Consider the following 51,668-nt stretch of genomic DNA (forward strand, 5'->3'; position numbering starts at 1 on the left):
AGCACAAAAATCAGCGAACCGATGGCCATCAGCCAAAGGGTCAATATCATCGCGGCCTTGCGCCCTACCCGGTCGGCATACTGGCCGAGCAAAATGCTGCCCAACGGGCGCATGAAAAAACCGATGCCATAGGTGGCGAACGCCAGCAGCAGTTGGTTTGAGCCTTCCATGGGAAAGAACTGCTTGCCGATCACCGTGGCGAAAAAGCTGTAGACCGTGAAGTCGTAGAACTCCAGGCCATTGCCGATGGTGACGGCGGCGATGTTGTTTTTCCTGCCGGGCTGGGCCGGTGCCGATGTGCGCGCAGACACGGCGGACGCTTCAGATAAAGTAGTTTCCATGATCGGGTCCGGGCCTCAATTGACAGCAGCAGTGTGCTTGAGCATTTTTTCCACCAGCTTGACCCAGTAGGACGCACCGACCAAAAGGCACTGGTCGTTGAAGTCGAATTTGGGATGGTGACACATGACGTTCTCCGCACTGTCGCCATTGCCGATGATCAGGTAGGAGCCCGGGCATTTTGCCAACATAAAGGCGAAGTCTTCGCTGCCCGTGAGCGGGCGCATATTCTCGATCAGGCCGTCTTCCCCGCACCATTCCAGAGCTGCACTGCGGGCCAGTTCCGTCTCCGCCTCATCATTGACCAGTACCGGGTAACGCCGGTTGTAATGCACGTCTGCGTTGCCACCGTAACTCTGTGCGATGTGCTGCGCCAGGGTAGTAATGCGGGTTTGCAACAGGTCGCGAGTGTCTGCTCGCAACGACCGAACGCTGACCAGCAGCTTGGCGGATGCCGGGATCACATTCGCAGCGGAACCTGCATGAATAGAGCCAACGCTGACGATTGCGGTATCCAGTGGGTCGATATTGCGCGATACCACACTTTGCAGGCACAAGGTCAAAGTAGCCGCGATCACTACCGGATCCACTGTCTTGTGGGGCACTGCTCCATGCCCTCCCACGCCGTTCAGGGTGATCGTCGCCGTGTCGGATGAGGCCATGAACGGCCCGGCGAGAAAGCCCAGCTTGCCCGGGGGGTAGCCCGGCATATTGTGCATGGCGAAGATCGCATCGCACGGAAACAGCTCAAACAAACCCTGTTCGACCATTTCACGGGCGCCGCCCAGGCCTTCTTCCGCCGGCTGGAAGATCACGTTCAGGGTGCCGCTGAAGCGCCGGGTGTTAGCCAATACCCTGGCCGCTGCCAGCAGCGTTGCGGTGTGACCGTCATGGCCGCAGGCGTGCATCTTGCCGGGTTGGGTGCTGGCGTATTCCAGGCCGGTTTCCTCGGCAATTGGCAGCGCATCCATGTCGGCCCGTAAACCGATGCGCGGACCATCACCGTTGCACAACTGCCCGACTACACCGGTGCCCGCCAACCCGCGATGCACCTCAAAGCCCCACTCCTCGAGTTTTTGCGCCACAAGGTCACTGGTTGCAAACTCTTCGAAGCCCAATTCCGGATGCGCGTGGATAGCGTGCCTGATGGCTATCATCTCGTCCTGAATCTGCTCGATCTCTGCCAGAATCTTCATTTTTGTTGTCTCCTCAGACTCGATATTGGGCAGATTCTGACCCGTATTGACAGAATGAAAAGACAACCTTTAGGCTCGATGACAACATTTAGTTGTCATTAGGGTCGACATGAAAACCAACCAGTTCACCGCCTTGGTCGCCGTCGCCGAAACCGGGAGCATCCGCAGTGCGGCCAAATCAGTCGGGCTGACCCAAGCGGCAATCACCCGCACCCTGCGCGACCTTGAGCAGCAGCAAGGGGTGGAACTGCTGGAGCGCACCCACACCGGCGTGCGGTTTACCGAGGCTGGCAAAAGCCTGCTGCACCATGCGCGCCTGATACTCAGCGAGATCGAGAAAGCCAAGGCCGACTTGAACCTGATCCGCAGCGGGCAGGCCGAACGACTGCGCATCGCCATCGCGCCCTTTATCAACTTCACCTTTTTGCCGGAATGCCTGAGCCTCTATCAGCAACAGTATCCCCATGTCTTCCTGGAAGTGTTCGAGGGGTTGCACGGTATTTCCGTGCCGCAGTTGCGGGATGGCTATCTGGATTTCGCGCTGATCCAGGCAAGTAACTTCATCACTGAAAACGAGTTCTCGATCGAACCGTTGTTTTCCTATCAGGCCCATGTGGTGGGGCGTAACGATCACCCACTGCGACACTCCGGCTCTATCGATGAACTGAATGCCATGAAATGGCTGGCCAATTACCCACCTTCGCTGCACAACACCTTTATCAGCGACCTGAACCGCGAGTTTCGCTTGTCACCGCCACCCAGCCACGTGGTGAGCGTGCACTCGGCGGGGATTCTGCTGCCGGTGCTACTGCAGACGGATTCGCTGACGGTGCTGCCGGACCTGCTGCTCAAGTCCGAGTGTTTTGCCGATGCGGTGGCGCCGTTGAGTGCGTTCAAGGGTTCAAAATCGAGGATCCTCGGGGTGGTCAGCCGCCGAGGTAACGTGCGCAGCAAGGCTGCCACTGCGTTCGTTGCCGTGTTGAAGCAGGTGATCAAGCAGCACGCCAGGAGGCCAGGCTCACCGTTCAGCGAGATGCTGTCACCGAAGGATCTGTTCTATTAAATCGCCTATGGTTAGTTGGCTCTTAATAACTATCAAAGTGCCACTTTGTAAAAGATTAAATATATCTACATCCAGCGCCCATAAAAAAACCGCCGCAGAGACTGCGGCGGCAAACCAAAGGATGTTGTCGAAGCAGAGCGGCTAAGACAGGGTTGAAACTACAGCAACGTGCGCGTATGCACAGTGAATTTTAATTAATCGAGTTTAATCAGTCGTGCACCTGTGCATGCAACTATTGGCAATTAAACTATCCACGAAAACAACAGGTTAGTTAAACAAACACGGTTGATCGTGGACTTCCGTTTTACTTTGCTGTTTCGCCGAAAAGGCTCAGGTTTGCCCCGGGCCTTTTTTTCGGGGACCATATCGGCCTTCTTTCTGACGTCATCCAAGGGAATCCCATGGCCAACAACGACCTCGCCTTCACCCCCGACCTCGACCCTGACTCCATCTCCTCCGACGTCATCGGCTTCAACGGCATCCTCGTCTCCACGCAAATCCCTACCCGCGCCGACGGCAGCCTGGAGCTTGGCGATATCACCCTGCAAAGCGAATGCACTCTGCAAGCCCTGAAGGTTGCGCTGGAACGCGCCGGCAGTTCGATTGACCGGGTCATGCATTTGACCATCTACCTGACCGACATGGCCGACCGCGCCGCTTTCAATGAAGTCTACAAGCGCTACTTCGCCAAGCCTTGGCCGGTGCGTGCGGCGGTTGGTGTTGCCGCCCTGGCCGTCGAAGGCATGCGGGTTGAAGTCACTGCGATGGCCGCCAAGGGCTGATCAGGAGCGTCGTTCAATATTCGACGCCGCCGGTAGCCAGCGCAGCAGATCCACATCATTCATGGGCCGGGCGAACAGGTAGCCCTGCCCTTGAGTGCATCCCATCGCGAGCAACGACTCGCGCTGCTCCTCCGTCTCGATGCCTTCCACTACAACGGACATCCCCAGGGTTTCCCCCAATGCCAGGGTACTGCTGACGATTGCCTGGCAGCGCGGTTCGTGGAGCAAGGTGCGGATAAACTCCCCGTCGAGCTTGATCTCGTTGAACGGCAACTGGCACAGGCGCTGCAACGACGAGAAGCCTGCACCAAAGTCGTCGATGGACAACTTGCAGCCCATCATGCGCAGGCGCACCAGGGTTTCCAGGCTGGTGGCCGGGGCTTCCAGCAGGCCACTTTCGGTGAGTTCGAAGGTCACGCTGGCAGGTGCCGTCTGGTGCAGCGAGAGGATGCCCTTGATCACTGCGGTCAGGTTGCTGTTGGTCAACTGGCTGGCATTCAGGTTGAACGACAGGTCAAGCGCCAGCCCGGCGTTTTTCGCCAGTCGCTGCAGGCTCAGGGCCTGGTTCATCTGCATGAACAACAGCGTATCCAGCAAGCCGCAGCGCTCCAGCACCGGCATGAACACGGCCGGCGACAGGATGCCGCGCAACGGGTGCACCCAGCGGGTCAGCACCTCTACGCCGCAGACGTCATCGGTATGCAGGTCGACCTTGGGCTGGTACCAGGCCTGCAGTTGCTGTTCGTTGAGGGCCCACCGCACTTCTTCATCGCTGGCCAGGCGTACCGATGCAGCCTTGGGTGGCGCGACACCAGGGCCACTGGAGCGCTTTTTTAGCAGGGTCTCCAGGGCGTGGGCCTGCAACGGCTTGCCGACGTCACCGAGCATTTCCAGGCCCAGCAACGAAACGATCTGCTGCACCGTGCGGCGCACATCGGCCGACAGTGAGCTGCTGATAATCACCGAGCCGACCAGTCCCGAGTGCCCCACCTGCTGAAGAAACTCCAGGCCATCCATGCCGTCCATGCACAGGTCGCACAGGGCAATATCCACCCCGCCCACCTGTTGCAGCACCGTCAGCGCCTGCACACCGTCTGCGGCCTCGAATACCTCGTGGCAACCCAGTTGGCGCAGCAGGCTCACTGCGACGGCACGTTGAAAAGGATGATCCTCGAGTACCAGCACGCGTATGGGAAAACTCGTCATTGAAGTCGGCTCATCTGAAAGGAATAAGGTCGCCCGGGTATGACGCCGGGCGTGTCGCAGCGGTTTAGAGCACGGGCAACTTGACGATTTGCTCGGTGGTCATCACATCGCCGAAGGTGTCCTCGACTTCGGCCAGTGCCGATTGATGCAAGGCGTCCTTGTCGACGCTTTGGCCATTGAGACCGGTGATCGCACGGGTGGCAGAAGCATCGGAAGCAACGATCACGTTGAAACCCAGTGGCGCTGCATCACGGGCGGCACCGGCGACACAGGCGTGGGTCATCAGGCCGCTGATGATCAGCGTGTTGATCCCGGCCTTGCTCAGTTGTGTGGCCAGGTCGGTGCTGGCGAACACGCTTACGGTGTTCTTCTGCACCACGTGGTCCTGAGGGCGTGGCTGCATGTCCTTGTGGAACTTTACGGTCTCGCCATCAATGGCGAATACCGCAGCGCCGGCCGGCGACACGTGCTGCACGTGGTAGACCGGGATCTTGTGGCTGTCGGCGTAGTTGATCAGCTCGCGGGTTTTCGCCAGGGCACTGGCGCCATCCGGGATTGGCATGCGCCCGGTGAAGTATTCGTTCTGGAAGTCGATCACGATCAGCGCGGTCTTGGCGGCCGGCAATTGCTTGATCTGCTCGGCACCCGACATGGCGCGGATGGTCGGGTGATCGTTGGCAATAGCAGCACCGCTGGCAACCACGGTGGAGAGCACGCAAGCGGCCATGAAGCGACGGGTAAAACGTTGCATGGGGGTTTTTCCTATTTGTAGGTGATGGTGAAGTTCGCGGTGGCGTTGGCAATACCGGGCTGCGGCCCGGAGGCGTCGCCGGCGGTCTGGATGTAGCGGGCACCGAACTGCAGGTTGGTGGTGCCGTCCTGGACCGGCATGATCGGTACGTCGACGCCCAGCGGCAGCACGGTTCCGTCCTGCTTGAGCACCTGTACCGCCACGCCGCTGGCGGTGGCTTCAGAGTTGAGCCCCAGGACTCCCTGGCCGGCATCGACAATCACCGACCCCTTGGCGCCATCCAGGCGGATGTTGGCGGTGTTGCCCTGGAAGTAGTTCCAGGTCGGATTCCCCGCGTACGTCCCGGCAATGCAGTTATTCAGCGGGATATTGAAACTTTCGGTTGGCGTGACGCTGCCGGGACCGTTGAACACGCGCTTTTCCCAGTTGTTCAACGGAACGTCGATGATGCTGCCCACGCCTTCGGGCATGCTGCAGCCGGCCACGGTCACGCTGCCGGTCAGGCGACCGTCGATCCAGTCGAACGGCGTACCATTGTTGTTGATCGTGACGGTGTACACCTGCAGGTTCCCAAAATCATTGACGCCTGCCGGGATCGGTCCGGTTTTGATCAGGATCAGGCTGTTATTGGTATTGGAGGCGAAACCACCGGTATTGCAGCCGACGTACGTCAGCGGGAAGTACCAGTTGCCGGAGGTCCGGCACAGAAAGCTGGGGCGGCTTTCGTTGACCACGCCTACCCCGATCCCCGGTATGTTCGTCGCGTACAGTTGGCTGCCTTGCACCGCGCCAATGGCGGCGGTGACTGCGGGTAACTTGGCACCGAGCATGTTGGCCTGGATTGAAAACGGTACCGTCGTCGTGCAGTTGATGATCGGGAAGCGGGTGTACTTGACCAGCCCGATGGTTGACCCCACCGGCGCATCCTGAGGAATGTACACATCCCCGATGGGGTGTACGCTCTGGGTCGCGCTGGTAGACGCACAGTCGGCCAACGCCATCTCTGACAGGGCAAACGGTGCCACCGCCAGCGCGCTCAACAGCACGCGTTTTTTCCACTTGTTTATCTGTTTCATGGACGAACTCCTACGCACACAGCGTCCATCACCCGATAACCGTCGGTGGCTGGCGTGCTGCTGATATCCAAATTGATTTCACACTGCTGCGCGGCTTTGCCACCCCATTTCATGGTGTAGGTGACACCTTTGCCCGCCGACAGCAGCACTTGTCCGGCCTGGCCGACCACGCCGACACTGGCGCCCTGGTCGTCCTGCACGGTGGTGCCGAAAGGCAAGAGCGAGCCGTTCTGCAGGCGGACGTTGAGCAGTATTTTTTCCGATCGGCCGGCGGCGAATACCGCCTTGACCACCGCACCGCGACGCGGCACCACGTTGGTCACGCCTTCGGCGATGTCGACGCTGGTGTCCAGTTCGCTGGTGTCCACGGCCACGCGGTTCTTGCGATACGGCGTGACGTACGGCACCAGGGCGTATCCGCGGTCATTGGTCAGGGTGCCCGGGGCATTCAGCAGGCCGACCTTCGGCGTGTCCTTGACCTCCACCAGCGCCACGGTTTCACCCAGGGTTTGGCCGAATTCCACGCCATCGGCATGGGCCAGCACCGAGCCCGCCGCGCTGACCGAGGTCTGCCGGTAGCCCGAGCCGACGCTCACACCGGCGCCCAACTGGGCAAACGGTGCACGGTAGCCCAGCAGTGCCGAACCGTTGTTACCGGTGTTTTCCACGCGGTTGGCGTTGACGTTGTAGTTCAGGTTGCCATCGCGACCACTGAGGCCGGCCCGTTGATCCAGGCTGCCGTCATTGTTGCGGGTGACGCTGAACGTACCGGTGCTGCGGGTTTGTCCCAGGGGCATGGACACAGTGAAGACCACCTGGTTGTTGGAGCCGAAGTCGTCTGTCAGGGTCTTGCTGGCGTACACGCCATAGGTCACGCCCTTGTACTGGGTGTTGAAACCCAGCTGCATCTGCTTGTCTTCACGAGACGTGCCCCAGTAGTTCTGCTTGCTCAGGTTCAAGTACAGCGAGCCGTAGTTGTCCAGGGCCTGGTTGACGCTGGCCTCGACCTTGCTGCGCTTGGAGAACTGGCTGTAGTCGTTGGGTTGCTGCAAATCCACGGCTTCGCTGAAGTCGCGATAGCCTTCGGTGGAATAGCGGTAACCGGCGAAGCGCACCGAGGTGCCGCTTTCAAATGCCTTCCCGTAGCGCAGGCCGATGCTCTGGCCTTTTTTGCTGTCGCCTTGGGTGGTGACGGCCTTGGGCACGTCGGTCTGCGCCTGGGTGACGTCGACCGAGACGGCGCCGATGCTGCCCAGGCTCTTGCCCACGCCAACCACACCGGCACGGTAAAAATCAGCCCCCAGAAAGCCGCCGTACAGGGTCAGGTCGAACGGCAAGCCATAGGCCAGGGACGCCTGGGTAAACATCGGCCGCTCGCCGCCGTTGGCCGAGTTGTATTCGCCCACAATCGCGCTATAGCGCCAGGTGTTTTCCCGCAGCATGTTGGCCAGGGTTGCGTACGGCTGGGTGAAACGTCGTTCACGGCCGTCGGCTTCGGTGATGATCACTTCCAGGTCGCCGCTGCCCGAGGCGGCGTTGAGGTCGTTGATTTCAAACGCACCCGGCGCCACGTAAGTGGTGTACAGCGAGTAGCCGTTCTGGCGTACTTCGACCTTGGCCTGGGTTTCGGCAATGCCACGGATCACCGGGGCGTAGCCCTGCATCGAGTCCGGCAACATGCCCATGTCCGAGGCCAGTTGCACACCGCGAAACGGCACGCTGTCGAACACATCGCCAGGGGTGAAGCTCTCGCCCATCGTCAGCGTGGCCTTCAGCGGCGTGATGTCCCGTTGCGCGTAGGTATTGCTGCGCTGCCACTGGCGGCCACCTTCATCGCCCTGGCGGAACGAGGAGCTGGAGCGAAAACCCCAGTCGCCGAGGTTGAAACCACCGGTGGCATACAGGTTGTACTGGTTGCCGGTGCCTCGGGCGTCGCTGTTGGTTTGCGCAGCGGAAAACTGGTAGTTGAGCATCGCGGCGTTGATGCCGCGGTCCCATTCCGACGGTGCCACGTAGCCGGCCGCATCCCGGCTCAGGGCGATCTGCGGCACGCTGATATCCAGGGCCAGGTAGTTGGCGTTGAAGGTCACCGAGGCGCCTTCGATCAGAGCTGCCAGGTCGATGCACGCGGGCAGTGTTTCGCCGGGCACCTTGAACGCCTCCAGCTTCACCCCGAGTTCCTTGAGAAAAGCCTCGGACAGGCATACACGTACGTCACGGCCCTGCTCATCCTTGATGAAGGTCATGTCACGCCGGTCGAAAAAGCTCTGGTTCAGGCGAACCAGCACCGGGTAGGTACCAGGACCGATGCTGCCGCTATTGGCCACCGCATCCAGGTCGAGATTGGGCCCGGCACCGGCGCCGCCAAACGACTGCATGAAGCCGGCATCGAACTTGGCAGGCTCACCGGCCACGGCCAACTCACCGGCACAGGCGGCGGCCACGGCGACCCACAAAGGCAAACGACTAAAGCTGAAGGAGTTATCGATTCGCATGGCAATACCCGGCCGCCGCGCCACAGTCGTGGCACGCGCAAACGTCTACAGGAAGAAAAGGAATCAGCGGTTCAGTGGCACGGTCTGCGGCTCGCTGTAGCCGCCGTAATCATTGATGGCCGAGAACACCACTTCGCCGGTTGTGCCTTTGAAGCCCGGCAGCGGATAACGCTGGCTGCTCATCGGCGCGACCATCGTCGGCTCGTTGACCTCGACGCTCTGGCCGGCAGACTTGGCGGTCACGCCAATGAACGAGATATGGAACGGCGACGGGTTATTGACCACTAGCACGGCCCTGCCCTGTTCCTGCGCGAGGCTCCAGGTCAGCTGCGACGGTGCTTCCATCGCATTGCCCTTGAGACCGGCCGGGCGATAGAACAATTTGACGCGGGTGCGCATGGCAATCTTCAGCGTATTGGCGTTGCCTTCGCTGGCCACCGGGATTTCCTGGGCGTTGAAATAGAACACCGATTCACGGTCGCTCGGCAGGTTGCCGGCGACTTTCTGGATTCGCACCATTTGCTCTTTGCGCGGGTCCAGGCGGAACAGCGGCGGCGTCGACACAAAGGGCGTGGCGGTGGTCATGTCATCGGCTTCGGTGTTGACCCAGGTCTGCACCATGTACGGCTGCGCCGTGGTGTTGCTGACGGTGATCGACGCGTCGCGTTTGTTGCCGTCGAACACGATCCGCGTGCCGCCGAGCATCACACCGGCCTGGCTGGCCGTGCTGAGCAGTGCAGTACTGAGCAACAGCGCCAGGGCCGATGCCTTCTTGAAGGGGGAAACGTTCATTTCGATCATCCTCTTGCCGTGAGCGAGGGGATGGCCGCTGCGCGCTTCAGCGCTGCAGCGGCGCATCAACAGGGCTTACTGGTACTCGACGGTGAACGCAGCCTTGGCGTTGGCCGGGCCGGAGGTCGCAATGCCGGTAGCGATGTAGTTGGCGGTGAAGCGCAGCGGTTGGGTCAGGTCCAGGTACGGAGCCGATTCCAGGCCCAGTTGCACGTCCCTGTCCGTGGCGTCCTTGATCTGTACTGCAACGTTGGTGGCGTGACCGGCGTCTGGGGTGATGCCGATCCACTGGCCGCTGGCGCCGGCAGTGCCGCTCAGGGACAGGAATTTGACCACGGCGCTCTTGCCGGTGACGCTGCAACCTGGGGCGTTAGTGTCAATAGTCAGGGAGAACGCGCCGCCACCGGCAACAGCACCAACGGTAGCCAGGGAAGTGGCGGGCACGTCGCCCAGGCCCACATCGCCAGCACCGACCGAACCGTTCAGGTCAGTCACGACCACCGGGCAGGTGTTGTCGGTTACGGAACCGACGAAGTTGATTTCACCGTCAGCAGCCATGGCAGCCTGGGAACCAGCGGCGAGGATGACAGCGGCAAACAGACCTTTAAGCGCAAACTTGTTCATAACGTAATCCAGATAGTGAGGAAAGTCTGAAGCCCGATGAGGGCTTCAATCAGGTTGCAAGGCCCGGTCCGCTTGGTCGGTGGGGCCGTTCAACGAGGCTCAGTATCGGGTGTGGGGTGGGTTGACTACGTATGAATGGTGCCGCGTTCTTGTAGGAAATTTCCTACCGGTAATTCAAGCCAGATAGCGCTCCAGCCGTTCGCCGAGCTGCTCCATCTGTTGATGCAATGCATCCACTGTCTCGGTCAGTCGCATGGAGTCTGCTTGTCGGGTGGCGGCTTCCAGGTCTTCGCAGCAGCGGATCAGTACTCGGGCCTTGATGATCCGCGCGCCCCCTTTGACCCGATGCGCGATGTCCGCCAGGCCTTGCAGGTCGTGGCGGGTGAACAGTTGCATCAGGCGCGCCATGTCCTGCTCATTGCTGGCGGCGAGGTCACCCAACAAGCTTTTGATCGAAGCAATGTTGCCGCCGGCCAGGTGCTCGACGCTGGTCAGGTCAATATCGTCATCTGCAGCAAATCCTGGGTGTCCACTCCCCGGCTCCGTTGCCAGGCCTGCCAGGCGCGCGCTCAAATCCTTGAGGCTGATGGGCTTGAACAGGCAGTCATCCATGCCGGCGGCCAGGCACCGGCCCTTCTCTTCCGGCTGTGCATTGGCGGTAAAACCAAGGATCAGGCTCGGTGGCAATCCACGGGCCGCCTCGTCGGCACGAATGGCCCGGGCCAGTTCGTAGCCGTTCATCAGGGGCATATTGCAGTCAGTGATCACCACGTCGAATTGCCCGTTGCGCCAGGCCCGCAAGCCATGGGCACCGTCCTCGGCATCCTCGACCCGGTGGCCCAGATAGTTGAGTTGCTGGGTCAGTAACTGACGGTTGGCCGGGTAATCATCAATCACCAAAATGTTCAACGCGTGGCTCATTACTGTCGGCTCGTCCTCGACGGGAGCAATGTCTGCCAACGGCTCAAGGATGGTCAGGTCCAGCCTCACGTCGATGCGCGTGCCCTGGCCCAAGGTGCTGTCGAGGGTCAGTCGCCCGCCCATCATTTCGCAGAGTGTGCGGCTGATGACCAAACCCAGGCCGGAGCCGCTACGTGCGGACTGGTCATTGTTGCTGGCCTGGGTAAAGGGGCTGAACAGGCGTTTCTGGTCCTCTTCGCCAATGCCCATGCCCGAGTCTTCCACCTGCAGCCTTACGCCCAGCTGTTCCTTGCCCGCCTCCGTTCGCACACTCAAGCGCACGTGGCCCTGGGCGGTGAACTTGATGGCGTTGCTCAACAGGTTGGACACGATCTGCTTGAAGCGCAGCGGGTCGATCAACACATCACGGTTGACGCCGGCATCCAGGTCCAGTTGCAGTTGCAGCTGTTTCTGCCGTGCCAGGCCTTCGAAAATGCGCACCACCGACTCCAACAACTCCCGCAGGTTGGCGCGCTCGGGGTTCAGGGACAGACGCCCGGACTCGATGCGGGCAATGTCAAGGATGTCGCCGATCAGGTCCAGCAAGCCGCGTGCTGCGCCGGATGCGACATCAATCGCGAAGCGATCCATCACGCCCTGGTCAGCCTTTTTCGTCGCCAGCTCGAGCATGCCGATCACCGCGTTCATCGGTGTGCGGATCTCATGGCTCATGGTCGCCAGGAAGGTGGTCTTGGCGCGATTGGCGGCGTGAACGTCCTCCAGCAGGCGCTGGCGCTCGCTGATATCAATCCAGCCGGCAATCATGCCGCTGACTTCGCCGGTACTGCTGCGGTACGGCAGCATCCAGTGGTAAATGGTCAGTACGCGGCCATCGGGCATGATCAGGCTGCGATCCTGCAACTGCGCCTCACCGCTTTCCATCACTTGCAGGTAATCCCGGTGATATGCGGCGGCCTCATCCGGGTCGCCCAGCACACCGTCCAGTACGGTCTTGCCGATCACCTGCTCGCGTTCCACCTGGAACACTTCCAGGTAACCACTGTTGCAGATCAGCAACTTGCCCTGGCGATCACGCACATAGATCGGGTGCGGCGTGCCGTTGATCAAGACTCGCATGAACTCAACCTGATCGCTCAACGCCTGCTCGGCCTGCTTGCGCTTGCGCATCAACATCCGCAGGTAGGCGATCCAGCCCAGGGCAGTCACCAGCAACACGGCGGCAATCCCAAAGCCCTGGATAATTGCGCTGCGGTTGCGCAGCCAGTAGCTGTCGCCTACCACCACTTCGCTGCGCCAGCGATTGGTCAACTCGTCCATTTCCTCGGGGGCGATGCTGAGCAGCGCCTTGTCCAGGATCGAGAACAATTCCAGCGAGCCGCGGGCCGTGGCAAAGGCCATGCGCGAGTTGGTTACACCCACGGTGCTGGTGATACGCAAGCGGTCACGGTATTGCCGGGAAATCATATAGCGCGCGGTAATCAGCGAATTGACTGCCGCATCGGCCTCGCCATTGGCGACTTTCTCCATGGCGTCATGGGCGCTGTCGGCATCTACCAGGCGGATGTCCGGGTATTGCTCGGTCAGCATGTCGCGGCTGGAATCACCGCTGATCACCGCCAGGCGCTTGCCGTGCATATCGTCCAAGGTATTGGGGCTGCTCGGTGCAGTACGAGTGACCAGGACAAAGGGCGTGGCCAGGTACGGACGGGTAAAGCGCAGGACCGCTTCGCGCTCCTCGCTGGGAGTGATGGTGATGAGCAGGTCGGCCTTGTTGCTGGTGATGGCGTCGATCATCTCGCGCACCGAACTCACCCGCTGGATATCGAACTTCAAGCCCGTGCGCAGGGCCACCTTGGCCAGGACGTCGGCACTGATGCCGCGGAATTCGCCTTCGGCGCTGTAGAACGACATCGGCAGGAAGTCTTCATCAATCGCCACGCGCAATCGGGGATTCTTGTCCAGCCAGCGCTGTTCACTGACACTGAAATGCAGGGGATGCTGGCCTGGCATGCTTGCCCCCCCGGCGCTCCAGCGGCGCAGGATGGTCTGGCGCTCGGTGACCGGGATCGCCGCCAGTGACGCATTGATAATCCGCAGCAGGCGCGTGTTGTCGCGCTTGACCGAAAAGGAAAAATTGCTGACCTCCATGCGCGAGAAGTCGGCCAGTTGCACGTTGTTCAGGTAGTTGCGGTTGATCAGATAATTGGCGCTGATCGCATCGCCCAGGTATACGTCGGCCTGGCCGAATGCCACGGCGCCGATGGCGCTGAGGGTGGACGGGTAAAGCTGCAAGCTGGCCTTGGGGTAGAAGTCTTCGACCGCTTTGGGCGGCAGATAGTGATAGAGCATCGCCACACGCTTGCCGGCCAGTTCCGGGTCGAGGTTCTGGCTGTCACCGACCCGGCTGACCAGGGTCGGCTGATCCTCGGCATAGGCGTCGGAAAGTTGAAGCTGCGGGTCGGCTGCCTCAAAACCGTTGGAGCTGCCCAGCATATCGACATCACCCGCCTTGAGCGCAGCCAACACCCCATTGCGTGAGGCATACCGTTGCACCCGCACTTTCACGTGCAGCAACTGCTCCATCAACTGCGCGTAGTCGGCCGTGATGCCTTCGTAGTCATGGCGATTGCTGGTGATGCTGAACGGCGAGTAGTCCGGCGCCGACGAGCCGAGCACCAGCGTGCCTTTGCCGCGCAGCCATCTCCAGTCGGCCTCGTCGAGGCCCACACTGTAGTCGCTGACGTCGGAACGCCCATGCAGCTTGAGCATTTGCGGCGCCGCCAGGGCGTTGCCCAGGCCACAGAGCAACAGGAAACCCAGCAGGCCGTGTCGAAGAAGTGTGTTCATTCAGATGAGGTTGTTGCGCTTGGCAAAGTCGGCCAGGTACACCACCGATTTGACGTTGAGTTTTTCGATCAGGCGCGTCTTGTAGGTACTGACCGTCTTGTTGCTGATCAGCATGGCGTCGCCGATTTCCTTGTTGGTCAAGCCCTGGGACAGTTGTTGCAGGATGGTCAATTCGCGGTCAGAGAGGTTCTGGATCAGATCATGATCAGTGGCTTCCAGATCACTGCGCCGTACCGAGCTGTGGGCCAGGTTGGGGAAGAAGGTGTAGCCGTCCATCACCGCCTTGATCGCCTTGGTCACCTCCTCCATGTCGTTCGTCTTGGAAATGAACCCGGCCGCACCGGCTTTCATGCAGCGCATGGAATAGAACAGTGCCGACTGAGAGGTGAACACGAGGATTTTGCTCGGCAGGCGCAGGGATGCGATGCGGTTGAGCACTTCAAGGCCGTCGAGCTTGGGCATGCCGATGTCGAGAATGATCAGGTCGGGCACATGCTCCCGGGCCAGTTGCACCGCATCGGCGCCATTATCGGCCTCGGCGACTACTTCGAACTGAAACTGGCTGAGCAGCATTTTGACGGAAGAGCGAATGAAGGGATGGTCGTCCACAACCAAAGCGGTATACATGTAACCTCCTGTAGGGCGCGCCGGAAAGCTCCGGTGACAGAAGCACCTGTGACGCAAAACGATGGATAAGCGACCAGCCGACGCCTCGCTCAAGTTACACGAACACGACTGAAGTGTAGGAAAATTCTGAAGTTTTGCCGCCTAGCCCACCGGCGAACTTAACGGCTGCACATCTTCCCGCGCCAGCCAATGCAGCAGGTCGTGGCCGGTCATCGGCCGGGCGAGGAAAAAACCCTGCCCCACCTCACAGCCCAGGCTGATCAGCGCGTCGCGAATATGCCGGTTGCTGACGCCTTCGATCACCAGGCTCATGTCCAGCGAGCGTGCCAGCGCCAGGGTGCTGCCGACCATGGCCTGACTGCGTGGTTCGTTGAGGGTGCGGATAAGGTCGCCATCGAGCTTGATCTGGTTGAACGGCAACTGGCACAGCAGCTTGAGTGACGAGAACCCCACGCCAAAATCATCAATCGACAAGCCGCAGCCCATCAAGCGCAGGCGCAGCAGGTTTTCCTGCGTCGGCGGCTGCAGGTCCAGCAAGCCGTTTTCCGCCAGCTCGAACACCAGCACCGAAGCGCACAGGCCGTGGCGTTGCAGGGCACCCTGGATATGCTCGATCAGGCCGTGGCGGGCCAGTTGGGATGCATGCAGGTTGAACGACATTTCCAGCACGGCGCCCTGGCGATGCAGCACGGCGAGCAATTTCAGACCTTGCTCCAGCAGTTGCTTGAACATTTCATCAATCAGGTCATAGGCCAGCACTGCCGCGAGGAAATCCTTGGGCAGCAGCAAGCCCCGGGCCGGATGTTCCCAGCGTACCAGCGCCTCGACGCCTGCGAGGCTGCCATCGTTCATCATCCGCTTGGGCTGGAACCAGCCGCGGAACTCGCCCAGGGCCAGGCCCAGCTGGATCTCTTCTTCGCTGGGCAATGGGACCCGGCTCGCGGGGTTGAGTACGGGCGGCGGTGCCGCGCGATAGCGTTTAAGCAAGTGATCCAGTGCCGGCAGTTGCAACGGCGTGCTCAAGATACCCAACAGCTGCACACCCGATAAAAACTCCAGATGCCCCAGGGCCCGGCGCAACTCCGGGCGCAGCTCATTGGACAATCCAACGGCCTGCACCAGGCCGATCTGGCTGGCATAGCGCAGGAATTCCACCTGCTCGGAGCCCTTGTCCCCCAGGTTGCAAAGCACGATATCCACGCCGCCCGTGCGCTGCATCTGGATTATTGCCTGTTCGCTATTGCTGGCTTGCAACACCTCCCGCACCCCGAGCCGTCGCAACATATTGACCAGGGCGCTGCGCTGGGAACTGTGGTTTTCCATAACCAGGACACGTGGTGGGGCCATCGTCATCAACCGTTTTGCAGACTCGAAGGCCTTAATAATGGCGAGGCGGCGTAACCTTCAGCGAAGGAAGTCGCCTGCCAATATGTAGGAAATTTCCCACGCAAAGCATCTGCCACCGGGCAACTCGCGGGTGCCGGTCGGGCATTTCGCAGCTACAATGCCCGCCTCCGTGACAAGCCTGACTAAAAAAACTATGTCCTTGCCCAAGCATCACCTGGAATTGCTCAGCCCTGCCCGCGATGTTGCCATCGCCCGCGAGGCCATTCTGCATGGCGCCGACGCCGTGTACATCGGCGGCCCGAGTTTCGGCGCGCGCCATAACGCCTGCAACGACGTGAGCGATATCGCGCAGTTGGTGGAGTTCGCTCGGCGCTACCATGCGCGGGTGTTCACCACCATCAACACGATCCTGCACGACAACGAGCTGGAGCCGGCGCGCAAGCTGATCCACGAGCTTTACGATGCCGGCGTCGACGCGCTGATCGTCCAGGACCTGGGGGTGATGGAGCTGGATATCCCGCCCATCGAACTGCACGCCAGCACCCAGACCGACATCCGCACTTTGGGCCGGGCCAAGTTCCTCGACCAGGCCGGGTTCTCGCAACTGGTGTTGGCCCGTGAGCTGAACCTGCAAGAGATCCGGGCGATTGCCGATGAAACCGATGCCGCCATCGAGTTCTTCATCCACGGTGCCTTGTGCGTGGCCTTCTCCGGCCAGTGCAACATCTCCCACGCCCAGAATGGCCGTAGCGCCAACCGCGGCGATTGCTCCCAGGCCTGCCGCCTGCCCTACACCCTCAAGGATGACCAGGGCCGTGTGGTTGCCTTTGAAAAGCACCTGTTGTCGATGAAAGACAACAACCAGAGCGCCAACCTGCGCGCCCTGGTGGATGCCGGCGTGCGTTCGTTCAAGATCGAAGGCCGCTACAAGGACATGGGCTATGTGAAGAACATCACCGCCTATTACCGCCAGCGCCTGGACGAGATTCTTGAAGACCGCCCGGACCTGGCTCGCGCCTCCAGCGGCCGCACCGCGCATTTCTTCCTGCCGGACCCGGAAAAGACCTTCCACCGTGGCAGCACCGACTACTTCGTCACCGACCGCAAGGTCGACATTGGCGCCTTCGACACCCCAACCTTTACCGGCCTGCCGGTGGGTGTGGTGGAAAAAGCCGGCAAGCGTGACTTGCAAGTGATCACCCATGAGCCGCTGTCCAACGGCGACGGCCTCAATGTGCTGATCAAGCGTGAAGTGGTGGGTTTCCGCGCGAACATCGCCGAGCCAAAAGGTGAGTTCGAAGAAGACGGCGAGAAGCGCTACCGCTACCGCGTCGAACCCAACGAGATGCCGGCCGGCCTGCATCAACTGCGGCCGAATCATCCGTTGAACCGCAACCTGGACCATAACTGGCAGCAGGCGTTACTGAAGACCTCCGCCGAGCGCCGTATCGGCGTGTCGTGGGCGGCTCACCTGCAGGAAGATCGCCTGGAACTGACCGTCACCAGCGAAGAAGGCATCAGCGCCAGCGTTGCCCTGCCCGGCCCGTTTGGCGTGGCCAACAAGCCGGAACAGGCCCTGGAAACCCTGCGCGACCTGCTGGGCCAACTGGGCACCACCCAGTACCACGCCACCGCGATCGAGCTGGATGCGCCGCAGGCGTTCTTCATCCCGAATTCGCAGCTCAAGGCCCTGCGCCGTGAAGTGATCGAGGCGCTGACCGAGGCGCGTATCCAGGCTCATCCACGGGGCGGCCGCAAGGCGGAAACCACGCCGCCGCCGGTGTACCCGGAATCGCACCTGTCGTTCCTGGCCAACGTCTACAACCAGAAGGCTCGCGACTTCTATCACCGCCATGGCGTGCAACTGATCGACGCGGCGTACGAAGCCCACGAAGAAACCGGCGAAGTGCCGGTGATGATCACCAAGCACTGCCTGCGCTTCTCGTTCAACCTGTGTCCTAAACAGGCCAAGGGTGTGACGGGGGTGAAGACCAAAGTGGCACCGATGCAGCTGATCCACGGCGACGAAGTGCTGACGCTGAAGTTCGACTGCAAGCCTTGCGAGATGCACGTGATCGGCAAGATCAAGGGCCACATCCTCGGCCTGCCGCAACCGGGCAGCGTGGTGGGTTATATCAGCCCGGATGACCTGCTCAAGACCATCCCGCGCGGCGCACACTGAGTCGCGGGTGAGCGTCATGCTACGGCGTGATGCTCACCACTGTTTTCGAACGCCACCACCAACCCCGCTGCAACCCCGCCGCCGCGAGCAAAATCGCCGCCACGCCCAGCCATTGCAACCAGCCCAGGCGATGCCCAAAGGCAATCCAGTCGACCAAGATTGCCGCAATCGGGTAGATAAACGACAGCGCCCCGGTGATTGCCGTCGGTAACTTCTGGATCGCGCCATACAGCAACACGTACATCAAGCCGGTATGCACCACGCCTAAGGTCAGCAATGCCGCCCAAGCATCCATCGAGGCAGACAGGCTGTGCCACTGCATCAGTGGTGCCAGCAGCAAGGCGCCCGTGGTCACCTGGATCAACGCCATCAAATGCGGCGGCACCTCCTTCAGGCGCTTGATGATCAGCGCCGCAATCGCATACAGAAATGCCGCGCCCAGGGCCAACGCCACACCCATCAAATAGTCATCCCCGGTGTTTTGCTGACTGCCATGGGCGGTGACAATCGCCAGCATCCCGACGAAAGCCACGCTCAACCAGGCAAGCTTTTGCACGGTGATTTTCTCCCCCAGGAACACCGCCGCCAGCATCACCAACATAAACGGCTGGACGTTATACACCGCCGTGCTGATGGAGATTGAAGCCCTGGCGTAGGACTCGAACAGCAGTAACCAATTGCCCACAATCGCCACGCCGCTGAGCATCGCCAGCCCGAGCTTGGTGTAGTTCAGCAAGTCCAGACGCAGATAACCCAGCAACCCGCACACCACCAGCAGCGTCAGCGCGCCGATCACGCAGCGCCAGAACACCACTTCGACCACCGGCACACTCGACACCAGCACGAACCAGCCGATGGTGCCGGAGATGAGCATGGCGGCGACCATTTCCCATGAACCGCGACGTATGGATTTGTCCATGATTGAGCTCCTCAAGTGAGGCTCAATTATGGCAATCTGGCCGATAGCGACTCCAGATTCTAAATAAGGCGAACCTTGCATTTCGCCTATTCTTATTAGGCAAACCTGAGCAATCGCTTTCGGAGCGACCATGATTGACAGCATTGACCAGCAACTGATCGCCGCACTGATGGATGATTCGCGCTTGTCCCTCAAGGCCTTGGCGGGCATCACCGGCCTCTCCTCCCCCAGCGTCGGCGAGCGGCTGCGGCGCCTGGAAGAGCGCGGCGTCTTGAAGAACTACACCGTGGACATTGACCCCAAGCATTTTGGCTATCTGCTGCAAGCCATCGTGCGCATCCGCCCGCTGCCCGGGAAACTGCAGGAAGTGGAGCGCCAGATCCAGGCGATCCCCGAGTTCACCGAATGCGACAAAGTGACCGGCGATGACTGCTTCATCGCACGCCTGCATGTGCGCACCATGGACCAACTGGACACACTGCTTGACCGACTCAACGCGTACGCCGAAACCAACACCGCCATCGTCAAGAAAACTCCGGTAAAACGCCGGTTGCCACCACTGAGTGATTCATGATTTTGAGTCACTGATGCAGTGACGGGATCGCTATTCTGTCAACGCAGAGCGGTGTTTATGCTTGATCCACACATTGGAACAACAGGCGTAAACACCATGTATGTCATCACCGGAATCACAGGCAAAGTCGGCGGCGCCCTGGCGCGGTTTCTGCTCAACGATCTTCAACCCGTGCGCGCAGTCATTCGCGATGCCAGCAAAGGCGCCGAATGGGCCGCCCTTGGTTGCGAGGTCGCCATCGCCAACATGGACGACGCTGCGGCCCTCACTGAAGCATTCAAGGGTGCCACCGGCGTGTTCATCCTGCCGCCTTCGGATTTCGACCCGGAGCCCGGCTTCCCCGAGGCGTGCAAGGTGATTGCCGCCGTAGCCCAAGCCATCGAGGCGGCGGCACCGCAAAAAGTGGTGTGCCTGTCGACCATCGGCGCCCAGGCCGAACACCTTAACCTGCTGACCCAACGCACCTTGATGGAACAGGCGCTAAGCGCGTTGAACGTGCCGGTGACCTTCCTGCGCCCGGGCTGGTTCATGGAAAACGCCGCCTACGACGTAGCCACGGCCCGCGAACACGGAGTGATCCACAGCTTCCTGCAACCGCTGGATAAGACCGTACCGATGATCGCCACCGCCGACGTCGGGCACCTCGCTGCGCAATTGTTGCAGCAACACTGGACTGGCCGCCGTGTGGTTGAGCTGGAAGGTCAGAGGGTCAGCCCGAACGACATCGCCCGCACCTTGACCGAAGTGCTTGGTCGCGGTGTGACTGCACAGGTGGTGCCTCGCGATGCGTGGGAGCCGATGTTTCGTGAGCAAGGCGCGCAGAATCCAATGCCGCGCATGCGCATGATTGATGGGTTCAACGAAGGCTGGATCTGCTTTGAGCAGGCGGACGTAGTCATGGGTGAGACCACGTTGCTCAAGGTGCTGCGCGAACTGGCTGCCAACGTCTAAACCTTGGCTGGAGGGCTTTTTGTGGCGAGGGAGCTTGCTCTCGTTGGGCTGCGCAGCGGCCCCAAAAACCGTGGGAGCGCTTCGCCCTCCAGCGGGAGCAAGCTCCCTCGCCACACGCTGAGTTTTCGATCAGTTACGCCCGGCAGTCACGCCGCCATCGACGGGCAACACGGTCCCGGTAATCCACGAAGCCTCACTGGACGCCAGGAACAGAATGGCCTGGGCGATATCCGCCGGTTGGCCATTGCGCCCCAGCGGGTGAAAAGCGTTGAAGGTCGGCAGCACTTCCTTGACTTGGTTTTCGTCCATGAACGTCCCATACACCGGAGTTTCCACTACGGCCGGTGCCACGGTGTTGATGCGGATGTTGGACGACGCCAGTTCAATCGCCAGGTTACGGGTCAGCGCATGCACCCCGGCGTTGGCCGCCGAGTACGCAGCCGACGGTGTAGCGCCAATGGCCTGGATCGCCCACAGGGAACCGGTCTGCACAATCACACCACCGCCACGCTGCAACATGGCTTTCGCCGCCGCCTGGGCCATGAAGAATTTGCCCTTGAGGATGGTGTCGAGAAACCAGTCGTACTCCTTGGCATCCACTTCGAGGAACGGTTTGGGACGGAACACTCCGGCGTTGTTGACCAGGATATCCACACCACCGAAAGCCCTTACCGCTTCGTCTACCAGCGCCTGGGCAGTCGTCGGGTTGGCGATGTCGCCAGCCAACGCACGAATCGAAGCGCCGCTCGGATCGATTTCTTCGGCAGCACGCTGCAGCTTCGCGGGATCACGACCACCGATCACCACATTGGCCCCCTCCTCCACAAAACGGCGTGCGACTTCTTTACCGATCCCCGAACCGCCCCCGGTGACGATCACAACTTTGGAAGAAAACCTTTGCATGACGAATAACCCCTGAGCGTATGGTTTGCCAGCGTGTGTAGCTTGTATCGCTGGATTGCCTGCTATTCTTGCGATTCAGCGTCAGGCCAACAAACCAGATCTCTTTCGTCGCCATTAAAGAAATTCTTTAGATGAACCCACTTGGATACCTCAATGCCTTGCGTGCTTTCGAAGCAGCGGCCAGGCATCAAAGCTTCACTGCGGCGGCCGAAGAGCTGAACGTCACCTCCGCCGCCGTCGGCCAACAAGTGCGCAGCCTGGAATCCTGGCTGGGGCTGCCGTTATTCACCCGCGCCAGCAGCGGCAATGCCCGACTGTTGCTGACGGACGTGGCCCGTTCTGCGTTGCCGGATATCCGCGAGGGTTTTGATCGGTTGCGAGTGGGATTGGCACGTCTCAAGGAAGCGTCACAGAGTACCGACCTGACCGTGACGGTCAGCCCGGCGTTCGCCGGCAAATGGTTGCTCCCCAGACTGGAGCGTTTTCAGCAGTTGCATCCGGAAATCGACGTACTGCTGAACACCAACCTCAAGACCCTGGATTTCCTCACCGAGCGTATCGACATCGGCGTGCGTTATGGCGCCGGTAATTGGCCTGGATTAGCAGCGATCAAGTTGATGGATGAAGACCTTTTTCCCGTCTGCTCCCCGAACTATCCAGCGCTGGCGGACGGCAAGCTCAGCCTGGAAGCGCTCGCACAGTGCACGCTGATTCACGACCTTTCGATGGCCGGCGACCCCAGCTTCCCAAGCTGGCGAACCTGGCTGGACGCGATGGAGCAAACGGGAACGGATGCCAGCCACGGGCTGCGTATCAACAACTCAGCGGCCGTGGTACAGGCCGCGATCGAAGGACAAGGCATCGCGTTGGGCCGCAGCGTCATGGTGCGCGACGACCTGGCATCCGGGCGTCTGATCCGGCCGTTTGGCGAAGTCAAAAGCGCCGTGGCCCTCGCCTACTACGTGGTCTACCGGCCAGAGTGCGGCGAGCTGACAAAAGTCCAAGCGTTCCGCGACTGGATATTGACCGAGACTGCTACATAGATCGCAGACAACTGGTTTTTTCAGATAAACCGAGGTGATGCCATCGCAGGCAAGCCTGCTCCCACATTTGACCGTGCCCGCTTTAGCTTTAGATTTTGCTCTTCAACACTCAAGCCGGCCGGGAGGCCGCTGTGCTCTTGATCTGCTTTTGATCTTGAACTTAGGCGCCCCGTTAAACCACGCTGGCCGAACGCAGGCTTTGGAGCGTGGGTAACCTGGCAGGACGCCAGGTTAGCCGCGCTGGGCCAAGGATGGCCCATGACGGCGGCCCACGGTCCAAAGCCGGAGTGAGGGCACACCGAGCCTAGGCGAGGTGCCGAGTGGTGGGGCAAGAGCGTTTTGCTTACTTTTGCGCTGTTCAAAAGTGAGCCGCTGTAAGAGCGGAACCATAAGCGGCCGTTACCTAAATAACGGACATACACCCAAAACTTAGCTAATCGTGCAAAGCCTTAGCCGCCCCCAACAGCCCCTGAAACTTCCGATAACGTGCCTGCAACACACCCGCTTGAGCACCATCCGGAAAAAACCGCGCCTTCACCGGCATCCCCGCCTGCAACAGCGCCCCACCCCGCCCAATCGCCACAAACCCCAACTTTGCCGCACCAATACACGCCCCCAACTCACTACCGTGCAACGTATAGATCTCCCGCCCAAGAATATTGGCCAGCAACTGCGCCCAATACTCACTGCGGGCCCCACCCCCCACCAACCCACAAGCCCCCACCGAGGCCCCGGCCGACTGCACCGCACTCAGCGCATCCAACAACCCGAACCCAACCCCCTCCATCACCGCATAACCCAACATGGCCGGCGTGCAATCATGCCCCAGATTCATAAACCCACCCCGCAACAACGGGTCGTTATGGGGCGTACGCTCACCCGCCAGATACGGTAGGAACAACGGATTGGAAACCGGCACAACCTGCCCGATCGGCAACTCGGCCTGCACCCGATCCAACAACGCCTGCTCATCAACCGACCCCGTCAACCGCGTCACCCAACGCAAGCAACTGGCCCCGGCCAACATCGCCCCCATGGTGTACCAACGCCCAGGCAACGCATGACAAAAACTATGCACCGCACTCGCCGGATTCCCCGCCGAGTGATCAGTAATCGCCACGATGGCCGCACTCGTCCCCAACGTGATAAACGCATCACCCGCATTCACCGCCCCAATGCCCACCGCCGCCACCGGGTTGTCCCCGCCACCGCCAGCAATCACCAGGCCCTCAGCCAAGCCCAGTCGCCCCGCCGCCGCAGCATTCAAACAAGCGCTGGCCGCGCCGCCTTCCACCAGCCGTGGCATCTGCGCCAACCGCAAACCCGTGGCCTGCAGCATCGGTTCAAACCATTCACGGTTGGCCACATCCAGCCACAACGTCCCCGCACCATCGGACACATCAATCACGCGCTCACCACTCAAGCGCAAGCGCAGATAGTCCTTGGGCGACAGCACGCAATCAATGGCGCTGAATACCGCCGGCTCATGTTCCTGCAACCACAGCAGCTTGGGCGCCGTGAGACCGGCCATCGGCAAGCTGCCGGTGATGTCGGCAAACTCACGGCCCAACGCTTCAGCCTGGGCCATGGCACGGGAGTCATCCCAGAGAATCGCCGGGTACAACACCCGGTCGTCTTGCCCCAGCAATACCGCCCCGTGCATCTGTCCGGACAAACCGATGCAGCCGACACGGCCATAGGCATCCGGCTGATCAATGCGCAGTTGGTCCAAGGCCTTCAGGCACGCTTGCCACCAGTCCTCAGGCGCCTGCTCGGACCAGCCTGTGTGAGGGCGCGAGACCGTCAGCCGCGCCCCCGCATGAGCGAGGACGCGGCCTTGCTCGTCCATCAGGATCGCCTTGAGTTCCGAGGTGCCGAGATCAATGCCAAGGGAAACCGGGTTGTTCATATCAGGGGCAGCCGCATGAATTACGAATCTTCAGGGTGGGCGCGAGCCGCACACTGTGTGTTTTACGCTTGGGCGACGCCATGCGCTCAAGCAGCAGGTTGACCGCACGGGCGCCCAGTTCCTGGACCGGCTGCGCGATCAGGGTCAGGCGCGGCACAAAGAAATCCGCCCATTCAAAATCATCGAAACCCACCAAAGCCATTTGCCCGGGCACATCGATATGCGCATCGCGCAAGGCATGCATTGCGCCGAGGGTCATCAGGTTGTTGCCCGCCATGATCGCCGTGGGCGGTGTGTCCAAGGCCAATAACTGCGCCGTCGCTTGCCGTGCAGGTTCGCTGCTCGACCCACCATTGACCAGCAACTGCGGATCAAACGGTAACCCCGCCGCAAGCAACGCGGCTTGATACCCGGCCACGCGCTCACTGGAAGTGCCCAGCCCCGCCCGCCCGGAAATAAAGCCGATGCGCCGGTGGCCATGCTCGATCAAGTGCGCCACCAACGCCTGGGTCGACAAGGTGTTTTCCACCCCGACCTGATCAAAGCGATCGCTCATCATCCGGTCCACCAGCACTGCCGGTACTTCATTGGCCTGCAAGTATTCCAGGGCCAGGGAACCGGTAGACGGCGCCAGCAAAATGCCGTCCACCCGTCGATGGTGCAGCGTCGTAACCACCCGCAACTCCTGCTCGGGATCGTCGTGGGTATCGACAAACAGCATCATGTAGCCGTGTTTGGCGCACTCGGTTTCAATCGCGTGCACCGTTTCACTGAAGTAGTGGTTGGACAGCGCCGAGATCGCCACGCCAATGGTATTGGTGGTGGATCGAGCCAGGGAGCGCGCCAGCGTATTGGGGATGTAGCCCAACTGCCGGATCGCGCTCTGCACCGCTTGCACCGTGTCCGGGCTGACCTTGCGGGTGCCGTTCAAGACGTGGGAAACCGTCGACGTCGACACCCCTGCAATTCTTGCCACATCCTCCATGGTTGCCACGGTGTTCACTCCTGCGCGCTTTTAATGTTTGCTGGACCAACCGCTGTAGGAACCGACGTTGTCGCGGGTGATCAATTTTGGCGCCAGCAGGGTAACCGCTTCGGCGGGTTGTTTGTCATTGAGAATGTCATTGCCGACGTTAACCGCGGTCTGGGCCATGGCCCATGGGTCCTGACTGGCAGAGGCCTGGATCAGGGTGTCGGTCTTCAGGGCATTCTCGATGTCCGGCGCGCCGTCCACGGAGGTGATGATGATGCCGCTGCGTTTCAGCTGCTTGGCGGCCAGGTCGCTGCCGATGGCTTGCGGGTCGTTGATCGCGAACAGGCCGTCGATTTTCTGGAAGCGGGTCAGGTAGCCCTGCATCACGTTCAAGCCGCCTTCGCGGGAGCCTTTACCGTCCTGGTCATCAGACAGCACCTTGATATCCGGCGCACTGGCCAGCGCAGCTTTACAGCCTTTGACGCGATCGGTCACGGCGGTGACCTGCGGGCCATTCTGGATAATCACGTTGCCCTTGCCCGACAGTTTGTCGACGATGAACTGGCAGGCGAGCTTGCCGGCTTCGACGTTGTCGGTCTGCACCGTGGCATTCACGCCCTTCGCATCGACGTCCACCGCCACCACCACGATCCCGGCGTCACGGGCTTTCTTGATCGCCGAGGCCATGGCCGACGGGTCGACGGCGTTGAGCAGGATCAGGTCGACCTTGGACGAGATGAAGTTGTCGATCTGCGAGAACTGCTTGCTCAGGTCGTAGTCAGCCGACACCGAGGTGACCTTGACCGCCGGGTTCAGCTCCTTGGCCCGGGCCGTGGCACCGTCGGCCAGGGTCACGAAATACGGGTTGCCCAGGGAACCCATGCTGATGCCAATGGCTTTCAGTTCACGGGCCTCCACGGCTTGGGACATCAACACGGCAACGCCCAGGGAGGCGACAACAGGAAACATGCGTTTGAAGTTCATGATGACTCTCTTGTGATTGTTGTTTGAGTGAAATCAGGTCCGCGCACCGGACTGGCGATAGCGATCCAGCGCTACGGCGCCAATGATCACGATGCCCTTGATGATGTACTGCCAGATATCCGACACCCCCAGCAGCACCAGGCCGTTGGTCAATACCGCGATGATCAGCGCACCAATCAGCGTGCCGCCGATGGTGCCGACGCCGCCGGTAAAACTGGTGCCGCCGAGGATCACCGCGGCAATTGCATCCAGCTCATAGGATTGCCCCAGTTGCAGGCCATTGGCGGCGAACAGGCGTGACGCGCTCATCACCGCGCCGAGGCCGGCTAGGGCACCGGACATGGCATAGACGAACAGCAGGACTTTCCACACCTTGATCCCCGACAACCGCGCCGCTTCCGGGTTGCCGCCCACGGAGTAGATCTGCACCCCCATCACCGTGCGCCGCAGGATGAACCACGACAATGCGATGACGGCCACGGCAATAATCACCAGCCAGGGCACGCCCAGCACCGAGTCGTTGCCGATAAACGCGAATGGCAGGTCAGGGTTGAACACGGTTTTGTCGTCGGCCAACAGACGAGCCAAACCGCGCATGGCCGTCAGCGCACCGAGGGTGACGATAAACGGCGGCAGGCGCATGAAGGCGATCAGGCCGCCATTGACCAGGCCCAGCAACAGGCCGAAGCCAACCCCGGCGGCAATCCCGAACATGCCGAATTGCGGCGACATTGAGGCTTGCAGCGCGACCACGGCCGAAGCCGCGAGAATCGCGCCTACCGACAAGTCGATGCCCGCTGTGAGGATCACAAAGGTCATGCCCGCCGCCAGCACCACGTTGACCGACGCCTGCTGGGTGATGATCGACAGGTTCTGCACCGTCATGAAGTTTTCGCTGGCGAGGGCAAAGCCCACCAACAGCAGCACCAACACCGGCAGCATGCCCACCGTGCGCATCAGTTCGCGAATACGCTCAGCCTTGCCGATCGTTGCCACAGTCATGGTGTTGCTCCCGCTCGTAGTTGAATTAGCCATGGGCGGCCACCTGCTCGCTGCCGGTGGCGAGGTCGATGATCGCCTCCTGGGAAATATCCAGCCCCGATGCCCCGCCCACTTCGGCTACCAATTGCCCTTCGCGCATGATCAGCACGCGGTCGCAGGTGCCGATGATTTCCGGCAGCTCGCTGGAGATCACCACGATGCCGACGCCAGCCTTGGCCAGTTGATTGATGATGCGGTAGATCTCGGATTTGGAGCCGATGTCCACGCCACGGGTGGGTTCGTCGAGGATCAGCACATGAGGCTTGACCTCCAGCAGCCGGGCCAGCAGCACCTTCTGCTGATTGCCACCGGACAAGCTGCCGACATTGACCTTGCCCGAGGCCACGCGGATCGACAGGGACTTGATTGCATCGCGTGAGCGTTGTGCCGCGTGGCCACGGTCGAGCACCCCACCGGCATGGGCATCCGGCACACAGGCACAAACGTTGATGTTGTCGGCCACGCTCATGTCGAGAAACAGGCCCTGGGCCTTGCGGTCTTCGGTGAGGTACACCACGCCGGCACGAATCGCATCCGCCGGGTTGCGCAGTTGGGTCACGGTCTTGCCGACCACCTCCAGGGTGCCCGAAGTACGCGGGTCGGCCGCAAAGATCAGCCGCGCCAGTTCGGTACGGCCAGCGCCCACCAGCCCGGCAATGCCCAGCACTTCACCGGCGTGCAGGTCGAAACTGCAATTGCGCACGCGCTTGCCGTCGGCCATGTCACGCACACGCATCACCACCTGGCCGGGATCGTAGGCGGCATGTTCCTTCTTGTAGAAACCGGAAAGGTCGCGGCCCACCATCATCTTCACCAGCACCTCGGCCGACAGCACGTCCCGCGCCAGTTCGCCGACGTACTCGCCGTCCCGCAGCACCGAGACCCGGTCTGACAGTTCGTAGATTTCCGCCATGCGGTGGCTGATGTAGATGATCGCCAAGCCTTGGCTGCGCAGCTGTTTGATCAGCGCAAACAGGCGGTCGGTTTCCCGGGAAGACAGCGGCGTGGTGGGTTCGTCCATCACCAGGATTTTCGCGTGGGCATGCAGCGCCCGGGCGATTTCTACCAATTGGCGCTCGGCGATGGACAGGCTGGCGACGCGGGTGGTGGGCAGGAACTCCGCGCCGAGCCTTGCCAGCACTTCAGCCACCCCGGCTTCCATGCCCTTGCGGTCGATGGTCCAGCCACGGCGCAGTTCACGGCCCAAGTAGATGTTCTCGGCCACCGTGAGGTTCGGGCACAGGCTGAGTTCCTGGTAGATCACGGCAATGCCAAGGGCTTTGGCGGAGGCTGGGTTGTAACTGGCGACAGGCTGGCCATCGATGCGGATGGTGCCGCCGTCATCGGCCTGGTAGGCACCGGAGAGGATTTTCATCAAGGTCGATTTGCCGGCGCCGTTCTCACCCATCAAGGCGTGGATTTCACCGGGGTAGACCTTCAGGCTGACGTTCTTGAGCACCCGCAGGCCGCTGAAGGTCTTGCTGATGCCCTGCATTTCAAGCAAGGGTTCAAGGCTCATGGCTGAGCTCCTGGTTTTATTATTTTTGTATTCAAGCGTTTGCCGATGACAGCTATCGGCAGACCTGACTGCTGCCGACTCTAATCAGATATATTTGCTTACGCAAGCGCTTGCGTCAGCCGTTTATCGCTTGATTAAACGTTTCACCTGATGAATAAATGTTCATTCGGCGATCTGGACCGGTTAAGCGCACACAAAATCGCGCCTTTTTCATCGGAATCTATCCAGTTGGGTGACTTTTCGAAAAAGGCACTGCTTTTGGCCACCGCACCCCCTGTGGTTTGCTGTTAATCTGCTATCGTCCAAAGACATCATCTCCTCCTCATCGTGCCTGCGCGATCTTCTGTGAGCATGCTCTGCGGCGCTGCGTTTGGGCAGCGTCAGGCCTCAAGCTCACGGAACACGTCACGATGGACAATTCTTCAGCCGACAGCCCCATCGAGCCGCAATCCCGGGCCGAGAAAATCGTCGAATTCAAACGTCAGAAAGCCCTGCTCAAGACCGGCGCGCTGCAAGACGCGATCTTCAACAGCGCCTACTTCTCCAGCATTGCCACCGACGAAAAAGGCGTGATCCAGATCTTCAACGTCGGCGCTGAACGCATGCTCGGCTATGCCGCCGCCGATGTGCTGAACCGCGTCACACCGGCCGACATTTCCGACCCCGCCGAGCTGATCACCCGCGCCGCCGCCCTCAGCCTGGAACTGGACACACCGATCACGCCCGGCTTCGAAGCCCTGGTGTTCAAGGCTTCCCGGGGTATTGAGGACATCTACGAGCTGACCTATATCCGCAAGGACAACAGTCGCCTGTCGGCGATGGTCTCGGTCACCGCCCTGCGCAACCGCAACGACGCGATCATCGGCTACCTGCTGATCGGCACCGACAACACCGCACGCAAGCAGGAAGAGGCACAACGTAAAGGCTTTGAGCGTGCCCTCGAAGAGAAGAACCTGGAGCTGGAACACGCCAGCCACATGAAGTCCGAATTCCTCGCCACCATGTCCCACGAATTGCGCACGCCGCTGAATGCCGTGATCGGTTTTTCCGAGGCGCTAAAGGACGGCCTGGTGGGCGACATGAGCGATATCCAGCGCGAATACATCGGCGACATCTTCACCAGCGGCCAGCACTTGCTGTCGCTGATCAACGACATCCTCGACCTGTCCAAGGTCGAGGCCGGGATGATGGACTTGGAACTGGAAGCCGTGGAGCTGGCGGGTTTGTTGGCCAATAGCCTGCTGATCGTGCGGGAAAAGGCCGCGCTGCAACGCATCCAGTTGAAGCTCGAAAGCCAGGACGACTTCGGCACCCTGGAACTCGACCTGCGCAAGACCAAGCAGATCATCTATAACCTGCTGGCCAATGCGGTGAAGTTCAGCGAGCACGGCGGCTCGGTGACCCTGTCGGTGCGCGAGGTGAGTCGTGCACAAGTCGGGCAGGTTCCTGGCGACTGGCCCACCTATGGTTTTGCCCTGCAACCCAGCGAGCACCAACAGTTCCTGGAATTCAGCGTCAGCGACACCGGCATCGGTATCGCCCGGCACGACATGAGCAAGCTGTTCAAGGCTTTCAGCCAGATCGACAGTAGCCTGGCGCGTAAATTCGAAGGTACGGGTCTGGGCCTGGCGATGGTCAAGCAACTGACCGACCTGCACGGCGGCAGTGTCGCCGTGGCCAGCCGTGAAGGTGCCGGCGCGCGATTTGTGGTGTGGCTGCCGCTGCACCGCGCTGCGGATGCGGAGGCCCCATGGCCGAAATCCTGATCGTCGAAGACAACGAGGCCAACATGCGCCTCGCCCGCTTGCTGCTGGTGAACGCCGGCCACAGCGTGTTGTGGGCGGCCGACGCCGAGACCGGGTTGACCCTGGCCCGGGAAAAACAACCGGCGCTGATCCTGATGGATATCCAGTTGCCCGGCATGGACGGCCTGGCGGCCACCTCACTGCTCAAGCAGGACCCTCACACCGCCCACATCCCGGTGATCGCCCTGACCGCCATGGCCATGAAGGAAGACCGCGACAAAACCCTGCGGGCCGGCTGCGATGCCTACATCATCAAGCCCCTGCGCTACAAAGAGCTGTACCAGGTAATCGATACGCTGCTGCAAAAGAACATTACACCTCCAACTTGAGTCCTCTCCATGGCCAGCCAACCCGCAACGCTCTTGATCGTCGATGATGAAATCCAGGTGCGCAAGCTGCTGGAAACCCTGCTGCGTCACGAGGGTTACCAGACCGTGAGTGCCGCCAGTGGTGAAGAAGCCTTGCAGATGGTGGCGCAACGGCCGCCGGACTTGATCCTGCTGGACATCATGATGCCGGGCATGGACGGTTACGAAGTGGCCAACCAGCTCAAGGGCAACCAGGCCACGGCGAACATTCCGATCATCATGCTCTCGGCCCTGAGCGAATCCAGCGCGCGACTCAGTGGCCTGGAAACCGGTGCTGAAGAATTCATCAGCAAGCCAGTGGAACGGGTCGAGTTGTGGCTACGGGTACGCAACTTGCTGCGGCTCAAGGCCCACGGCGATCAGTTGAAAAACCATAGCCTGTTGTTGGAGCAGCAACTTAAACACCACCAACAGGAGTCCTCGCGGTTGAATGTGCATGACCTGGCGCGCCTGGACCTTGAAAAAGCCCTGCGCCTGGCCGTCGAGCACGAAGAATTCGTGCTGCATTACCAACCCAAGGTCGAACTGACCAACGGTCAGGTGTGCGCCCTTGAGGCCCTGCTGCGCTGGGACCGGCCCGGTTACGGTGCAGTGTCTCCGGCGGTGTTCATACCGATCTTGGAAAGCCAGGGGCTGATCGTCACGCTCGGGCGTTGGGTGATCGACAACGTGTGCCGTCAGATCGCGACCTGGCAGTCCAGCGCGGTGGGTGCGGTGGAAGTGTCGGTCAACGTTTCCGGGCATCAATTGATCGAGGGCGACCTGATTGCCGATATCGCCCAATCACTCGCCAATGCCGGCGTCGAGGCCCATTGGCTGGAGGTTGAATTGACCGAAGGCTCGTTGATGGAGAACACCCAACACACCATCGCCAGCTTGCAACGCCTGCGGGCCATGGGGGTGAAGATCTCCATTGACGACTTTGGCACCGGCTATTCCAGCCTGGCTTACCTGCGGCGGTTCCCGATTGATACGCTGAAAATCGATATTGCGTTTATCCGCGAAGTCACCAGCAACCCCCAGGACGCGGCGATCACCCGCACCATCATCGAACTGGCCCACAGCCTCAAGCTGCGAGTGGTCGCCGAAGGTGTGGAAACCCAGGCGCAGCTGGAGTTTCTGCGGGAAGCCGGCTGCGATCAGATCCAGGGGTATCTGTTCAGCCGGCCATTGCCGATGAAAGAACTGGAGCGTCTGTTGCTGGAAAAACGCGGCCTGGTGAGGCCGCAGCCCCACTGACTTCGAACAGCCCCACCCGCTTCTGTAACTTGATTGCTCGCGGGCCGCAGATCAAAAGCTAGGGCGAATGGGGGTAGCTCTGCTTTTCTGTGGGAGCTGGCTTGCCTGCGATGGCATCAACTGGGTCTGCCTGATACACCGAGGTGTCTGCATCGCAGGCAAGCCAGCTCCCACATTTGACCGTGCCCGCTCTTGATTATGTACTCCCGCCTAAGGATCCAACACCCCCCCGCTGTAACCCTCAGACAACCGCGTGCCGGTAAACTTGGCCACCACCGAACCCTGTGACACCAAGCGCTCCCGATGCCCCGTCACCATCCGCCCGGTTTGCGCCGCATGCAGTACAACTTCAGAAGCCGAATCCCCAGGCCGCCGAATAATCCGTGCAAACCGCTCACCCTCTTCAACCTGCTCACCCAAACCTTTTTCAAACACCAACACCCCGGCACACGGCGCCAGAATGGTCTCCATACAGCCCATGTCCACCACCTGCCCCTGCCAGTCGGCAATCACCGGCGCCTCATCAATCACCCCGCTAGCACAAAGCCAACCCCAGATCCCGTCACCATCCTGCCCGGCCAAGGCATCACTCACATCCGCCTGCCCACGCAATTCAATCGTCGCCGCCAACCGCGGCTTCCCGTGATCAATGATCGTCTCTTCAAACGACCCATCACCGCCCTCGTCCCAGACAATCACCACATCCACCTGCAACGCCGCCGCCAACACCTGGCCCTCCGGCCAAAAGCTGCGATGTATATACAGATACGGCAGCGCCTCATCATCGGTGTGCAGGTCCAGCACCAACTCGGCATCAGCCGCCAACTGCACCAGACTTTTCTGCCATTGCGCCAAGTTGCTTGCCGGCCGCTCCATGGCCAATGAATGATCAAACGCCCGATTAAAGTTCTGCCCGGTGGCCTCATGAAACCGCCCCAACAACCGCCCCTGGCGAAACTGCCCAATGCCAAACGGATTAGCCTGAGGCACCACCGTCACCGAGCCCTTGAGTTGCCCCCGGTCCTGACACGCCTGCAACCGTGGCAGCAGTTGATGCAACACCAGCATCCCGGCGATTTCATCGGCATGCACCCCGGCTTGCAGGTGCACCCGAGGCCCGCTGCCGTCACCCTCGAAGCGCCAGGCGCCGATGTGCAGGGTGTTCCCGGAATCGCCGGGGACTTGCCACGAAAGGTCTTTTGCCATGCCGTTGCCCTCCTCTTGTTGGTTCTGCAGGTATATATTGAACATACGTTCAACCATCTGGGATGTGCCTGTGACCGAAGACCGTCGCGACCTGCTGATTGCCGCCACCCTCACCAGCCTCGCCCGGGACGGGCATGCCGGCATTTCGGTGCGGCGCATCGCCGCTGAAGCCGGGGTTTCGGTGGGATTGCTCAATCACCATTTCGGCAGCATCGATGCACTGATCGCCGAGACCTATCACAAGCTGGCCAGCGAACTGACCACCGCCCTCTGGCAGGAAGTCGACCAGGCCGTGGGCCCTGCCGCGCGGCTGGATGCATTCCTCGCCGGCTCGTTTTCCTCGCGGGTGATGGATCCGAAACTGTTGGGCGTCTGGGTGGTGTTCTGGAGCTTGATCCGCCACTCGGAACACGTGAATGACTCCCATGAAAAAAGCTACCGCGCCTACCTGGAGCTGATCCGCCAGCTGCTCGACGAACTGGCCCAGAGCGAAGGCTTCGTGATCCACGACACGCGCCTGGCCGCCATCGGTTTATCGGCGATGCTCGACGGACTCTGGCTCGAGTGGTGCCTCAACCCCGGCACCTTCAGTCCCGGCAACGGGCTGCACATCTGCCGCTGCTGGATACAAGGGTTGCGTCACGGAGCATTCGGCGCCGACCACGTCTTGTGACACGTGATGCCGGGCGCTGAGCATGGCCAGGGTGCCGCTGACGGCGATCAGCGCGGCGCCGAAGATCAGCGACACGTCCATCACCGTGCCCCACACCAGGCTCGACAGCAGAAAGGCCCAGATCAAGCCGGTGTACTCAAACGGCGCCAACAGCGTCGCCGTGGCCCGGCGGAAACTCGCAAACAACAGGAACTGGCCAATGCCGCCCACCAGACCGGCACCGAGCATGCCCAGCCACGCCGGGGTCGGCGACGGTGTGTGGGTCCAGGGCAGCGTCACCACCATGCAGATCACAAACACCACATTGGTGATCAGCATTTGCTCCAGCACCGAGGTGTTGTCGTCCACCTGGCGCAACTGGATATAGGTAAATGCCCAGCACAGTGCGGCGGCCAATGTCAGGGCGATTGGCAGCGGGTCGACCATGCTGCTGGGGCGACAGGCGATCACCACGCCGACAAAGCCTATGATCAGCGAAATCCACTGGCCGCGACTGGCGCGTTCCTTGAGGATCAGCGCCGCCAGCAGCGTGACCATGATCGGCGCAGAAAAATACAGGGTGGTCATTTCCGCCAGGGTCAGGTCCTTGGCGGCGGTGTAGTACAGCAGCCAGGCCAGCAGCGACAGCAGGCCGCGAATGATCAGCAGCTTGCGACTGACGGAACGCCAGGCACGCTTGAGCAAGCCCAGGCGCCCGGCGATCACGCACGCAGCGACCACCACCAGGCTGCGCCAGAACAGGATGGTGAAAACTGAATAGTCGGCCACCAGCCATTTGATCCCGGCGTCCTGCAACGCCAGGAACGCATAGGCCAGCGAGCACAGGGCAATCCCTTGCAACGAGCGATCGGTTTTCATCCGGCAGACCTGCGCAACGGTGTGCCGCGCCGCTCGGCAACGGCATACAGGGCTTCAATCAAAAAGGTCAGGCACAGGTAGACCCCGGCCACCAGCAGCAGCGGCTGGTAGATCTGCAAGGTCTGGGCGCGCACCACGTTGGCAGCGCCGAGCAGGTCGACCACGGCGATGGTTGAAGCCAGTGCGGTGGACTTGAGCAACATCACCGTCTCCCCCGCCAGGGTCGGCAGCAGCAGGCGCATGGCCCGTGGCAAGCGCACCCGCAACAGGGCCTGGCGCGGCGTCATGCCAAACGCCGAGGCGGCTTCCATTTCACCCTTGGGCACCGCCAGCAGGCCGCCGCGAATCACTTCACCGACGTACGCGCCCACTGACAACACCAGGGCAAACACGATGTACCAGTAACCGTCCCGCAGGAACGGCCAGAGGAAACTCCCGCGAATCATCGGGAACTGGGCAAATAGACTGCCCAGGCCGTAGTAGAAGATGTAGATCTGGATCAGCAACGGCGTGCCCCGCAGCACACTGGTGTACCCCAGCGCACAGCGGGCCAGCCACTTGCGCCGGGACAGCCGCGCCAGGGCTACCAGCACCGCCAACGCGAAGCCGAGCACTGCCGAAATCACCAGCAACGACAGGGTCGTCTGCAAGCCTTTGGCGATCAGTCCTGCGTAATAACTTATCCACTCAGGCATATGCGGCTCACTCGACAACCGGCATCCAGCGACGAATACGTCGTTCCAGGCGCCCGGAGAGGTAGTTGGAGGCCAATGTCACCAGGTAATACAAGGCGGCGGCCGTGAGATAGAACAACAGGTAATGCCGGGTCGAGCCCGCCGCCTGTTTGGCGGTGTACAGCAGTTCGTTGGTGCCTACCACGCTGATCAGCGCGCTGTCCTTGATCAGGTTGATCCACAAATTGGACATCCCGGCCAGGGCGTACGGCGCCATGATCGGCAGGGTTACCCGACGGAACAGGCCAAAGCCGCTCAAGCCAAACGCCCGCGCCGCTTCGATCTGGCCGTGGGGAATCGCGAGGATCGCCGCGCGGAAAATCTCCGAGGCGTACGCGCCTTGCACCAGCCCCAGCACCAGGACGGCTACCAGCGGGCCGCTGATGTTGAATTGCGCAAACCCCAGCCACAGCATCAGCGCGTTGAGGCCCATGGAGCCTGCGTAGTACAGCAGCAGGATCAGCAGCAACTCGGGCACGGCGCGAAAAACTGTGGTGTAACCGCGCATCAGCAGGGCTATCGGGCGCGGTGCACTGAGTTTGGCACAGGCCACCACCAGGCCGATCAACAGCCCCACCGCAAACGAACCGGCGGAGATCTGCAGGGTCATCCATAACCCTTTGAGCAATGCATTGCCCCAGCCTTGCTCGCTGAAGTTGAGTAGATCGAACATCGCGGCTCCCTATTTCGATGACACGCAGTGACCCTGTGGCGAGGGAGCTTGCTCCCGCTGGACTGCGCAGCAGGCCCATGTTTTGGGGGCGCTTCGCACCCCAGCGGGAGCAAGCTCCCTCGCCACAAGCACTCCCTTTCTACCGGGTTAGTTTGTGTAGGGGCTGTCACATACCTTGCTGACGTACGCCGGGGTATCGGCTCTTTTGCACGGGCTGACCGACACACCAAACACGCTCTGCGAGAGGTCCGCGTAGTCCTTGCTCACCAGCAACTCACCAATGGCTTTGTCCAGGCGGGCCTTGAGTTCGGTGTCTTCCTTGCGCAGGCCAGCCCCCACGCCGCGACCGATGATCGGGTCGTAAGGCACTTCGGCGATTTCCGCCAGGCCCTGTGCTTCAGGGGTCTTGACCATCATGGCGATGGCGACACCGTCGGCCATCATCAGGTCGGTGCGCCCGGCAATCAGATCGGCGTTGGCCGATTCCTGGGTGTCGTAATACTTCAGGTCAGCAATGTTCTCGTAGTACTTCTTCAGGTAGTTGGCGCTGACGGTGGAGATCTGCACGCCGATGATCTTGCCCTTCAACCCCGCCGGCGTGACCTCGACGGTGGTGCCCTTGGGGCCGGCAATGCCCAGCAGCGAGTCGTAGTAGGCGCGGCTGAAAGCGATCTGTTTTTCGCGCTCTTCGGTGACCGACATCGAGGAAAAAATCACGTCGATTTTCTTCGCCAGCAACGACGGAATAATCCCGTCCCACGCCACTTCCTTGATCTGACACTCTGCCTTCATCAGTCCGCAGAGCTTGTGGATCAGGTCCACCTCAAAGCCGGACCATTCACCGTTGCCGCCCTTCACCGTGAACGGTGGGTAGGGTTCCGCCGCTACCGCGAACACAATGGGTTTCTCCGCCGCCAACGCCGTACCTGCCGCCAGCATCAACACTGCACTGCTCAACCACTTTGCCAATCGTTTGGATTTCATGATCTTGCCCCGTCTTTTTTTGGAGTTAGCGAGTTTGATGCGCGTTGACGAACTGCCGGCAACGTTCACTGCGTGGGTCGATAAACACCGAGTCCGGCGAGCCGGTTTCCTCGATCAGGCCTTGGTGCAAAAACGCGACTTTGGATGACACGTCCCGGGCGAACGCCATTTCATGGGTCACCAGGATCATGGTGCGGCCCTCTTCCGCCAGGGAGCGAATCACCCGCAACACTTCGCCCACCAATTCCGGGTCGAGGGCCGAAGTGGGTTCGTCGAACAGCATGACTTTGGGACGCATGGCCAGGGCGCGGGCGATGGCCACCCTTTGCTGCTGGCCGCCGGAGAGGAACGCCGGGTATTCGTTGCGCTTGGCGGCCAGGCCTACCCGGTCGAGCAAGGCTTCGGCGCGTTCGATGGCTTCGGCGCGGCTTTCCCGCAGCACCTGGATCGGCGCTTCGATAAGGTTTTCGAGGACCGTGCGATGGGGCCACAGGTTGAAATTCTGGAACACCATGCCGAGTGTCGAGCGAATCCGTACCAGCTGTTTGGCGTCGGCCACCAGCGGTGCGCCGGGCCGGCCGTAGTTAAGCTTGATGCTTTCACCGTCGACATGAATGCTGCCCTGGTCCGGCACTTCGAGCATGTTGATACAGCGCAGCAAGGTACTTTTTCCCGAGCCGCTGGCGCCGATCAGCGAGATCACTTCGCCTTCGTGGGCCGTCAGGGAGATGCCCTTGAGCACTTCGATATTGCCGAAGCGTTTGTGCAGGTCGAGCACCTCGATCATCTTCTTCGCCGCAACCGGCTGCACGCTGATGATTTTCGCCGCAGGCGCTATGGGTGGTTCAGCGGCGAGCTTGGCGACGAAGCGGCTGATGCGTTCACAGGCTTCCGCCAGCCGGGTTTCACCCAGGGTGAACGACAGCCGCACAAAGCCCTGGGCCGGCTCGCCGAACGCCGCAGCATCCAGCACGGATACCCCCGCTTCGCGAAACAGGCGCCAGGCGAAATCCAGGGAGCTGAGGCCGGTGTCCCGCACATCCACCAGCACAAACATGCCGGCTTGCGGAGCGCGTACGTGGATGCCCGGGCAACCGCTGAGGCCCGCCACCACCAGGTCACGGCGGCGACGGTAAGTTTCACGCATGCCTTGAGTGACTTCATCGTGGGCCAGTACGGCAGCCGTCGCGGCTTCCATCACAAACCCTGGCAAGCCGTAGAGCATGCTCAATACCAGGGTTTCAGCGTGGGCAACCATGGCCGGTTCGGCGACGATCCAGCCGATGCGCCAGCCGGTCATGGCGTGGGATTTGGACAGGCTGCCAATCACGATGCAACGTTCGGCCATGCCCGGCAGCGCCGCCAGGCTGTGGTACTCGCCATCGAACACCAGGCTTTCGTAGACCTCGTCTACCACCACCCACAGTTCATGCTCGATCGCCAGGTCGGCAATCGCTTGCAGCTCCTGGGGACTGAGCACCACGCCGGTGGGATTGTTGGGGTTGGAGAAGAAGATCGCCCGAGTACGAGGCGTGATGGCGGCGGCCAGCAGTGCCGGGTCGAGGCGAAAACCCGAGTCGGCCGAACACGGCACCCGCACCAGCGTCGCGCCGCTGGCCTTGAGCGTGGCTTCGTAGGTGACGTACATCGGGTCGAGGACGATCACTTCATCACCGGCCTGTAACAGGCACAGCGAAGTGACGAACAAGGCGTTCTGCGCGCCGGCCACGGTGATGACGTTTTCGGCGTTCAGCGGGCGCGCCAGAGACTGGCTATAGCGGGCGGCGATGGCGTCGCGTAGTGCCGGGCGGCCGGGGATTTCGGTGTAGTGGGTGTCGCCCTGGCGCAGGGCGTCGACGGCGGCGTCGGTGATGAACGAGGGTGTGGCGAAATCCGGATCGCCCACACTCAGGATGATGATGTCTTCGCCTTTGCTGCTGGCCTGGAAGGCGGCGTGGTGAATGTCCCAGGCGGCTACGCCCTGCCCTGCAATTCGCTCAACAAAGGGTGAAAACCGCATGCCAGTGCCTCTCGTTCAATCAGAAAAAGCGCAAGCCCGCCTGTTACCAGGCAGGGGGTGCAGCCAACATAATTGAAACTGAACACTCGTTCAACGGCAAACTTCACCGGATGTCGTTAACAGCTAAAACAGGTCGTTGTGGTGGTTTGCCCATCAGGTTGCACTGGTGGTCTTGCAGCTCTTCGGCAGACGCCAGGTTCCATTCCTTGAGCGTCAACCGCGTGGTCAGCAGCACGAAGTTGCCATTTGCATCCGGTGTCAGCAGCAAGCTGTAGCTGGCCATGGCGTCGCCCTGGGCCTGCGCGTACTCATTCAAGATCGCCAGCGGGTCGCGCAGGTCGAAGTCCGCTGCCGACATGGTGCGGGCGCTATAGGTGTGCCCCAGCAGTTTTACCGGCAGGGTTTGCCATTGCTCGTTGAGGGTCGCGGCGCGTTCGTTAAGGGCGTTGAACACGTCGGGCCGCAGGCAGGCGATATGGATGTGCAACTGGTTTTGCGAGCGGCCATAACGCGAGTTGATCGCCAGCGACACAAAGCGGTCGGCAATCGGTGTTTGCAGGCCGGCGGAGAGTACATCGTGGTTTTTCCAGGCCTGGGCGAAGTAATGGGGCAGCAGGTTCCGGGTCAGCGCGATGTCTTCGATGCCGGTGATTTTATCGGTAGGGATCAGCAAATCCTGATACGGGCCGTTGAGGTCCTTGAGCAGTGCAAAGCCTTTCGCCGGGTCGACCTTGAGGCACGGGCTGGGGTTGAGGTGCTGGTTCTGATCAGGCACGCATTGGCGGCTGACGATCTGCCACAGCGCATCGGGATTGCCCCGCCACTTCCAGGCGCCCGCCAATGCCACCACACACAACAAACCACTGACAGTCTTGAATACGGTACCGCGCTTCATGCCAAAAACCTCAACGCCAAAGGGATGTCTTCTGTTGTTTTGCAACCGCAGACATCCCTGTCGCAAAGGTTAACGCTGGGCAGGGGCCATGAATTCCGGCCCTACCGGATCTTTTATCGTGCTGGCGAGAATACGGTCGATATGTTGCAGGTCGTCGGCGCTCAGCTGCCAGCCGAATGCGTCCTCGATGCCTTTCAGTTGGTCCGGACGACGGGCGCCCCACAGCGCAATCGTCGGGCCCTGGTCCAGCACCCAGCGTAATGCCAGGGCCAGCACTGACTTGCCGTGGCATTCGCGGGCATACACGTCCAATGCCGCCACCGCCGCCAGGTATTGCTCAAACCGTGGCGCCTTGAATTTCGGGTCGAGTTTGCGCACATCATCCCCATTAAAACGCGTGGCGGCGTGCATGCTACCGGTCAGCAAGCCTCGGCACAGCGAACCGTAGGCCAATACCACTAAGGCGTTTTGCTTGGCGTACGGCAGGATGTCGCTGTCGATCGCCCGCTCGAACAGGTTGTAGGGTGGCTGCACCGTGTCCAGGTGGGTGTACTGACGAAAGTCGTCCATTTGCGCGGGCGAATAATTGCTCACACCCACGGCCAGGATCTTGCCCTCACGGCGCAGTTTTTCCAGCTCGCAGGCGGTCTCTTCCTGGGCCACCAGCGGGTCGGGCCAGTGAATCTGGTAGAGGTCGATGTAGTCGGTTTCAAGGCGCGCCAGCGAGTCTTCGACTTCCTTGCGGATGCGCTGGGCCGTGGCGTTGCGGCGCACGGTGCCATCGTCCCATTGCAGCCCGGCCTTGGTGGCGATCACAGCGTTGTGGCGCACACCGTGCAGGGCGCGGCCGATCAGTTCTTCAGACAGTCCGAGACCGTAGACCGGCGCGCTGTCGATAAAGTTGATGCCGCTGTCCAGCGCATGGCGAATGGTCTTGATCGAGACCTCATTATCGGCACCGCCCCACATCGAGCCGCCCATGGACCAGGTGCCCAGGGCAATCCGCGAAACGGCCTTGTCGATGCCCGGGATCTTGATGGTTTCGATACTCATGAAAAAGCCTCCGCCAGAAACAATCAGTAAAAAAACGATTACTCTAGATCATCCGTGGTTGAATCGGGCTCAACGGCGCGTGCAACCCAAACCCCACAAAAGGTGCTTGATATGGCTGCGTTCAACCGTTCCGAATTGGCCGACCTGAATGTGTTCATGGCGATCATCCGCCGCCGCAGTTTCCGGCATGCCGCTCATGAACTGGGCGTCACCACTTCGGCCTTGAGCCACACCATGCGCAACCTGGAAACCCGCCTGGGGGTCAAGTTGCTCTACCGCACCAGTCGTGCGGTGGAGCCCACCGATGCGGGCGTGGTGCTCGCGGAAAAACTCAGTGCCGGCTTTGCGACGATTCAGGACGGCCTCGATACCCTTGAACTGTACCGCGAGGCGCCGATCGGCCGGCTGCGCCTGAACGTGCCACGGGATGCGGCGGTGTTGCTTGTCTCGCCCATCCTGGGTGAGTTCACCCGCGCTTACCCGCAATTGCGCCTGGACGTGATGATTGATGACCGCATGCTCGACATCGTCGCCGAAGGCTACGACGCGGGTATCCGCTATGGCGCCACGGTGCCCCAGGACATGGTGGCCGTACCGCTGACGGGCGAGCTGCGCTGGATCATGGTCGCTTCCCCCGCGTATCTCAAGCAGGCCGGAACGCCTTCGGTACCCAAGGACTTGCTCGCGCACTCTTGCGTGCGCATGTACCTGGGCGACAAGACCACCTACAAATGGGAGCTGGGCAACGGCCCCCGCCAGCAGCGTCTCGACGTGCCTGGCCACTTCAGTGCGGCCGACACACAAACCATCGTCGACGCAGCGCTGCAAGGCGTGGGCATCGCCTATTGCCTGGAGAATCGCGTGCTGTCGGAACTGGCAGACGGCCGTCTGGTGCAGGTGTTGCCCGACTGGGTCTGCATCGGCGCGCCGCTGTGCATGTACTACCCGAGCCGCCGGCAGTCGCAGCCGGGGTTGCGGCAACTGATCGACATGATCCGTCTGAAAACCACCGGCTCGCCGTGGCTGGAATCACATTGAACCTGTGCCAGGCCGTGGTCCTCAAACCGGGATAGACCACGGCCTGGTGCATGCTCGATGACTTTTATTTTATGGATGGCCGTACTCGGCGCAGTGTTGCTCATCCTGGCCCTCACCTCCTCCTACCTGCGCTGGATGCCGGTCACTACCTCGGCTGTTTGCCTGCTGCTGGGTATCTGCATCGGCCCGTTGGGCATGGACTTGCTGCACCTGGACATCAAGGGCTCCGCCCGTTGGATGGAACACCTGACGGAAGTCGCGGTGCTGTTTTCGCTGTTTGTCAGCGGGCTGAAATTGCGCCTGCCCCTCAAGCACCGAACCTGGCGCATTGCGTTTGGGATGGCCGGGCCCGTGATGCTCTTGACCATCCTCGGCACATGCCTGGCGCTGCATTGGCTGCTGGGGTTGTCGTGGGGCGTTTCGCTGTTGGTGGGGGCGATTCTGGCGCCCACCGACCCAGTGCTTGCAGGCCTGGTCCAGGTGAATAACGCTCAGGACTATGACTCGCTGCGCTTCGGCCTCTCAGGCGAGGCCGGACTGAACGACGGTACGGCCTTCCCTTTCGTGATCTTTGCGCTGATCTTCATGCAGCACGGCGGCTTCGACGGTGACTGGCTTGGCGGCTGGGTCCTGAAAAACCTGCTCTGGGCCGTACCTGCCGGGCTGCTGGTAGGGTACTGGATGGGCCGGGGCATCGGTCGTATCACCCTGAAAATGCGCATTACCAATGCCGACAGCACACTGTCACCCAATGATTACCTGACGCTGGCCCTGATCGCCCTGGCCTACGTGGTGGCTGAAGCCATCGGCGGCTACGGCTTTCTGTCGGTATTCGCCGCCGGCCTCGGGCTGCGCCAGGCCGAGTTCAAGTCCACCGGCAATTCACAAACCCCCGCCGAGCATCTCGCCCAGCCCGTGGTTGGCCACATGGAAGTGGAGCCGGAGCATGCGTTGCATGGAGACGTCGGGCAACTGCAAGACACGCAGATCGCCGCTGGGGTGATGATGGGCGATATGCTCGCCTTCGGCGGCCTGGTGGAGCGTTCGATGGAAGTGTTTCTAGTGACCCTGCTGGGGGTGGTACTGGTCAGCCATTGGGACTGGCGGGCACTGGCGGTGGGCGCGTTGCTGTTTTGCGTGATCCGGCCCCTCAGCGTGCTGTCGATACCCTGGGGCACCTTGCTCAATGGCCATCAGCGCGGATTGGTGGGCTGGTTCGGGATTCGCGGGATCGGCAGCATCTACTACCTGTTCTACGCCATCAACCACGGGCTGGTGGGAACCAGTAGCGCGGTGGCGGTGAACCTGACGCTGTCAGTCATTGCCCTGAGCATCGTCGTTCATGGTCTCAGCACGCAGCCGATGCTGGTGTGGTATGAACGACGTGCCCAGGCACAACAATGACGTCTACTCCTGGTTTTCGATATTGCCGACGTCGGCGGCATCATCCAGGTCGTTAAGCGGTACTTCGGCATCATCCATCAATGAACCCGGGTCTTCGTTGCCCGGGTCATTGAGTTCATCGTCTTCATCAATTTCAACTGACATGACCGTCTCCTCTAACCGCCTTGGGTATCGATATCGGCATCGGTTTCAGGCTTGGGCTCGCGCTCGGGCTTGAAGTCAGGACTGTAGTCGTTTTCCTTGGCCGTTGGGTCGCTGGCAGGCTTCGGGTCTTTCGGTGCGTCGGCCGCGGTGCCTGGCGCCGGTTCGCCGCGGTCGATGGCAGGATCGTTGCGGTTGCTGGTTTGCGGGTCGTTGTCTGTGCTCATGGCTCACCTCTGTTGGAAAACGCAGACTGCGTAAAGGTAAGGTCCTGTGCGGGTGGGTGAAGTTCCAATTGCTTATGAGCCGGGATTGTCCACCTGGATATAGAACGCATAGGCCCCCAGGATTACCCAGAACACCATGAACAGCCACGGCGCGCGCATCGAAAACAACAGCGACTTGCGATAGCCCTTGTGGGACGACTCCATCTCGGAAAACAGAGGCGACTCGTCATAGGCCATGCCCATCACCGGCTCGCTGCGCAGCAGTTCGCTCTGCTTGTAGTGCCAGTGATCGATGATGTCGTAGGCCGCCCGAATGCCCGGCCAGGCGTTGAGGGAACTGAGGATGCCCAGCAGGGCCAGGAATACCGGCACCACCAGGGTGAACAGCTTGCCCCATTCCGGATTGAGGTTGCCCATGCCGGAAACGAAGGCGATCACCAGGAACGACTGCGCCGTAAGGTAGGCGTCGGTACGGTTGGCCAGGATGCTGGTTTCGTACTGGATCTCGCGCCGGTAGAAATCGAGACGATCCTTGGGTGAGCCGAAAATCTTCGCGTTGTGTTCGCTGTGGTCGGTCAGGCTCGATTCCGGGGTGTCGGGTGAAATGATTCTGGGCACATCCGTGCTCCGTGCTGGACTGAGACCCTTTAGAAGAATCAGGCCGGCGCGAAGTTCAAGTTTGTTAATGCGCCAATTTGGAGCACGCCCCGCCCCCTGTAGGAGCGAGCTTGCTCGCGAAGGGCATCAACGATACCGCTGGCATCCTGACTGAACGGGGTGTTCTCAGGTTTTTCGCGAGCAAGCTCGCTCCTACAGGGGTTTCGGCACAGGCATTGCTTTATCCATTCATCTGCCCGGATACAGGAGCAATCGTTACCTCTCGACCCAGAGCCCACCCCAAAAGAAAGTAAGGACCAGGCCTGCTGGCACCATCAGCCACGGGCTCATAAAAAAATGCGTTTTCTAAAGCGGCAGTGCCAAAGCGCAGTTAGTCCCGGCACTGACAAGGTAATTGGAATGGCTCGATCTTTCTTTGATGAAATGAATGACGCACAAGGCGTTTGCCGTGCGCACTATCAGGAATTCTCCCGCTGGCTGGCCAATACGCCGCCAGAACTGCTGGCCCAGCGCCGCCGTGAAGCCGATCTGCTGTTTCACCGCGCCGGGATCACCTTCACCCTGTATGGCGACGAGCAGGACACCGAGCGCCTGATCCCCTTCGATATCATTCCCCGCAGCATCCCTGCCAGTGAGTGGAGCGTCATCGAACGCGGCTGTATCCAGCGGGTGAATGCGCTGAACATGTTCCTCGCCGACATCTACCACGACCAGCGCATCATCAAGGCCGGGATCATCCCCGCCGAGCAAGTCCTCGGAAACGAGGGTTACCAGAAAGCCATGGTTGGCCTCGACCTGCACCGCGATATCTACTCGCACATCTCCGGGGTCGACCTGGTGCGCGATGGCGACGGCACCTACTACGTGCTCGAAGACAACCTGCGCACTCCCAGCGGCGTGAGCTACATGCTCGAAGACCGCAAGATGATGATGCGCCTGTTCCCGGAGGTGTTCGCCAAGCAACGCATCGCCCCGGTGGACCACTACCCCAACCTGCTGCTCAAGACCCTGAAAAGCTCCAGCCGCCTGGACAACCCCAACGTGGTAGTGCTGACGCCGGGCCGCTTTAACAGCGCGTTTTTTGAACATGCGTTCCTGGCCCGGGAAATGGGCGTGGAGCTGGTGGAAGGCGCGGACCTGTTCGTGCACGACCTCAAGGTATTCATGCGCACCACCGATGGCCCGAAGGCCGTTGATGTGATCTACCGCCGTATCGACGACGCGTTCCTCGACCCGCAAGCCTTCAACCCCGACTCGATGCTCGGCGTGCCCGGCCTGGTTGCGGCCTACTGCGCGGGCAATGTGGTGCTGGCGAATGCCATCGGCACCGGCGTGGCGGATGACAAGTCGATCTACCCCTATGTGCCGGAAATGATCCGCTTCTACCTGGATGAAGAGCCGATCCTGCAAAACGTGCCGACCTTCCAGTGCCGCAAACCGGATGAACTGTCCCACGTGCTCGCCCACCTGCCGGAACTGGTGGTCAAGGAAACCCAGGGCTCCGGCGGTTACGGCATGCTGGTGGGCCCCGCTTCTACCGCCGCCGAGATCGAAGACTTCCGGCAACGCATCAAGGCCCGACCCCACGCCTACATCGCCCAACCGACCCTGAGCTTGTCCACCTGCCCGACCTTTGTCGAAAACGGCATCGCGCCACGACATATCGACCTGCGGCCCTTCGTGCTCTCGGGCAAGGAAACCCGCCTGGTGCCCGGAGGCTTGACCCGCGTGGCACTGCGCGAAGGCTCATTGATCGTCAACTCGTCGCAAGGCGGCGGAACCAAGGACACCTGGGTGGTGGAGGGCTGAATATGCTGAGTAGAACCGCCGCAGATCTGTATTGGATGTCCCGTTACCTGGAGCGTGCCGAGAACCTGGCACGCATGCTCGAAGTCAGTTATTCGCTGTCGTTGATGCCCCAGGCCGGGCGCAGTGACGGGCTCGACGAGCTGGCCATGTCGCTGCTCAGCAGCGGCACCCTGGAAAGCTACCTCGAGCGCCATAAGCAGTTGGACGCCGAGCGCATGTTGCATTTCTTCGCCCTCGACGAGGAAAACCCGGCGAGCATCTACAACTGCCTGCGGGCTGCGCGGGGTAACGCCCACGCGGTACGTGGGCGGATCACCGCCGACATGTGGGAAAACCTCAATGCCACCTGGCTGGAGATGCGCAGCATTGCGGCCGGCGGCTTGGCCCGCCACGGCATCAGCCATTTTTGCGACTGGGTGAAGCAGCGTTCGCACCTGTTCCGCGGGGCAACATCCGGGACAATCATGCGCAACGACGCGTATCGGTTTATCCGGCTGGGCACCTTTGTCGAGCGGGCGGATAACACCTTGCGGTTGCTGGACGCGCGGTATGAGATGTTTGGGGAAGAGTCCGAGGAAGTCAGCGACCTTTCGGCACGCGGGTATTACCAATGGAGTGCGCTGCTGCGGGCATTGTCGTCGTTCGAGGCGTATACCGAGCTGTACCCGAATGCGTTGAACGCGCGGTCGGTGTCGGAATTGTTGCTGTTGCGCAGCGATGTACCACGCTCGTTGCATGCGTGTATTGAAGAGTTGAGCCATATCCTCGCGGACCTGCCGGGGAGCTATGGGCGTACGGCCCAGCGTTTGGCGGCGGAGTTTGAGGCGCGGCTGCGGTATACCGGGATTGATGAAATTCTGGAAGACGGACTCCACAGCCGGCTGACGGAATTTATCGATACCGTGCGGGAGTTGGCGCGGGCGATTCATAGCTCCTACCTTGAAGTCGTCTGATGTGATCGTTCCCACGCTCCGCGTGGGAATAAATCCGTTGACGCTCCGCGTCACGCCTTCAAAAGCGGACGCAGAGCATAGGACCGATCATGACGGCTGTGATGTGCGGCTCAATCATATAACTGTCATTTCGGATCATTGATCCGGCCCTGGTGCCGCTCTTATGTTGGTGGGGTGCAACGCCCCGCCCATCATAAGAACAGGTGCCCACCATGTCCGAACAACTGAACCTATCTCCCGAGGCCGCCCACAGCCTCAAGCGCTGGCACGCCATGCTCGTTGCCGGTGACCTCAAGGCCCTCCCCGAATTGCTGGCCCCCGACGCAGTCTTCCGCTCGCCCATGGCCCACACGCCCTACCCCGGCGCGCCCGTGGTGTCGATGATCCTCAACACCGTGTTCAACGTCTTTGAAGACTTCACCTACCACCGTGAGCTGGCCACCGCCGATGGTCAAAGCGTGGTGCTGGAATTCAGCGCACGCGTGGGTGACAAGCAGCTCAAGGGCATCGACCTGATTCGCTTTAACGAACAAGGGCAGATCATCGAGTTTGAAGTGATGATCCGCCCCTTGAGCGGGCTGCAAGCCCTGGGTGAGGAAATGGGCCGGCGCCTGGCGCCTTACCTGGCGAAAGCCAAGGGCTGAATGTCTACTGGTTTTTCACCAGCACCGGTTCTGCGCGGTACTGCTCAGGGAACAGTTTTTTCAGCTGGGCCACCTTCGGCAGGTCGTTGATCACGATGTACGGATAGGACGGGTTTTCCGTCAGGAAGTCCTGGTGATAGGACTCCGCCGGGTAGAAGGCCTTGCCCATTTCGATTTGGGTCACGATCGGCTTGTCGAAGGCCTTGGCGGCGTCGAGTTGGGCGATGTAGGCCTGGGCGACTTTTTGCTGTTCGGCATTCTGGGCAAAGATCGCCGAGCGGTACTGCGTGCCGCTGTCCGGGCCCTGGCGGTTGAGTTCCGTGGGGTTGTGGGCCACCGAGAAGTAGATCTGCAGCAGTTTGCCGTAGCTGACCTTGCTCGGGTCGTAGGTCACGGAGACGGACTCGGCGTGGCCGGTGTCGCCGCCGCTGACGCTGTCGTATTGGGCGGTGCTGGCCGCGCCACCGTCATAGCCGGAGACCGCGTTTTTCACTCCTTGCACATGCTGGAACACGCCCTGCACGCCCCAAAAGCAGCCGCCAGCGAACACGGCGGTTTGCAGGTTGTTCGAGTCTGCCGGCAGGTCCATGGCCGGCGGCGCAATCACCACCGCGTCGTCGGACGGGCCGAAAGAGAACGCCGAGCTGTGGCCGACAAAGGCGGCGAACGCCAGGGCGGGTAAGTACTTAAACAGTTTCATCTCAGTCACTCCGAAACATCAGAATAAACGCGGTCATCGGTGGGAGCTGGCTTGCCTGCGATAGCGATGTTGAATTCACTACCGCTATCCCAGGCAAGCCAGCTCCCACATTGATCGGGTTAACCCTGCAAAATTTCGCTATGGGTTAGCCGAAGGTGAAGGCGTAGGCCGCCACTTGCGGGTCTAGAAACTCGATGGTGAAGGTCCGGTCCTTGACCGCGCCCGACTGGCGAACAAGCTGGTACAAGCGCTGCTCAGTCACCGTGCCACTGCCATCCGGAGCAACGTCGGTGCCGTGGGCATCCCCCGGCGCCTGGCCGTCAATCGTCACTTTGAAGCGCACCGGCTTGCCGTCGGCGTCAGGCCCCAGCACCAGATGCAGGTCACGGGCATGGAAGCGGTAGACGATCTTGCCGTGGGCCGCCGCGAGGGTGGCTTGCTGGCCGCCCACGTTCCATTGGCCTTCCAGGGTCCAGTTATTCAGCGCGAGATTGCCGGCTACCGGGTAGTTGGCGACCTTGTCGGTAGCCAACGTGCCCGTGGAGACAAAATTCTCGGCACGCTGGAAGCCCAGGTAGGTTTCCGGCGACTGCACTTCGTTCATGTCCGGTGCGGCCTGGATGCCCTTGGCGTCCGCTTCGATCAAGCCGCCCGCCACCTTGGTAGCGCCCGCCTCACGCAGCAGTTGCTGGATCACCCGTTCGGACTCGGCGTAGTCACCCTCGCCAAAGTGGTGATAGCGAATCTGGCCCTTGGCGTCGGCGAAGTAATGCGCCGGCCAGTACTGGTTATTGAACGCGCGCCAGATCTTGTAGTTGTTATCGATGGCCACCGGGTAGGTGATGCCCAAGTCCTTCATGGCCTTGGTAACGTTGTTCACGTCGCGCTCGAAGGCGAATTCCGGAGCGTGCACACCGATCACCACCAGGCCCTGGTCGCGGTACTTCTCGGCCCAGGCCTTCACGTACGGCAAGGTGCGCAGGCAGTTGATGCAGGAGTAGGTCCAGAAATCCACCAACACCACCTTGCCCTTCAACGCCTCGGCGGTCAGGGGTTCGGAGTTGAGCCATTGCACAGCGCCGTCCAGCGCCGGCAACTGGCCTTCCACCGGCAACGTGTCGCTGTGGTTGGCAGCCATCATCGCGCCGCCGGCCATCATCGCCCCGCTCTTCTGTTCAGGCTTGGCGCTGAGTTTTTCCACCAGACTTTGTTCCAGGCCACCGGTCGAGGCCGTCGACAAGCGTGCCAGGATGCCGGTGTCCAGGCCCAGGGCAATTGCCGCCACACCCGCCAGCATCAATGCACCCAGGCCACGGCGCAGCCATTCACCGGCGCCCAGGGAACGCTTCATGAAGCCAAAGACTTTACCGCCGACCAGCAACGCCAAGGCCAGGGAGGTGGCAGCGCCTGCCGCGTAGGCCAGCAAGAGCAAGGTAGTGCCGATACTGGCGCCTTGCAGCGCGGCGCCCGTCAGCACCAACCCCAGGATAGGCCCGGCGCACGGAGCCCACAGCAGCCCGGTGGCCACGCCGATCAGGAATGAAGCGCCCGGCCGGGGCCGCGAATCGGCCCCGGCGGCTTCCGACAGGCGACTGCCCGCCGCCACCAGTGGCCGGGTCAGGCGTTCGGACAGACTGGGCAGGAGCAAGGTCAGCCCGAATAGCGCAACAAACAGCAACGCGAGCCAGCGACCGTACTGATTGACTTGCACCACCCAACCGCCGCCCACCGCCGCGAGCGAGGCGACCAGGGCGAACGTCATCGCCATCCCCAGCAGCAGCGGCAAGCCACTGCGCAAAAACGGCTGCCCGGTGCGAGCGAAGACAAAAGGCAGAACCGGCAGGATGCACGGGCTGACAATCGTCAGCACGCCGCCCAGATACGCGAGAACCAAAAGCCACATGGGGTATTCCCTTATAAGAAGACATCGAATTAAGCCGCGGTGAACGTCATGGCTGCGCCGTTCATGCAATAGCGCAGGCCGGTAGGTGCCGGGCCGTCATCGAACACATGCCCCTGATGACCGCCGCAGCGGCGGCAATGGATTTCCTTGCGTTCCACACCGAAGGAAGTGTCAACGTGGCTGGCCACGGCGTTTTCCAGGGGTTGCCAGAAACTCGGCCAGCCGGTGTGGCTTTCAAATTTGGTGGCAGAGGCATACAGCGGCAATGCGCAACCGGCGCAGGCGAAAGTGCCGTTGCGATGCTCGCTGTTGAGGGCGCTGCTGTAGGGGCGTTCGGTGCCCTGCTCCCGCAGGATCGCGTATTGCTCGGCGGTCAGCAGGGTGCGCCATTCGGCGTCGGTGTGACTGACTTCGAAATGTTCGGCGGCTTCGGCTTCGGCAATCAGGGCGGGCCCGGCATTGATTTTTTGCAGCAGGCCACCGGCGATTACCGCAAGCCCAAGGCCGCCACCGGCCAGCAGCATTTGACGACGCGTATACATGACTTTCTCCTCACACAAGTGCTGATGGCTGTCGAAACCCCTATGGCTGACAAATAAACTGTGGCGAGGGAGCTTTCTCCCCCTGGCCTGCGCAGCAGGCCCATCTTTCAGGGCCGC

The 51,668-nt window shown here is 61.1% G+C and carries 46 protein-coding genes and 1 pseudogene (1 of these 47 only partly in view); 15 read left to right on the forward strand and 32 right to left on the reverse strand.

Annotated features, from left to right (window positions below):
- Nucleotides 1–341: the 5' portion of an MFS transporter gene (locus tag K0H47_RS10655; RefSeq protein WP_063030236.1), read on the reverse strand. It extends 946 nt beyond the left edge of the window; only the first 341 of its 1,287 coding nucleotides appear in the window; its start codon is at nt 339–341; its stop codon lies off the left edge, out of view.
- Between the two features lie 15 nt (nt 342–356).
- Nucleotides 357–1,535 (reverse strand): M20 aminoacylase family protein, encoded by a 1,179-nt coding sequence (locus tag K0H47_RS10660; RefSeq protein ID WP_063030238.1) that lies wholly within the window; start codon nt 1,533–1,535, stop codon nt 357–359.
- Nucleotides 1,536–1,644: 109 nt separating this feature from the next.
- Between K0H47_RS10660 and K0H47_RS10665 the strand changes: the two genes are divergently transcribed.
- A complete protein-coding gene (locus K0H47_RS10665) occupies nt 1,645–2,598 on the forward strand; it encodes a LysR family transcriptional regulator (RefSeq protein WP_063030240.1) in 954 nt (317 codons plus the stop codon).
- Between the two features lie 401 nt (nt 2,599–2,999).
- Nucleotides 3,000–3,380 carry a RidA family protein gene (locus K0H47_RS10670; protein WP_063030242.1) on the forward strand — a complete coding sequence of 127 codons (381 nt, stop codon included), beginning with the start codon at nt 3,000–3,002 and terminating at the stop codon, nt 3,378–3,380.
- Here K0H47_RS10670 and K0H47_RS10675 read toward each other — a convergent pair whose 3' ends face one another.
- The 9 genes from K0H47_RS10675 to K0H47_RS10715 form a co-directional block, all read right to left on the reverse strand.
- Entirely contained in the window at nt 3,381–4,586 is a 1,206-nt protein-coding gene (locus K0H47_RS10675) for an EAL domain-containing protein (RefSeq protein ID WP_063030244.1), read from the reverse strand.
- Nucleotides 4,587–4,650: 64 nt separating this feature from the next.
- Nucleotides 4,651–5,337, reverse strand: coding sequence for a cysteine hydrolase family protein (locus K0H47_RS10680; protein ID WP_219272551.1), 687 nt, complete (start codon nt 5,335–5,337; stop codon nt 4,651–4,653).
- Between the two features lie 11 nt (nt 5,338–5,348).
- Nucleotides 5,349–6,413: a fimbrial protein gene (locus K0H47_RS10685; RefSeq protein WP_063030248.1), complete on the reverse strand. Its 1,065-nt coding sequence runs from the start codon at nt 6,411–6,413 to the stop codon at nt 5,349–5,351.
- Nucleotides 6,410–8,908 (reverse strand): fimbria/pilus outer membrane usher protein, encoded by a 2,499-nt coding sequence (locus K0H47_RS10690; protein ID WP_219272553.1) that lies wholly within the window; start codon nt 8,906–8,908, stop codon nt 6,410–6,412. The genes K0H47_RS10685 and K0H47_RS10690 overlap by 4 nt, the downstream gene beginning before the upstream one ends.
- Nucleotides 8,909–8,971: 63 nt before the next feature.
- Nucleotides 8,972–9,700: a molecular chaperone gene (locus K0H47_RS10695; RefSeq protein WP_231988843.1), complete on the reverse strand. Its 729-nt coding sequence runs from the start codon at nt 9,698–9,700 to the stop codon at nt 8,972–8,974.
- 75 nt (nt 9,701–9,775) lie between these two features.
- Nucleotides 9,776–10,324 (reverse strand): fimbrial protein, encoded by a 549-nt coding sequence (locus tag K0H47_RS10700; RefSeq protein WP_063030252.1) that lies wholly within the window; start codon nt 10,322–10,324, stop codon nt 9,776–9,778.
- A 174-nt stretch (nt 10,325–10,498) separates the two neighbouring features.
- Nucleotides 10,499–14,092 carry a transporter substrate-binding domain-containing protein gene (locus K0H47_RS10705; protein ID WP_219272555.1) on the reverse strand — a complete coding sequence of 1,198 codons (3,594 nt, stop codon included), beginning with the start codon at nt 14,090–14,092 and terminating at the stop codon, nt 10,499–10,501.
- Nucleotides 14,093–14,719: a response regulator transcription factor gene (locus K0H47_RS10710; RefSeq protein WP_063030256.1), complete on the reverse strand. Its 627-nt coding sequence runs from the start codon at nt 14,717–14,719 to the stop codon at nt 14,093–14,095.
- Nucleotides 14,720–14,860: 141 nt separating this feature from the next.
- Nucleotides 14,861–16,042 carry an EAL domain-containing protein gene (locus tag K0H47_RS10715; RefSeq protein ID WP_235616461.1) on the reverse strand — a complete coding sequence of 394 codons (1,182 nt, stop codon included), beginning with the start codon at nt 16,040–16,042 and terminating at the stop codon, nt 14,861–14,863.
- Nucleotides 16,043–16,259: 217 nt separating this feature from the next.
- Between K0H47_RS10715 and K0H47_RS10720 the strand changes: the two genes are divergently transcribed.
- Nucleotides 16,260–18,248, forward strand: a complete 1,989-nt coding sequence (locus K0H47_RS10720) for a U32 family peptidase (RefSeq protein WP_219272556.1) — start codon at nt 16,260–16,262, stop codon at nt 18,246–18,248.
- A 19-nt stretch (nt 18,249–18,267) separates the two neighbouring features.
- On the opposite strand, the gene K0H47_RS10725 is transcribed toward K0H47_RS10720, so the two are convergent.
- Nucleotides 18,268–19,167 carry a DMT family transporter gene (locus tag K0H47_RS10725; protein ID WP_219272558.1) on the reverse strand — a complete coding sequence of 300 codons (900 nt, stop codon included), beginning with the start codon at nt 19,165–19,167 and terminating at the stop codon, nt 18,268–18,270.
- A 130-nt stretch (nt 19,168–19,297) separates the two neighbouring features.
- Here K0H47_RS10725 and K0H47_RS10730 point away from each other — a divergent pair, with 130 nt between their 5' ends.
- The gene (locus K0H47_RS10730) at nt 19,298–19,741 is read left to right on the forward strand and encodes an Lrp/AsnC family transcriptional regulator (protein ID WP_093209891.1); all 444 of its coding nucleotides are present in this window, start codon (nt 19,298–19,300) and stop codon (nt 19,739–19,741) included.
- A 96-nt stretch (nt 19,742–19,837) separates the two neighbouring features.
- Nucleotides 19,838–20,692, forward strand: a complete 855-nt coding sequence (locus K0H47_RS10735; RefSeq protein ID WP_218262840.1) for an NmrA family NAD(P)-binding protein — start codon at nt 19,838–19,840, stop codon at nt 20,690–20,692.
- A 129-nt stretch (nt 20,693–20,821) separates the two neighbouring features.
- Here K0H47_RS10735 and K0H47_RS10740 read toward each other — a convergent pair whose 3' ends face one another.
- Nucleotides 20,822–21,595: an SDR family NAD(P)-dependent oxidoreductase gene (locus tag K0H47_RS10740; protein WP_219272559.1), complete on the reverse strand. Its 774-nt coding sequence runs from the start codon at nt 21,593–21,595 to the stop codon at nt 20,822–20,824.
- A gap of 131 nt (nt 21,596–21,726) precedes the next feature.
- Here K0H47_RS10740 and gcvA point away from each other — a divergent pair, with 131 nt between their 5' ends.
- The gene (gene gcvA / locus K0H47_RS10745; protein ID WP_177025357.1) at nt 21,727–22,638 is read left to right on the forward strand and encodes a transcriptional regulator GcvA; all 912 of its coding nucleotides are present in this window, start codon (nt 21,727–21,729) and stop codon (nt 22,636–22,638) included.
- Between the two features lie 433 nt (nt 22,639–23,071).
- Here the strand turns inward: gcvA and xylB are convergent, their stop codons facing one another.
- From xylB to K0H47_RS10770, 5 genes are read right to left on the reverse strand one after another with little or no spacing between them, the layout of a single operon-like run.
- The gene (gene xylB / locus K0H47_RS10750) at nt 23,072–24,547 is read right to left on the reverse strand and encodes a xylulokinase (RefSeq protein WP_219272561.1); all 1,476 of its coding nucleotides are present in this window, start codon (nt 24,545–24,547) and stop codon (nt 23,072–23,074) included.
- 1 nt (nt 24,548) lies between these two features.
- Nucleotides 24,549–25,541 carry a LacI family DNA-binding transcriptional regulator gene (locus K0H47_RS10755; RefSeq protein ID WP_063033971.1) on the reverse strand — a complete coding sequence of 331 codons (993 nt, stop codon included), beginning with the start codon at nt 25,539–25,541 and terminating at the stop codon, nt 24,549–24,551.
- 21 nt (nt 25,542–25,562) lie between these two features.
- Entirely contained in the window at nt 25,563–26,504 is a 942-nt protein-coding gene (locus K0H47_RS10760; protein WP_063030274.1) for an ABC transporter substrate-binding protein, read from the reverse strand.
- A 33-nt stretch (nt 26,505–26,537) separates the two neighbouring features.
- Nucleotides 26,538–27,506, reverse strand: a complete 969-nt coding sequence (locus K0H47_RS10765; protein ID WP_003209708.1) for a hypothetical protein — start codon at nt 27,504–27,506, stop codon at nt 26,538–26,540.
- Between the two features lie 25 nt (nt 27,507–27,531).
- The gene (locus tag K0H47_RS10770) at nt 27,532–29,064 is read right to left on the reverse strand and encodes a sugar ABC transporter ATP-binding protein (RefSeq protein ID WP_177025354.1); all 1,533 of its coding nucleotides are present in this window, start codon (nt 29,062–29,064) and stop codon (nt 27,532–27,534) included.
- A 410-nt stretch (nt 29,065–29,474) separates the two neighbouring features.
- Here K0H47_RS10770 and K0H47_RS10775 point away from each other — a divergent pair, with 410 nt between their 5' ends.
- From K0H47_RS10775 to K0H47_RS10785, 3 genes are read left to right on the forward strand one after another with little or no spacing between them, the layout of a single operon-like run.
- Nucleotides 29,475–30,830 (forward strand): HAMP domain-containing sensor histidine kinase, encoded by a 1,356-nt coding sequence (locus K0H47_RS10775; RefSeq protein WP_063030276.1) that lies wholly within the window; start codon nt 29,475–29,477, stop codon nt 30,828–30,830.
- A complete protein-coding gene (locus K0H47_RS10780) occupies nt 30,815–31,198 on the forward strand; it encodes a response regulator (protein WP_003209702.1) in 384 nt (127 codons plus the stop codon). Before K0H47_RS10775 ends, K0H47_RS10780 begins: the two co-directional genes overlap by 16 nt.
- A gap of 9 nt (nt 31,199–31,207) precedes the next feature.
- Nucleotides 31,208–32,476 (forward strand): EAL domain-containing response regulator, encoded by a 1,269-nt coding sequence (locus tag K0H47_RS10785; RefSeq protein WP_219272563.1) that lies wholly within the window; start codon nt 31,208–31,210, stop codon nt 32,474–32,476.
- A 210-nt stretch (nt 32,477–32,686) separates the two neighbouring features.
- Here the strand turns inward: K0H47_RS10785 and K0H47_RS10790 are convergent, their stop codons facing one another.
- The gene (locus K0H47_RS10790; protein WP_218262834.1) at nt 32,687–33,682 is read right to left on the reverse strand and encodes a succinylglutamate desuccinylase/aspartoacylase family protein; all 996 of its coding nucleotides are present in this window, start codon (nt 33,680–33,682) and stop codon (nt 32,687–32,689) included.
- On the opposite strand from K0H47_RS10790, the pseudogene K0H47_RS10795 reads away from it, so the two are divergent.
- Nucleotides 33,681–34,259 (forward strand): annotated as a pseudogene (locus K0H47_RS10795) (TetR family transcriptional regulator C-terminal domain-containing protein); the annotation flags it as partial. The gene K0H47_RS10790 and the pseudogene K0H47_RS10795 overlap by 2 nt on opposite strands.
- On the opposite strand, the gene K0H47_RS31015 reads toward K0H47_RS10795, so the two are convergent.
- The 7 genes from K0H47_RS31015 to K0H47_RS10825 form a co-directional block, all read right to left on the reverse strand.
- Entirely contained in the window at nt 34,215–35,213 is a 999-nt protein-coding gene (locus K0H47_RS31015; RefSeq protein ID WP_257626647.1) for a DMT family transporter, read from the reverse strand. The pseudogene K0H47_RS10795 and the gene K0H47_RS31015 overlap by 45 nt on opposite strands.
- Nucleotides 35,210–35,908: an ABC transporter permease gene (locus K0H47_RS10800; RefSeq protein WP_063030284.1), complete on the reverse strand. Its 699-nt coding sequence runs from the start codon at nt 35,906–35,908 to the stop codon at nt 35,210–35,212. Before K0H47_RS10800 ends, K0H47_RS31015 begins: the two co-directional genes overlap by 4 nt.
- A 7-nt stretch (nt 35,909–35,915) precedes the next feature.
- Nucleotides 35,916–36,620 (reverse strand): ABC transporter permease, encoded by a 705-nt coding sequence (locus tag K0H47_RS10805; RefSeq protein ID WP_063030286.1) that lies wholly within the window; start codon nt 36,618–36,620, stop codon nt 35,916–35,918.
- A 147-nt stretch (nt 36,621–36,767) separates the two neighbouring features.
- Complete coding sequence (locus tag K0H47_RS10810) at nt 36,768–37,604, reverse strand: transporter substrate-binding domain-containing protein (protein WP_063030288.1); 837 nt, start codon at nt 37,602–37,604, stop codon at nt 36,768–36,770.
- Between the two features lie 25 nt (nt 37,605–37,629).
- Nucleotides 37,630–39,624 carry an aminotransferase class I/II-fold pyridoxal phosphate-dependent enzyme gene (locus tag K0H47_RS31285; protein ID WP_219272566.1) on the reverse strand — a complete coding sequence of 665 codons (1,995 nt, stop codon included), beginning with the start codon at nt 39,622–39,624 and terminating at the stop codon, nt 37,630–37,632.
- A 103-nt stretch (nt 39,625–39,727) separates the two neighbouring features.
- Nucleotides 39,728–40,519 carry a CDP-diacylglycerol diphosphatase gene (locus K0H47_RS10820; RefSeq protein ID WP_219272568.1) on the reverse strand — a complete coding sequence of 264 codons (792 nt, stop codon included), beginning with the start codon at nt 40,517–40,519 and terminating at the stop codon, nt 39,728–39,730.
- Between the two features lie 69 nt (nt 40,520–40,588).
- On the reverse strand, nt 40,589–41,572 hold the full coding sequence (locus K0H47_RS10825) for an aldo/keto reductase (RefSeq protein WP_219272569.1): 984 nt from the start codon (nt 41,570–41,572) through the stop codon (nt 40,589–40,591).
- A 111-nt stretch (nt 41,573–41,683) separates the two neighbouring features.
- Between K0H47_RS10825 and K0H47_RS10830 the strand changes: the two genes are divergently transcribed.
- Nucleotides 41,684–42,610, forward strand: coding sequence for a LysR family transcriptional regulator (locus K0H47_RS10830; RefSeq protein WP_093209863.1), 927 nt, complete (start codon nt 41,684–41,686; stop codon nt 42,608–42,610).
- A 57-nt stretch (nt 42,611–42,667) separates the two neighbouring features.
- On the forward strand, nt 42,668–44,014 hold the full coding sequence (locus K0H47_RS10835) for a sodium:proton antiporter (RefSeq protein WP_063030298.1): 1,347 nt from the start codon (nt 42,668–42,670) through the stop codon (nt 44,012–44,014).
- Nucleotides 44,015–44,017: 3 nt separating this feature from the next.
- On the opposite strand, the gene K0H47_RS10840 is transcribed toward K0H47_RS10835, so the two are convergent.
- The 3 genes from K0H47_RS10840 to K0H47_RS10850 all read right to left on the reverse strand — a co-directional run bounded on the left by K0H47_RS10840 (nt 44,018) and on the right by K0H47_RS10850 (nt 45,000).
- On the reverse strand, nt 44,018–44,158 hold the full coding sequence (locus K0H47_RS10840) for a hypothetical protein (protein WP_167410157.1): 141 nt from the start codon (nt 44,156–44,158) through the stop codon (nt 44,018–44,020).
- An 11-nt stretch (nt 44,159–44,169) separates the two neighbouring features.
- The gene (locus tag K0H47_RS10845; protein WP_063030300.1) at nt 44,170–44,382 is read right to left on the reverse strand and encodes a hypothetical protein; all 213 of its coding nucleotides are present in this window, start codon (nt 44,380–44,382) and stop codon (nt 44,170–44,172) included.
- A 72-nt stretch (nt 44,383–44,454) separates the two neighbouring features.
- Nucleotides 44,455–45,000, reverse strand: a complete 546-nt coding sequence (locus K0H47_RS10850) for a hypothetical protein (RefSeq protein WP_063030302.1) — start codon at nt 44,998–45,000, stop codon at nt 44,455–44,457.
- 399 nt (nt 45,001–45,399) lie between these two features.
- Between K0H47_RS10850 and K0H47_RS10855 the strand changes: the two genes are divergently transcribed.
- The 3 genes from K0H47_RS10855 (at nt 45,400) to K0H47_RS10865 (ending at nt 48,406) form a co-directional block, all read left to right on the forward strand.
- Nucleotides 45,400–46,809, forward strand: coding sequence for a circularly permuted type 2 ATP-grasp protein (locus tag K0H47_RS10855; protein ID WP_063030304.1), 1,410 nt, complete (start codon nt 45,400–45,402; stop codon nt 46,807–46,809).
- A 2-nt stretch (nt 46,810–46,811) separates the two neighbouring features.
- Nucleotides 46,812–47,762 carry an alpha-E domain-containing protein gene (locus K0H47_RS10860; RefSeq protein WP_076013496.1) on the forward strand — a complete coding sequence of 317 codons (951 nt, stop codon included), beginning with the start codon at nt 46,812–46,814 and terminating at the stop codon, nt 47,760–47,762.
- Nucleotides 47,763–47,974: 212 nt separating this feature from the next.
- A complete protein-coding gene (locus K0H47_RS10865; RefSeq protein ID WP_063030306.1) occupies nt 47,975–48,406 on the forward strand; it encodes a nuclear transport factor 2 family protein in 432 nt (143 codons plus the stop codon).
- Nucleotides 48,407–48,410: 4 nt separating this feature from the next.
- Here the strand turns inward: K0H47_RS10865 and msrA are convergent, their stop codons facing one another.
- From msrA to msrB, 3 genes are all read right to left on the reverse strand, one after another.
- Entirely contained in the window at nt 48,411–49,106 is a 696-nt protein-coding gene (gene msrA, locus K0H47_RS10870) for a peptide-methionine (S)-S-oxide reductase MsrA (protein ID WP_219272571.1), read from the reverse strand.
- Between the two features lie 145 nt (nt 49,107–49,251).
- Nucleotides 49,252–51,009 carry a cytochrome c biogenesis protein DipZ gene (locus K0H47_RS10875; RefSeq protein WP_219272573.1) on the reverse strand — a complete coding sequence of 586 codons (1,758 nt, stop codon included), beginning with the start codon at nt 51,007–51,009 and terminating at the stop codon, nt 49,252–49,254.
- A gap of 29 nt (nt 51,010–51,038) precedes the next feature.
- Nucleotides 51,039–51,551 (reverse strand): peptide-methionine (R)-S-oxide reductase MsrB, encoded by a 513-nt coding sequence (msrB, locus tag K0H47_RS10880; RefSeq protein ID WP_093209854.1) that lies wholly within the window; start codon nt 51,549–51,551, stop codon nt 51,039–51,041.
- Between the last annotated feature and the right edge of the window lie 117 nt (nt 51,552–51,668).

It is taken from the genome of Pseudomonas sp. Xaverov 83, assembly GCF_019352905.1.
In the GTDB taxonomy this organism is placed as follows: Bacteria; Pseudomonadota; Gammaproteobacteria; order Pseudomonadales; family Pseudomonadaceae; genus Aquipseudomonas; species Aquipseudomonas yamanorum.

Bases quoted from the DNA above. Each gene is read 5' to 3' on its own strand.
- K0H47_RS10660 (WP_063030238.1), bottom strand. From the start codon at position 1,535: ATGAAGATTCTGGCAGAGATCGAGCAGATTCAGGACGAGATGATAGCC.
- K0H47_RS10665 (WP_063030240.1), top strand. From the start codon at position 1,645: ATGAAAACCAACCAGTTCACCGCCTTGGTCGCCGTCGCCGAAACCGGG.
- K0H47_RS10670 (WP_063030242.1), top strand. From the start codon at position 3,000: ATGGCCAACAACGACCTCGCCTTCACCCCCGACCTCGACCCTGACTCC.
- K0H47_RS10675 (WP_063030244.1), bottom strand. From the start codon at position 4,586: ATGACGAGTTTTCCCATACGCGTGCTGGTACTCGAGGATCATCCTTTT.
- K0H47_RS10680 (WP_219272551.1), bottom strand. From the start codon at position 5,337: ATGCAACGTTTTACCCGTCGCTTCATGGCCGCTTGCGTGCTCTCCACC.
- K0H47_RS10685 (WP_063030248.1), bottom strand. From the start codon at position 6,413: ATGAAACAGATAAACAAGTGGAAAAAACGCGTGCTGTTGAGCGCGCTG.
- K0H47_RS10690 (WP_219272553.1), bottom strand. From the start codon at position 8,908: ATGCGAATCGATAACTCCTTCAGCTTTAGTCGTTTGCCTTTGTGGGTC.
- K0H47_RS10695 (WP_231988843.1), bottom strand. From the start codon at position 9,700: ATGAACGTTTCCCCCTTCAAGAAGGCATCGGCCCTGGCGCTGTTGCTC.
- K0H47_RS10700 (WP_063030252.1), bottom strand. From the start codon at position 10,324: ATGAACAAGTTTGCGCTTAAAGGTCTGTTTGCCGCTGTCATCCTCGCC.
- K0H47_RS10705 (WP_219272555.1), bottom strand. From the start codon at position 14,092: ATGAACACACTTCTTCGACACGGCCTGCTGGGTTTCCTGTTGCTCTGT.
- K0H47_RS10710 (WP_063030256.1), bottom strand. From the start codon at position 14,719: ATGTATACCGCTTTGGTTGTGGACGACCATCCCTTCATTCGCTCTTCC.
- K0H47_RS10715 (WP_235616461.1), bottom strand. From the start codon at position 16,042: ATGGAAAACCACAGTTCCCAGCGCAGCGCCCTGGTCAATATGTTGCGA.
- K0H47_RS10720 (WP_219272556.1), top strand. From the start codon at position 16,260: ATGTCCTTGCCCAAGCATCACCTGGAATTGCTCAGCCCTGCCCGCGAT.
- K0H47_RS10725 (WP_219272558.1), bottom strand. From the start codon at position 19,167: ATGGACAAATCCATACGTCGCGGTTCATGGGAAATGGTCGCCGCCATG.
- K0H47_RS10730 (WP_093209891.1), top strand. From the start codon at position 19,298: ATGATTGACAGCATTGACCAGCAACTGATCGCCGCACTGATGGATGAT.
- K0H47_RS10735 (WP_218262840.1), top strand. From the start codon at position 19,838: ATGTATGTCATCACCGGAATCACAGGCAAAGTCGGCGGCGCCCTGGCG.
- K0H47_RS10740 (WP_219272559.1), bottom strand. From the start codon at position 21,595: ATGCAAAGGTTTTCTTCCAAAGTTGTGATCGTCACCGGGGGCGGTTCG.
- gcvA (WP_177025357.1), top strand. From the start codon at position 21,727: ATGAACCCACTTGGATACCTCAATGCCTTGCGTGCTTTCGAAGCAGCG.
- xylB (WP_219272561.1), bottom strand. From the start codon at position 24,547: ATGAACAACCCGGTTTCCCTTGGCATTGATCTCGGCACCTCGGAACTC.
- K0H47_RS10760 (WP_063030274.1), bottom strand. From the start codon at position 26,504: ATGAACTTCAAACGCATGTTTCCTGTTGTCGCCTCCCTGGGCGTTGCC.
- K0H47_RS10765 (WP_003209708.1), bottom strand. From the start codon at position 27,506: ATGACTGTGGCAACGATCGGCAAGGCTGAGCGTATTCGCGAACTGATG.
- K0H47_RS10770 (WP_177025354.1), bottom strand. From the start codon at position 29,064: ATGAGCCTTGAACCCTTGCTTGAAATGCAGGGCATCAGCAAGACCTTC.
- K0H47_RS10775 (WP_063030276.1), top strand. From the start codon at position 29,475: ATGGACAATTCTTCAGCCGACAGCCCCATCGAGCCGCAATCCCGGGCC.
- K0H47_RS10780 (WP_003209702.1), top strand. From the start codon at position 30,815: ATGGCCGAAATCCTGATCGTCGAAGACAACGAGGCCAACATGCGCCTC.
- K0H47_RS10785 (WP_219272563.1), top strand. From the start codon at position 31,208: ATGGCCAGCCAACCCGCAACGCTCTTGATCGTCGATGATGAAATCCAG.
- K0H47_RS10790 (WP_218262834.1), bottom strand. From the start codon at position 33,682: ATGGCAAAAGACCTTTCGTGGCAAGTCCCCGGCGATTCCGGGAACACC.
- K0H47_RS31015 (WP_257626647.1), bottom strand. From the start codon at position 35,213: ATGAAAACCGATCGCTCGTTGCAAGGGATTGCCCTGTGCTCGCTGGCC.
- K0H47_RS10800 (WP_063030284.1), bottom strand. From the start codon at position 35,908: ATGCCTGAGTGGATAAGTTATTACGCAGGACTGATCGCCAAAGGCTTG.
- K0H47_RS10805 (WP_063030286.1), bottom strand. From the start codon at position 36,620: ATGTTCGATCTACTCAACTTCAGCGAGCAAGGCTGGGGCAATGCATTG.
- K0H47_RS10810 (WP_063030288.1), bottom strand. From the start codon at position 37,604: ATGAAATCCAAACGATTGGCAAAGTGGTTGAGCAGTGCAGTGTTGATG.
- K0H47_RS31285 (WP_219272566.1), bottom strand. From the start codon at position 39,624: ATGCGGTTTTCACCCTTTGTTGAGCGAATTGCAGGGCAGGGCGTAGCC.
- K0H47_RS10820 (WP_219272568.1), bottom strand. From the start codon at position 40,519: ATGAAGCGCGGTACCGTATTCAAGACTGTCAGTGGTTTGTTGTGTGTG.
- K0H47_RS10825 (WP_219272569.1), bottom strand. From the start codon at position 41,572: ATGAGTATCGAAACCATCAAGATCCCGGGCATCGACAAGGCCGTTTCG.
- K0H47_RS10830 (WP_093209863.1), top strand. From the start codon at position 41,684: ATGGCTGCGTTCAACCGTTCCGAATTGGCCGACCTGAATGTGTTCATG.
- K0H47_RS10835 (WP_063030298.1), top strand. From the start codon at position 42,668: ATGACTTTTATTTTATGGATGGCCGTACTCGGCGCAGTGTTGCTCATC.
- K0H47_RS10840 (WP_167410157.1), bottom strand. From the start codon at position 44,158: ATGTCAGTTGAAATTGATGAAGACGATGAACTCAATGACCCGGGCAAC.
- K0H47_RS10845 (WP_063030300.1), bottom strand. From the start codon at position 44,382: ATGAGCACAGACAACGACCCGCAAACCAGCAACCGCAACGATCCTGCC.
- K0H47_RS10855 (WP_063030304.1), top strand. From the start codon at position 45,400: ATGGCTCGATCTTTCTTTGATGAAATGAATGACGCACAAGGCGTTTGC.
- K0H47_RS10860 (WP_076013496.1), top strand. From the start codon at position 46,812: ATGCTGAGTAGAACCGCCGCAGATCTGTATTGGATGTCCCGTTACCTG.
- K0H47_RS10865 (WP_063030306.1), top strand. From the start codon at position 47,975: ATGTCCGAACAACTGAACCTATCTCCCGAGGCCGCCCACAGCCTCAAG.
- msrA (WP_219272571.1), bottom strand. From the start codon at position 49,106: ATGAAACTGTTTAAGTACTTACCCGCCCTGGCGTTCGCCGCCTTTGTC.
- K0H47_RS10875 (WP_219272573.1), bottom strand. From the start codon at position 51,009: ATGTGGCTTTTGGTTCTCGCGTATCTGGGCGGCGTGCTGACGATTGTC.
- msrB (WP_093209854.1), bottom strand. From the start codon at position 51,551: ATGTATACGCGTCGTCAAATGCTGCTGGCCGGTGGCGGCCTTGGGCTT.